The organism is Sphingopyxis sp. (assembly GCF_050725615.1).
Taxonomy (GTDB): Bacteria; Pseudomonadota; Alphaproteobacteria; order Sphingomonadales; family Sphingomonadaceae; genus Sphingopyxis.
Map to the genome: position 1 here is coordinate 1 of NZ_JBOHHU010000020.1, position 53,153 is coordinate 53,153.

Annotated in this window: 45 protein-coding genes; 25 read left to right on the forward strand and 20 right to left on the reverse strand. The window is 63.4% G+C overall.

The window, feature by feature from the left end; all coding sequences use genetic code 11:
* Positions 1 to 65: 65 nt before the first annotated feature.
* The 5 genes from ACREB7_RS06580 (at position 66) to ACREB7_RS06600 (ending at position 11,706) form a co-directional block, all read left to right on the forward strand.
* Positions 66 to 230, forward strand: a complete 165-nt coding sequence (locus ACREB7_RS06580) for a hypothetical protein (protein ID WP_431591494.1) — start codon at positions 66 to 68, stop codon at positions 228 to 230.
* 326 nt (positions 231 to 556) lie between these two features.
* On the forward strand, positions 557 to 2,542 hold the full coding sequence (gene rlxS / locus ACREB7_RS06585) for a relaxase/mobilization nuclease RlxS (RefSeq protein WP_431591495.1): 1,986 nt from the start codon (positions 557 to 559) through the stop codon (positions 2,540 to 2,542).
* Positions 2,543 to 2,719: 177 nt separating this feature from the next.
* Positions 2,720 to 8,989 (forward strand): DEAD/DEAH box helicase, encoded by a 6,270-nt coding sequence (locus ACREB7_RS06590; RefSeq protein ID WP_431591496.1) that lies wholly within the window; start codon positions 2,720 to 2,722, stop codon positions 8,987 to 8,989.
* Between the two features lies 1 nt (position 8,990).
* Positions 8,991 to 10,730, forward strand: coding sequence for an NERD domain-containing protein (locus ACREB7_RS06595; RefSeq protein WP_431591497.1), 1,740 nt, complete (start codon positions 8,991 to 8,993; stop codon positions 10,728 to 10,730).
* Positions 10,723 to 11,706, forward strand: a complete 984-nt coding sequence (locus ACREB7_RS06600; RefSeq protein ID WP_431591498.1) for a hypothetical protein — start codon at positions 10,723 to 10,725, stop codon at positions 11,704 to 11,706. The genes ACREB7_RS06595 and ACREB7_RS06600 overlap by 8 nt, the downstream gene beginning before the upstream one ends.
* 2 nt (positions 11,707 to 11,708) lie before the next feature.
* Here ACREB7_RS06600 and ACREB7_RS06605 read toward each other — a convergent pair whose 3' ends face one another.
* The 3 genes from ACREB7_RS06605 to ACREB7_RS06615 form a co-directional block, all read right to left on the reverse strand.
* Positions 11,709 to 14,675: an SNF2-related protein gene (locus tag ACREB7_RS06605; RefSeq protein WP_431591499.1), complete on the reverse strand. Its 2,967-nt coding sequence runs from the start codon at positions 14,673 to 14,675 to the stop codon at positions 11,709 to 11,711.
* Entirely contained in the window at positions 14,672 to 17,611 is a 2,940-nt protein-coding gene (locus ACREB7_RS06610; protein WP_431591500.1) for a hypothetical protein, read from the reverse strand. The genes ACREB7_RS06605 and ACREB7_RS06610 overlap by 4 nt, the downstream gene beginning before the upstream one ends.
* A gap of 235 nt (positions 17,612 to 17,846) precedes the next feature.
* Entirely contained in the window at positions 17,847 to 18,200 is a 354-nt protein-coding gene (locus ACREB7_RS06615) for an RNA polymerase sigma factor (protein ID WP_431591501.1), read from the reverse strand.
* 427 nt (positions 18,201 to 18,627) lie between these two features.
* On the opposite strand from ACREB7_RS06615, the gene ACREB7_RS06620 reads away from it, so the two are divergent.
* On the forward strand, positions 18,628 to 18,933 hold the full coding sequence (locus tag ACREB7_RS06620) for a hypothetical protein (RefSeq protein ID WP_431591502.1): 306 nt from the start codon (positions 18,628 to 18,630) through the stop codon (positions 18,931 to 18,933).
* Here the strand turns inward: ACREB7_RS06620 and ACREB7_RS06625 are convergent.
* The 3 genes from ACREB7_RS06625 to ACREB7_RS06635 all read right to left on the reverse strand — a co-directional run bounded on the left by ACREB7_RS06625 (position 18,930) and on the right by ACREB7_RS06635 (position 24,088).
* Entirely contained in the window at positions 18,930 to 20,960 is a 2,031-nt protein-coding gene (locus tag ACREB7_RS06625) for a Druantia anti-phage system protein DruA (protein ID WP_431591503.1), read from the reverse strand. The genes ACREB7_RS06620 and ACREB7_RS06625 overlap by 4 nt on opposite strands.
* An 88-nt stretch (positions 20,961 to 21,048) precedes the next feature.
* The gene (locus ACREB7_RS06630) at positions 21,049 to 22,860 is read right to left on the reverse strand and encodes an ATP-binding protein (protein ID WP_431591504.1); all 1,812 of its coding nucleotides are present in this window, start codon (positions 22,858 to 22,860) and stop codon (positions 21,049 to 21,051) included.
* A 223-nt stretch (positions 22,861 to 23,083) separates the two neighbouring features.
* Positions 23,084 to 24,088, reverse strand: a complete 1,005-nt coding sequence (locus tag ACREB7_RS06635) for a GSU2403 family nucleotidyltransferase fold protein (RefSeq protein ID WP_431591505.1) — start codon at positions 24,086 to 24,088, stop codon at positions 23,084 to 23,086.
* A gap of 318 nt (positions 24,089 to 24,406) precedes the next feature.
* On the opposite strand from ACREB7_RS06635, the gene ACREB7_RS06640 reads away from it, so the two are divergent.
* The 18 genes from ACREB7_RS06640 (at position 24,407) to ACREB7_RS06725 (ending at position 41,610) form a co-directional block, all read left to right on the forward strand.
* Positions 24,407 to 26,425 (forward strand): conjugal transfer protein TraG, encoded by a 2,019-nt coding sequence (locus tag ACREB7_RS06640; protein WP_431591506.1) that lies wholly within the window; start codon positions 24,407 to 24,409, stop codon positions 26,423 to 26,425.
* Between the two features lie 3 nt (positions 26,426 to 26,428).
* Positions 26,429 to 26,833, forward strand: a complete 405-nt coding sequence (locus tag ACREB7_RS06645) for a ribbon-helix-helix protein, CopG family (RefSeq protein WP_431591507.1) — start codon at positions 26,429 to 26,431, stop codon at positions 26,831 to 26,833.
* Complete coding sequence (trbB, locus tag ACREB7_RS06650; protein ID WP_431591508.1) at positions 26,830 to 27,840, forward strand: P-type conjugative transfer ATPase TrbB; 1,011 nt, start codon at positions 26,830 to 26,832, stop codon at positions 27,838 to 27,840. Before ACREB7_RS06645 ends, trbB begins: the two co-directional genes overlap by 4 nt.
* Positions 27,841 to 27,842: 2 nt before the next feature.
* Complete coding sequence (locus ACREB7_RS06655; RefSeq protein WP_431591509.1) at positions 27,843 to 28,178, forward strand: TrbC/VirB2 family protein; 336 nt, start codon at positions 27,843 to 27,845, stop codon at positions 28,176 to 28,178.
* Positions 28,175 to 28,447 carry a VirB3 family type IV secretion system protein gene (locus ACREB7_RS06660; RefSeq protein WP_431591510.1) on the forward strand — a complete coding sequence of 91 codons (273 nt, stop codon included), beginning with the start codon at positions 28,175 to 28,177 and terminating at the stop codon, positions 28,445 to 28,447. The genes ACREB7_RS06655 and ACREB7_RS06660 overlap by 4 nt, the downstream gene beginning before the upstream one ends.
* Entirely contained in the window at positions 28,441 to 30,954 is a 2,514-nt protein-coding gene (gene trbE, locus ACREB7_RS06665) for a conjugal transfer protein TrbE (RefSeq protein ID WP_431591511.1), read from the forward strand. Before ACREB7_RS06660 ends, trbE begins: the two co-directional genes overlap by 7 nt.
* The gene (trbJ, locus tag ACREB7_RS06670; protein ID WP_431591512.1) at positions 30,935 to 31,684 is read left to right on the forward strand and encodes a P-type conjugative transfer protein TrbJ; all 750 of its coding nucleotides are present in this window, start codon (positions 30,935 to 30,937) and stop codon (positions 31,682 to 31,684) included. The genes trbE and trbJ overlap by 20 nt, the downstream gene beginning before the upstream one ends.
* A gap of 126 nt (positions 31,685 to 31,810) precedes the next feature.
* Positions 31,811 to 33,115, forward strand: a complete 1,305-nt coding sequence (trbL, locus tag ACREB7_RS06675) for a P-type conjugative transfer protein TrbL (RefSeq protein WP_431591513.1) — start codon at positions 31,811 to 31,813, stop codon at positions 33,113 to 33,115.
* A gap of 3 nt (positions 33,116 to 33,118) precedes the next feature.
* Positions 33,119 to 33,955 carry a conjugal transfer protein TrbF gene (gene trbF / locus ACREB7_RS06680; protein ID WP_431591514.1) on the forward strand — a complete coding sequence of 279 codons (837 nt, stop codon included), beginning with the start codon at positions 33,119 to 33,121 and terminating at the stop codon, positions 33,953 to 33,955.
* The gene (trbG, locus tag ACREB7_RS06685) at positions 33,952 to 34,773 is read left to right on the forward strand and encodes a P-type conjugative transfer protein TrbG (RefSeq protein ID WP_431591515.1); all 822 of its coding nucleotides are present in this window, start codon (positions 33,952 to 33,954) and stop codon (positions 34,771 to 34,773) included. Before trbF ends, trbG begins: the two co-directional genes overlap by 4 nt.
* The gene (locus ACREB7_RS06690; protein WP_431591516.1) at positions 34,766 to 35,986 is read left to right on the forward strand and encodes a TrbI/VirB10 family protein; all 1,221 of its coding nucleotides are present in this window, start codon (positions 34,766 to 34,768) and stop codon (positions 35,984 to 35,986) included. Before trbG ends, ACREB7_RS06690 begins: the two co-directional genes overlap by 8 nt.
* On the forward strand, positions 35,979 to 36,194 hold the full coding sequence (locus ACREB7_RS06695) for a DUF2274 domain-containing protein (protein ID WP_431591517.1): 216 nt from the start codon (positions 35,979 to 35,981) through the stop codon (positions 36,192 to 36,194). Before ACREB7_RS06690 ends, ACREB7_RS06695 begins: the two co-directional genes overlap by 8 nt.
* The gene (locus ACREB7_RS06700; RefSeq protein ID WP_431591518.1) at positions 36,191 to 36,412 is read left to right on the forward strand and encodes a helix-turn-helix domain-containing protein; all 222 of its coding nucleotides are present in this window, start codon (positions 36,191 to 36,193) and stop codon (positions 36,410 to 36,412) included. Before ACREB7_RS06695 ends, ACREB7_RS06700 begins: the two co-directional genes overlap by 4 nt.
* Positions 36,413 to 36,633: 221 nt before the next feature.
* Positions 36,634 to 37,380, forward strand: coding sequence for a type IV toxin-antitoxin system AbiEi family antitoxin domain-containing protein (locus ACREB7_RS06705; RefSeq protein WP_431591519.1), 747 nt, complete (start codon positions 36,634 to 36,636; stop codon positions 37,378 to 37,380).
* Positions 37,373 to 38,293: a nucleotidyl transferase AbiEii/AbiGii toxin family protein gene (locus ACREB7_RS06710; RefSeq protein WP_431591520.1), complete on the forward strand. Its 921-nt coding sequence runs from the start codon at positions 37,373 to 37,375 to the stop codon at positions 38,291 to 38,293. The genes ACREB7_RS06705 and ACREB7_RS06710 overlap by 8 nt, the downstream gene beginning before the upstream one ends.
* 455 nt (positions 38,294 to 38,748) lie before the next feature.
* Positions 38,749 to 39,372 (forward strand): EF-hand domain-containing protein, encoded by a 624-nt coding sequence (locus ACREB7_RS06715; RefSeq protein ID WP_431591521.1) that lies wholly within the window; start codon positions 38,749 to 38,751, stop codon positions 39,370 to 39,372.
* A 145-nt stretch (positions 39,373 to 39,517) separates the two neighbouring features.
* Entirely contained in the window at positions 39,518 to 40,252 is a 735-nt protein-coding gene (locus ACREB7_RS06720) for a response regulator (protein ID WP_431591522.1), read from the forward strand.
* Positions 40,249 to 41,610 (forward strand): sensor histidine kinase, encoded by a 1,362-nt coding sequence (locus ACREB7_RS06725; RefSeq protein WP_431591523.1) that lies wholly within the window; start codon positions 40,249 to 40,251, stop codon positions 41,608 to 41,610. The genes ACREB7_RS06720 and ACREB7_RS06725 overlap by 4 nt, the downstream gene beginning before the upstream one ends.
* Here the strand turns inward: ACREB7_RS06725 and ACREB7_RS06730 are convergent.
* The 9 genes from ACREB7_RS06730 to ACREB7_RS06770 all read right to left on the reverse strand — a co-directional run bounded on the left by ACREB7_RS06730 (position 41,601) and on the right by ACREB7_RS06770 (position 47,443).
* The gene (locus ACREB7_RS06730; RefSeq protein WP_431591524.1) at positions 41,601 to 42,401 is read right to left on the reverse strand and encodes an acyl-CoA thioesterase; all 801 of its coding nucleotides are present in this window, start codon (positions 42,399 to 42,401) and stop codon (positions 41,601 to 41,603) included. The genes ACREB7_RS06725 and ACREB7_RS06730 overlap by 10 nt on opposite strands.
* Positions 42,402 to 42,408: 7 nt before the next feature.
* Positions 42,409 to 43,581 carry a saccharopine dehydrogenase family protein gene (locus ACREB7_RS06735; RefSeq protein ID WP_431591525.1) on the reverse strand — a complete coding sequence of 391 codons (1,173 nt, stop codon included), beginning with the start codon at positions 43,579 to 43,581 and terminating at the stop codon, positions 42,409 to 42,411.
* Between the two features lie 70 nt (positions 43,582 to 43,651).
* On the reverse strand, positions 43,652 to 44,164 hold the full coding sequence (locus ACREB7_RS06740; protein WP_431591526.1) for a DoxX family protein: 513 nt from the start codon (positions 44,162 to 44,164) through the stop codon (positions 43,652 to 43,654).
* An 84-nt stretch (positions 44,165 to 44,248) separates the two neighbouring features.
* Positions 44,249 to 44,401 carry a hypothetical protein gene (locus ACREB7_RS06745; RefSeq protein WP_431591527.1) on the reverse strand — a complete coding sequence of 51 codons (153 nt, stop codon included), beginning with the start codon at positions 44,399 to 44,401 and terminating at the stop codon, positions 44,249 to 44,251.
* Positions 44,402 to 44,586: 185 nt separating this feature from the next.
* Positions 44,587 to 45,075 carry a hypothetical protein gene (locus tag ACREB7_RS06750; RefSeq protein ID WP_431591528.1) on the reverse strand — a complete coding sequence of 163 codons (489 nt, stop codon included), beginning with the start codon at positions 45,073 to 45,075 and terminating at the stop codon, positions 44,587 to 44,589.
* 61 nt (positions 45,076 to 45,136) lie between these two features.
* A complete protein-coding gene (gene dcd / locus ACREB7_RS06755) occupies positions 45,137 to 45,691 on the reverse strand; it encodes a dCTP deaminase (protein ID WP_056350559.1) in 555 nt (184 codons plus the stop codon).
* Between the two features lie 38 nt (positions 45,692 to 45,729).
* On the reverse strand, positions 45,730 to 46,185 hold the full coding sequence (locus ACREB7_RS06760) for a cytidine deaminase (RefSeq protein ID WP_431591529.1): 456 nt from the start codon (positions 46,183 to 46,185) through the stop codon (positions 45,730 to 45,732).
* On the reverse strand, positions 46,182 to 46,943 hold the full coding sequence (locus ACREB7_RS06765; RefSeq protein WP_431591530.1) for a glycoside hydrolase family 25 protein: 762 nt from the start codon (positions 46,941 to 46,943) through the stop codon (positions 46,182 to 46,184). The genes ACREB7_RS06760 and ACREB7_RS06765 overlap by 4 nt, the downstream gene beginning before the upstream one ends.
* A 2-nt stretch (positions 46,944 to 46,945) precedes the next feature.
* A complete protein-coding gene (locus ACREB7_RS06770) occupies positions 46,946 to 47,443 on the reverse strand; it encodes a UPF0262 family protein (RefSeq protein ID WP_431591531.1) in 498 nt (165 codons plus the stop codon).
* Positions 47,444 to 47,572: 129 nt separating this feature from the next.
* On the opposite strand from ACREB7_RS06770, the gene ACREB7_RS06775 reads away from it, so the two are divergent.
* Positions 47,573 to 49,084, forward strand: a complete 1,512-nt coding sequence (locus ACREB7_RS06775) for a replicative DNA helicase (RefSeq protein ID WP_431591532.1) — start codon at positions 47,573 to 47,575, stop codon at positions 49,082 to 49,084.
* 3 nt (positions 49,085 to 49,087) lie between these two features.
* Here ACREB7_RS06775 and ACREB7_RS06780 read toward each other — a convergent pair whose 3' ends face one another.
* The 5 genes from ACREB7_RS06780 to cobA are packed head-to-tail and all read right to left on the reverse strand — an operon-like array spanning position 49,088 to position 53,016.
* Positions 49,088 to 49,879 carry a phosphoadenylyl-sulfate reductase gene (locus ACREB7_RS06780; RefSeq protein ID WP_431591533.1) on the reverse strand — a complete coding sequence of 264 codons (792 nt, stop codon included), beginning with the start codon at positions 49,877 to 49,879 and terminating at the stop codon, positions 49,088 to 49,090.
* Positions 49,872 to 50,300 (reverse strand): DUF934 domain-containing protein, encoded by a 429-nt coding sequence (locus ACREB7_RS06785; protein WP_431591534.1) that lies wholly within the window; start codon positions 50,298 to 50,300, stop codon positions 49,872 to 49,874. Before ACREB7_RS06785 ends, ACREB7_RS06780 begins: the two co-directional genes overlap by 8 nt.
* On the reverse strand, positions 50,293 to 51,927 hold the full coding sequence (locus tag ACREB7_RS06790) for a nitrite/sulfite reductase (protein ID WP_431591535.1): 1,635 nt from the start codon (positions 51,925 to 51,927) through the stop codon (positions 50,293 to 50,295). Before ACREB7_RS06790 ends, ACREB7_RS06785 begins: the two co-directional genes overlap by 8 nt.
* Before the next feature lies 1 nt (position 51,928).
* Positions 51,929 to 52,225, reverse strand: coding sequence for a DUF2849 domain-containing protein (locus ACREB7_RS06795; protein ID WP_431591536.1), 297 nt, complete (start codon positions 52,223 to 52,225; stop codon positions 51,929 to 51,931).
* A complete protein-coding gene (cobA, locus tag ACREB7_RS06800; protein ID WP_431591537.1) occupies positions 52,213 to 53,016 on the reverse strand; it encodes a uroporphyrinogen-III C-methyltransferase in 804 nt (267 codons plus the stop codon). Before cobA ends, ACREB7_RS06795 begins: the two co-directional genes overlap by 13 nt.
* Positions 53,017 to 53,153 lie beyond the last annotated feature (137 nt).

Here is a 53,153-nt window from a genome sequence, read left to right on the forward strand (position 1 = left end):
GTCCTTGACTCAGCCCGCCCGCCGCCGGGCGAAGCCTCATCTTTCGCAAGATGAGGAGCAAAATCATGTCGATCGAACAGCAAATCGAGGAGTTGCGCGCCGAACTTTCATGGTGCGATGATGCGGCCGAACGGCGCCAGATCGAGGCCGAATTGCGCGCGGCTGAAAGAAAGGGGAAGCGTTGCGACCGGGCGCAGCGCCAAGCCGAACGGGCGTGCTGGCAGAGGTGATCCGGTGGTCGTTGGAGCGATTTTCGGGAGTGGCGCCGACGGGCGTCGCTCCCCTTTTTTGGTCGCGGGATGGGGCAGAAATGGCGGGCGGGGGCGGGAGGAAGCTAGGGCAAGATATAAAGCAACGGCACCGTCCGCTTATGCGGACGATACCTAAGCTGTTGTCTGCACATCGTTTTTAAGGGGAAGAAAAACAGTGCTACCCTGCTGGCGACAGTGCCAGTGCGCCGAAAATCGGTGGTTTTCCGCCACATTCGGCGGCACCGATTTTCATGTTACCGGGCCGCGCGCATGATCGGGCTTTCTCTCCACCGAAGGCGCCGATCATGCCCACCAGCGATGATTTTGAACCGCGGCTCGGCCGCATCCGCGACAAGGGTCAGAAGCCGCGTCCGCGCAAATTCCTCTCGCGTGTTATCGCCGCCGCCAATCTCGCGCGCGGCGGCGCACCCGGTCGCGCCCGGCAGTCGGCTTTCACCGGCAGCCGTATCGGGCGCGGCGCCGGCGTCGGTCGCGTCCTGTCATCGCGCGACCGTTTCGCGGCGGTTCGCCAGCGCCGCGTCATCGTCAAAGTCCGCACCGTCAAACTCGGCGGCAACGGGTTCGACGTTGCCAAGGCGCATCTGCGCTACGTCGAGCGCGACGGCACGACCCGCGAGGGCGGACGCGGGCAACTCTATAGCGCCGACGGTGACGCGGTGGACCGTAATGTCTGGCTCGAACCGGCGAAGAGCGATCGCCACCAATTCCGTATCATCGTCAGCGCCGAGGACGGCATGGAATATGACGACCTCAAGCCGCTGACCCGCAGGCTCATGCGGCGCGTCGAAGACGATCTGGGGACCAAGCTCGATTGGGTGGCGGTCGATCACTACAACACCGGCCACCCGCATACCCATATCATCGTGCGCGGGAAGGACGAGCGCGGCGCCGATCTTGTCATCGCGCGCGACTATATCAGCCACGGGCTGCGCGAACGCGCCTGCGAATTGGTCGACCTCGACCTTGGCCCGCGCACCGATTATGCGATCGAGCAGCGGCTTCGCGCCGAGGTCGAACAGGAACGGTTGACCAGCATCGACCGCGCGATGCTGGGCGAGGCCGACAAGGATATATTAGTCAGTTCCAATGCGCGTGGCGCTTTCGATCAGGCTATCCGCATAGGGCGGCTCAAGAAGCTCGAACGTCTCGGGCTGGCGACCCGCCACGGCGCGGCGCATTGGCGTCTCGCCCCTGACCTTGCCGACACGCTGCGCCGCATGGGCCAGCGGGGCGACATTATCCGCACCATGCAACGCGCATACGCAGCGCGCGGGAACGCGCCCGCGCTGGCCGATCAGGTCATCTATGACCCGACCGCCGCCGATGCCCGCCCCCTTGTCGGCCGAGTCGTCGAGCGCGGGCTGTCGGACGAATATGCCGACCGCCACTATGTCATCGTCGAGGCGATCGACGGTCGCAGCCATTACGCCGAGATCGGCAAGGGCGAGGCCGTCAGCCTGATACCGAAAGATGCCATCGTGCAGATCGAACCGCGCAGCAGCGGCGTTCGCCCCGCCGATCGCACCATAGCCGAGGTCGCCGCCGCCAATGGCGGGCGCTATACGATCGACGCGCATTTGCGGCACGACCCAACCGCCAGCGAACGCTTTGCCGAAACCCATGTCCGACGTCTCGAAGCGATGCGGCGCGTAGCCCGCAGCGTCGAGCGCGAACCCGATGGAAGCTGGATCATCACGCCCGACCATCTCGACAAGACGGAAGCGTTCGAGGCGCGCGAGCTTCGCGACCGTCCCGTCACCGTCAAAACGCTATCGGCACTGCCTCTCGACAAACTGCCGGGGGCCGAGGCCGCGACGTGGCTCGACCGGGAATTGGTTGCCGATGCCCCGGTGCCGCTTCGCGATGCCGGTTTCGGGCGCGAGGTTAGCACTGCACAGGCCATGCGGCGGCAATGGCTGGTTGCCGAGGGGCTGGCCGAGGAACAGGATGGGCGAACCGTATATCGCCGCAATATGCTCACGTCCCTCCAGCGCCGCGAATTGATTCGCGTCGCGAGCCAGCTATCGGATGAAGTCGGCAAGCCCTTTACCGAAACCCGACCGCAGGAACTGATACAGGGCCGGTTGGTCCGCGCAGTCGATATGACGAGCGGGCGGCAAGCCCTGGTCGAGCGGTCGCGCGATTTTGTTCTGGTTCCGTGGCGTCCGGTGATGGAGCGGCATATCGGCAAGAGCGTGTCGGGCATCATGCGCGATGGCGGCGTAAACTGGGCGTTCGGGCGGCAGCGTGGCGGGCCGAGCATTTCCTGAGCCAATGCGGAAGATGAGACGCAGGGCCCTTCATCGAGAGGCCTTTCATCTGACAGGGTAGGTTAGATCGGTATTGATGCCGAGCACGAGATGAGGGTTTAATTCCGTTGCAACATCTAGGTGAATAAATAGACATCGCTTGCTAAATCGTTTCGATTTGTTGGTTCGGGGGGATGCGTGTTTAACGAACTTAACCGCCTTCATGGCGCTCTTTCTGCGTACATCGAAGCAACGTACCATATTTCGCACCCTGCTCTCGTAGATCTCCGTCGGGCAATTCTCGACGAATCCGGTACAATTTCGCAGCGTGCTTTCATTGAAAGCACGCCGATTTACAAAGGTGACCGAAAATTTGCCGACCTTGCGATTCCGGCCCCTTCGGCGGAGTTGATGACGCATCTGGGGACTAAGGAGGGTGGGCGCCTATTGTTTGACCCGCCTTATCCTCATCAAGCTGATGCGCTCGAGATCGCGTGTCGCGTTGACGGGCGTTCGCTACTCGCGACGACCGGCACAGGTTCTGGCAAAACCGAAACCTTTCTCCTACCGATCCTGATGAAACTGGCGGCGGAGGCCGCAGAGAAGCCGACGCAGTTCGCCGAGCGCGCCGTCAGAGCCATCATCCTTTATCCGATGAACGCCTTGGTCAACGATCAACTTGGCCGCCTCCGCACATTGTTCGGAGCAGAACCAGTCCGCCGGTGGTTCACCGAACGAGGCGGAAGGCCCGCAAAGTTCGCTCGTTATACTGGGCGATCACTTTATCCCGGGCTCAGATCGCAAGCGCGAAACCAAAGTCGTCTCACCAGCCTCAATTTCTACCGCGATCTCGAGCGGGATGCGCAGACCAATTCTGATAGCGAAGCGCTCATCAAGGAATTGCGTGATCGCGGACGCTGGCCTTCGAAGCCGTCCGAGCCGGGCGCGGAGAACGGGATGACCGGATGGCTCGGTAGCGGAAAACGTTGGCTCGACGCCAACGGCAACTTTCAGCGCGCTATCGAAAGGCCAGAAGATGCCGAACTTCTACTGCGGCACGAGGTTCAGGATCAGGCTCCGGATCTTCTGATTACCAACTATTCAATGCTGGAATATATGCTGCTGCGGCCGATCGAGCGGCCAATCTTCGAGGAAGCGCGCGCGTTTTTCGCACGCCACCCCGACGAGAAGTTGCTGTTCGTGCTCGATGAAGCCCATCTCTATCGTGGCGCAAGCGGGACCGAGGTTGCCCTTCTGATTCGCCGCCTGCGCAACCGGCTGGGACTCAGTCCCGATCGTTTTCAGGTTATCGCAACCAGCGCGTCCTTTTCCGATGGCGAGGCGGCGCAGCGCTTTATCGGCGGACTGGTTGGACGCGATGTCGATACGATCGAGGTTCTTCGTGGGAAGAAGCATCCGCGCACGCCCTCTGGACAGGGCGATACCGCTCTCGCAGAAGCGCTCGCAGCATGTCGTCCGCAGATTCTTCGCGACGCACGCGCGAAAGAACGTATCGAAGCTTTGCTCCCGCTTTTGGCGCACCGCGTCGATGCGCTCGCCGCCTCACATATTGCACTTCGATCGACGCGGGCGATGAAGGGCGAGGCAAGGCTGCTGGGACTCACCCCGGGGCTGGCCTTTGTCGAAGAACGGGTTGAACTCGTCGGCCGCGAAACACTCAGCAAGGGAGAGTATCTTGCGCTCGTGGAAATCGATGCGCCAGGCGGTGTTCGCGCGGGCCGCATTGAGGGTCCGCCAGATTTTGCGCTTACCGAGAGCGAAACCGAAGTGCTTGCCGACCCGCTGCAACGCCTAGTTTATACTGCGCTCGATAAGCTTCCGGTGACCGGGCGGCTCGTGAATCTGACCGGCGGCGCCATTTGCGATTTCGATCCGGAAACCAGGGATCCGATCGCGCCGATCGCCCTTGACGATTTAGGTGCCAAGCTGTTCGCGGGTGACCTTGATCTCGATTTGCGACAGCGCGCGACCGACGCGCTCCTCGAGTTGGCCTCTTACGCCAAGGCGGAGGTCGACGGTCAACCTTTGCTCGCTGCGCGCGTCCACAGTTTGTTTCGAGGTCTTCCAGGGCTTTGGGCTTGCGCCGATACGGCATGTACTGAACTGCCGCCCGGTAGTCCCGAAGGCCCGACTGGTGCGCTCTATCCGCAGTCGAACCGGGAATGCCGCTGCGGCGCCCGCGCATTCGAACTCCACACCTGCCGTGATTGCGGAGTGGCCTATTTTCGCGGCTATGCGCTCAACCCCTCGTCACCCGACTTTCTTTGGGCCGAAGATGTCGGCGATATCGAGGATGTCGACGGCATCGTGCGCCCCGTTCATATTTTGCTCCAAGATCCGGGCTACAATGCCGATAGCTATTGCGTTGCCGACTATCTCGACCCGGCGACGGGACGGGTTGGCTCACAGTCTCCCGATGCACGACAAATATGGTTGCCGCGCCCCGCGAAGGGCGTCGAGCCTGGCCAGTTCGAAAAATGCCCGCACTGCGAGGGGCGTGGTACGCAGATCATGGACCATCAAACCAAGGGTGATGAGCCCTTCCAGGAACTGATCAGCGCCCAGCTTCTCGATCAACCGGCACGTCCTGAGGCCAAGTCGCCGTTGCAGGGACGCAAATCGCTAATTTTCTCGGATGGACGTCAGGCTGCGTCACGCTTGTCAGGAAAGCTCAAGGATTATTCGCTCCAGGACTCGATCCGTCCGCTGCTGCTCGCCGGGCTGAAACTTCTCGAAGATCGGTTCGATAAGCCGATCCCGCTCGGGCATGCCTATCCTGCGATCCTGTTCGCCTGCGCGCATCACGGGGTGAATTTCCGTCTACCCGGTGCCGAGCATGGAGAGTTTGCGCGCGACCTCGCTCGAGTCGAACGATTCCTTCGCGATGGCGGCAACCATGCCGACTATATCGATCTGGCCGCGACGCTGAATCAGACGCGATCAAAATCGGTGCGCGCACCGCTCGCGCGCGTTATCGCCAATCGCCACACCGGCCTCTTGCCGCTTGCGCTCGCCGCGCCGAGTGCGCTCCTTACCGAAAACCAGCGCAAGCGTTTGCAGACCCTTTCACCGCCACCAGGGGATGTTGGTAGCGACGCGGAGCGGCGAGAGGCGTTGCTGGAACTCTGGGTGACGCTTGCGCTCGCCAGCGGGTCGGTTCTGCTTGAAGGTACGCCAAGCGAGTGGATCGATTCCAAAGATGGCCCGAGCTTCTCGCGGACCAATGGGCGCTTTACCGGCGTTCTCGAGGAGTGTTTCGGGCAGAAGTGGCATCGGCAGGAGTTCGGATCGAAAGCCGGGCAAGATAGCTGGGCGCGCTTCCTCACCGATACTTTCGCACAGAACCACAATGCCGAAGGCTTCTTCTTAAGCGCAGCGAAGCTCAGGCTCCGTTCGGAAGCCGACGTCTCTTGGCGTCGATGCGGGCATTGCACGCTGGCGCAGCCGGAAAGCACGATCCTGGGCTTGGCCTGCGTCAAATGCGGCGAAGACACGGCCCCGCTCGATCCGCGAGCCGACACGGTGTTCCGGACGCGCAAATATCTCTATCGTAAACTTGTTGAGCGGCTTGAGGCCGATGGCAGCGTTCCCTATCCCTTCGTTGCCGAGGAACACACTGCCCAACTCAACGATGCGGGGCAGGATCAGGCATTCTCGCGGGCGGAGTGGTACGAACTGCGCTTTCAGGATTTGGACGTGCCGGGACCGCGTGGCGAACGAGCTGGTGCGGTCGACATCCTGAGTTGCACCACCACCATGGAGGTAGGCATCGACATCGGCAGCCTGACTGCCGTCGCGCTGCGCAATGTCCCGCCCGGTCGCGCCAATTATCAGCAGCGTGCTGGTCGCGCCGGTCGTCGCGGTTCCTCGCTTTCGACGGTCCTGACCTTTGCAGGCTCCGACAGCCATGATCAGCGTTTCTTTGCCAATCCGGCGGCGATGGTGGGAGGGCCCGTGCCTGATCCCGTCCTCAATCTCGAGAACCAGCAGATCACAAAACGCCACGCATTCGCTTTGATGCTCTCGCTCTTCCAACAGGAACGGATTGGGGTGCCGCCGCCCGACGCCAATGCGCGGGCCTCGAATATCTTTGAATCGCTTGGCACATTGCCGGAATTCCGAAGGCCCGATCCCGCAGGCTTCACCTTCTCCGGGCTCCAGCAATGGCTGAAGGACAAGAGCGATGCGGTCGATATGGCGCTGCGCGATGTAATTCCCGATAAGGCAATTGAGGGTGAGAAGGATGCCTATTTCGCAAGCCTTCCCAGCGCTCTGCTCGCGGCGCTTAAGCGCGCTGGGGCTGGAACCGATGAAAAGGAACTCATCGAAGTCACTGCTGAAATTGCGGTCGAGGAGGGGCCGGTCTTCGATCTTGGCGTCGACGATTTTGGCGCGGATAGCGACCATTTTGACGGCGGTGATTGCGAAGATGGTGGCGGAGCGTTGGAAGCGGCGCCAGAGACAAATCCCGAGGCTCCCCTCAAACCGCTCAATCTGCTTGACCAGTTGTTCGCAAGCGCGGTTCTTCCTCGCTATGCTTTCCCGACCGATGTCGTCTCGTTCACGGTGTTCGATGAGTCGAGCACGCCGTATCGCGCCGATGTCGCCTATTCACCCCAAGCGGGCCTGAGCCAGGCTCTTAGCCAATATGCGCCTGGTCGTGAGGTCTGGGTCGATGGCCAGAAGTTCCGATCAATGGCGATCTACTCACCCTTCCATAAAGATCGGGTGAACGCCTATCGTCGGCACCGTCTCTATTATGAATGTGGACGTTGCGGTCATGCCAAGCTCGAAGACAATGATGGGGTTAACCATTTTCGGGGCAAGACCGAAGACTGCCCTGCCTGTAAAATGAAGGCTGGAATGGGGCCGGCCGAACGCTGGGTCGTGCCCGTAGGCTTCGCCCATCCCTATGACGATCCGCGCGAGCTTCCCGGCGATGAAACGCCCCTCCCGACGCGCACGACGCGCGCAAAGCTCACCGCACCCCACTTCAATGCCGATCACAAGCTCGGCGAACTCAAGCAAGAGAGCGGTGCGGGCTTTACTGCCTGGGCATCGAAGGAAGAACTTGTCGTCACCAATTTGGGGGTTCGAAAGCAAGGACAAGCCGATACTGGCTTCTATTACTGTCCGGTCTGCGGCCGAACCGAGCCGACTGGCTGGCCGGGTGGGCAACTTGTCCCCGGTAAATCGCACAGGCGTCCCTATCCCAATCATGGGAAGCACCCCGAATTCTGCGATGGGGGTCGCCGACCGATCGTGCTCGGTCACCAGTTCCTGACCGACATCGCACTCTTCTCGTTCCAACTCGGACCCGAGCTTCATATTCCGGCGGGATCGACCGCCGGACGGATCGTCCTCACCACGATCGCTGAAGCGCTCAGCATCGCTGCAGCGAACAAGCTCGACGTCGATGCCGCTGATATTGGAGGCGGCCACCGTGCAGCCCTCAACGAAGCGGGTGCCCGGGGAAGCGAAGTCGAGATATTTCTCTATGACAATGCGCCGGGCGGCGCCGGCTTTGTGCAAAGTGCTGCCGCTGATCCGGTTGCGCTCCTTCGCGACGCGCTCGCGCTGCTCGAAGGCTGCAAATGCCAATCGTCCTGTTACGAGTGTTTGAGGTCGCACAAGAATCGTTGGGATCATGCCGATCTTGATCGCCATCTGGGTGCGTCATTTCTCAAGCACGTCCTGGATGACAAGCGTCCATGGATACCCGAGGAGGTTGAAGACAAACTCCTTCACCGGCTGAAAACCGAACTCAACGATTTTCAGCAGGCCGCGACACTCAGCGACGACGGTGCACTCACGCTTCCCGATCACGCGAACCGCACGCTGATCCTCAGTCATCCGCTGATCCGTGAGAAGGCGGGCTCGCAACGCGCGCACGCGCGCGGGGCTAAAGCGGGGGACCGCTTTCTGGATCAATTGCTCGTCGACCGCGCATTGCCTGCTGCGGTTCAGCGCGCGCTTGATGTCGAAGTGAGCGCGAACGATGTGCCGCCGCCTTTCGCTCTCGCGACCGCAGGAGTGCCCGTTTACCGCTCGCTCGGCGCGCTGGCCGGGGACGGCGAGGCCCTGCCGCCGACCGCTATATTCGCCGATCTGCCCGACGCACCCGAGGGCGCCTTCATTGTCCAACTCAACGTGGACACGCTCGAACTTGCACGGCTCGGCGAAGCGCGCCCCTACAAGCGCCATAGTTGGCACCTGTTCGTCAGAAGTCGTGAGATTGCGAACCTCCCGACGATCGTTCGGCGGACCGACGATCATGCGTTTCAGGCCACTGGAGTTCCGGTGACCCTAGCGGTCGTTCGCGGTCAGACCGGAGGCGACCGGATGCGCGTTGTCTACGCCTCGGCGCGGCCGACTTGCCGACCCGAAGAAATCCTCGCGGCTGGATCACAGATCCTGGGCCACCACGCCAAAGTCCTCGGAGCCTGACATGGCCATCATGATACCCAACGTCCCCGCTGACCAGATCGTTCACGGCTCCGAACGCGAGGTCTATATCCAACTACGCGATCAACTCTCCGACGAATATCGCGTCGTCCATTCTTTGCCTTGGCTCCGTCCCGACCGCGACGATGCCGACAAGCCGCTTCGTGAAGGCGAAGCAGATTTCGTCATTTTTCATCCCGGTTATGGGCTGCTTGTCCTTGAGGTGAAGGGCGGCGAAGAAATGTATGCCCAAGGGCATCAATGGTATCGCAAAATCCCGAGTGGTTCGCGCAGGATCAACAATCCCTTCGAGCAGGCACGTCGCAACATGCACGCACTGACCGACGCGATCGAGGAACGAACCGGGAAACGGATTATGCCATGGTCGTACTGCTACAGCTATGCGGTCGTCTTTCCACATGGGCGCGCCACGGGCATGCTTCCGCTCGATGTTGCAGACAAGATCTTGATCGATGTCGACCGCATGGCCGACCTTGAGCACATGATTCTCAAGGCTTTTAATGCATTTCCCGATAAAGCCGGCAAGCTGAGCCGACAGCATTTTGTCGAAATGCTCGATGTGCTGATGCCACGTTTCAAGATCATGCGACCGCTGTCGCCCGAGATCGAAACCGCTAGCGAAAAGCTCCTCGAACTCACCGACAATCAGGCGCTCGCGTTCACCGGCCTCTTCACGAATCGCCAATTGCTCGTCGAGGGTGTGGCCGGCTCTGGCAAGACATTATTGGCGGTCGAACGGGCTCTCGCTTTCGCTCGCGAAGGAAAACGTTGTCTTCTCGTCTGCTACAACAAGGAATTGGCGGCGTGGATACGCGAGACGCTGGATCTCGATCCCGATCGCGCCGAACTCGCGAAACTCATTCATGTCCGGCACTTCCACGCGCTGGCAGCCGAACTCGCGGTCGAGGCCGGATTGCCCTTCGAGATTCCGGGAGGCGTTGGGGAAGCGCGTCGTTTCTGGGATGCGGAAGCCGCCCAGATATTGGAAACAGCGACCGCCAGCCTGTACGTCGCCGAGGAGCCGCCATTCGATGCGCTCGTCGTCGATGAGGCCCAGGACTTCGCCGAACTCTGGTGGCTCGGTCTCTTCCCGCTGATCAAAGATGGCGACAAGGGATCGCTCTTCGTCTTCATGGACCTGGCGCAAAGCCTCCGCGAAACGTCGAGCCCGCCGCCTTTCGACTTCCCCGCACGCTATTCGCTCAAGGTGAACTGCCGCAATACGCGCCGGATCGCGCGGTTGAGCGCGAAGCTTGTGCCCATCGAAACCCTCTCGCCGGCAGGGGCGCCCGTCGGCGCCGACATCCGCATGTTGCGGGCAGTCTCGCCTGCCGCCCAAGCGGGCCTCGTCGCGCAAGAACTGCGCACGCTCCTCGAAACCGAAAAGCTCGATCCGCAGCAGATTGTGCTGCTCGGGCCTGCGGCGAAGGACAATGGCAGTTTGGCCAAGACGTCCGAAGTCGCTGGCGTAAAACTCATTACCTCCGCAGCCGATTGGCGCGCCGGTCGGGGCCTCCTCTGTTCGACGGCCCGTTCGTTCAAGGGTCTCGAGGCGGATGTTGTCATTCTCTATGATCTCGCCGTCATCAGCCCCGGATTTTCGCTAGCCGATCTCTATGTTGCGTGCAGTCGGGCGCGGCATCTGCTGATCCTGGTCACTCACGATGAGCGCATTCGTTCGGTACTCGAGGCGGCGGATGCGGCGGCGCGTGTCGATGCTTGAAGCACTGTCTCCAGCCGAGCTTCGCCTCAGATTGGGCTTTGACGCTGGTGGTGAAACGCCGAACTCGGGATCGATCGCGAGTTCGGCGCGGGGCTGCGTCAGGGCTTGGCGGACTCCGCCGCGTCAGCGCGTCACCACCTATCTTCTGCGGCAACTCGCGGCGATGGGCTATGATGAGGGAATTGCGCGGGACGCTGTTCGCGATGTCCTCGATCGGCTGATTGCGATAGGGGACTTCGTGCCGGTGCGGCTCGATGGCAAGGCGTCAATTGTCCTCGCGATGCCAGCGGCCGTCGAAGTCGCGCCCGGACATATCGTTCTGCTCGGCGAGCATGATGATGATGATCTTGTATCGGACGGATTGCTCGCCCGCCATCGGCCGGATGAGGGCGACCGGGAGGTAATGTCCTTCGGTGACTGGATCGGGCGTCCAGCGTTTGAAGCACATCATTTGCGGCGCGGCGGGATGAGCATGGGGGGCTCGCTCGCTGATTATTGGGCGCTCCTAGCTTCGGCCGTTCGTCACGAGGGTTTACCCATCTCCGTCGATGCCGCTCGTATCGTCAGCGCGCCACCGAATGCAGCGAACGCCTATTTTGGTCGCCATTCCGATGCGATGCCTTCGGGCCGCTGGTCGAACGCCACGCTCGACGGTACATATTGCGGCGTGCGCCCAGGGCGCAACGAGCATCATTGGAACCCGATTATTCTCCTCCGTGCGGGCGGTCAGGACTATGCGCTTGATCTTCATGATTGGGACGAATGGAATTGGGCGCTGCTCGCGCGTGGGATCGCCCAAGGCGCGCCAGAACGGCATCGAGCGGACAGCAACGCTATCGCCTTTGAACATCCAATTCCCATGCAATATCAGCGCGCCCTCACGCTTCTCGGAACCGACGGAGGGTCCGCCTGGACCTGGGTGATGACGCCCGAGGCTTCCGCTTGCTTCCAAAGCTGGATCGGGAGTTTCGGCTAACGTCAGATAATGAGGATGGCGTGCTTGTAATCCTTGAGGCGCAGTTCGTGAAGCTCGGTGCCAAGACTATTGAGCCGTGCCAGCCTGATATCGCGCCCAAGCGCGGCCATGTCGCGTGCGTGCCGGAACGTGCGAAAGCGGCTTCGGGTGAACCCCTGCTCGCTCGTTTCCATTCCCTGCGCCGCGGCATCATCAAGGATCGCTTGCCGATAACCGAGTGCTTCGTTCGCCTCGGCTTCAAACTGATATCGGCGCTCAGCGATCTTGGCCGCGAAATTGCTGCACTCGGCCAGCGTCTTTTGATGCCGCGCATAATACTCGGCGATCAGGATATCGGAACCCTTCTGTGCCGAGGCTTTGGCGTCGGGAGGGATGGCGGCGGCTCCGCCTGACGCAAGCTTCACATCTTGGCCGCGCGCCTCGATGTTCCATGGCGTCAACAACGCGTCGGCGACCGACTGGTCGACGAGCGACCATTCGCCATCGCTATATCGTGCTGCGATCACATCGAGCCGCGAGGTAAAAAGGCTGTTGAGCCAGCGCCTGTCGGCCCGATGCTCTTCTTCCATGCCGAGCGCTGCATCCCAGAAAATCTTGCGCTCGGTGTCGGTCCTGGCTTCGGCGAGCCGCGCATAGACGGGCTGCGGGTCGAACTCGGCTATGTGCAGATCGCCCGGCACCCATTGCATGACAAGCAACTGATAGACGCCCGCCGCTTCGGGAACTGCAAGCGGATGCCCGGGCGGGAAGCTGATTTTCAGGCGTCTGGGGCTGGCATTCCCAATCTCCTGCCAGGCTTCGAGCAAGGTGTCGTGAACAGCATTACCATGATCGAGAAAGTGAAGCGGCGTCGCCGGATCATTGTCAATATCGACAATCGCAACCGGCGGCGTCTCCAGATCACGGCGCTGATCGAGATAGGCGTAACGCTCGCCAGCCTGCGGATCGAGGCCAGGGAGCAGAAAGCGCGGTTCGATCGGCCCGGTGGAATAGGGCGGTCGGAAATAATGAAGAAGCCGGAACGATCCCTCCTGTTCAGAACTTTCCCTCTTCTTCCAAAGCCTTAAACCGTCGCTGCGCTGGATGAGCCTCATCCATCCGCGCAGCCCTGCCTCAACGCGAACGATCGCCCGTTTGGCCTGAGTGCGCTCGATCATCGGACCGAGGCAGCCGACCTTGTCATAGCGCGCAGCCAGGCTTCGGGCGCGTTCAGCAGTCCAAGGCAGAAAGGCCGATAGCGGTGTTGCGAGCGGATCGTCCTCGTCGCCCGAGCATTGCCGCGCCTCGACCGAAAGCCCCGCCCAATCGCCCGTGCGCGGCGCGAGCGCAGCAACCTCGATATGCTCGGTCACGCGCTTCATTTCATCGCTGTCGAGCCGAATGCTGCGCCGGAACACGGCAAATTCGTCGAGCACATTGACGACACGTTCATCGACCTGCCCGGTCTGATAAATCACATAGATGTCGATCGTCGGATCGCGGCTGTCATCGCTAAGCGCGGCGCTCCCGAGCCGGTCGAGGCGACCGATCCATTGTTCGACCGCCATCGGTGACCAGGGCATCGAGAAGAAGATGAGCTTGCGCGCATGCTGGAGATTGAGTCCGACCTGGGCTACATCAGCTGCAACGAGCAATTGATCGTCGCCATCGACGAAACCGCCGAGACTTTCCTCATATTCCTCGAACAGATCGACGAAATTGGCGGTCGCGGACGCGTCGCGGTTGCGCTTGACCGCGACCGAGATGCGGCGACGGTTTCCGCGCGGGCCGATCTCGGGCAAGTATTGCGGTATCACGCGCTCCAGATAGTCGACGGTGGGATTATCCTCGGCGACGACGAGCACCCCTTCGCGCGGATTTGCGCGCCAGATACCGGCGAGAACATCGATCAGCGCCTCAAGGCGGCTGTCGCCGTTCTGCGCGCCAAGATGTTGGGTCGCCTGCTGGAGATAGCCATGCGGATCGCGCTGGTCGCGGCGGCCCAGTACGTTGATGCGTTCGGCGAGCGCCCGCGGACTGCGAAGCGCGACTTGCCCCAATCGCGCCAGATCGGTCGGCCCGTCGTTCGTCCGGGCGAAATTGATGTAGCGCCAGACTTCGCGTTGCCGTGCGACTTCGTCATCGGTCGGTTCGACCGCGACGCGCTTGAGTTCGCGCTGCGGCAACAGATCGGGATAATCGCGGCGCCGGGCGTTCGTAACGCGGCGGACGCAGCAATAGGTGGCCGCCACCGAGCGCGAGCGCTCGCGCTCAGGAGGCGGCGCCATACCGGCAGCGATCCATTCTTCGCTCTTGCCGCCGTCCAGCAACTCGGCGGCCCGCTTTTCTCGTGCGAGCAAGATGGCTTCAGGCTCATCACTTTCCACGGCGGCGAGCGCCATGCGGTCGGGCTCGAGGATATGGAACAATTGGCGAAGTGCGTCGCGCTCTTCGAGCTTCGGCGTTGCGGACAACAGCAACAATTGCCGGAAATCCCCCGCGACATTCTCGATCCGCTGACGCATGTCGCTCTGAAGCCGCTGAATTTCGTCAACGATGAGCAGATCATAGATGCTGGGGTCGATCTCGGTGACCGAGCCCAATTGCTCATAATAGGCGAGGCGCACATGCGGTCCGCGCTCCTCGAGCGGAGGATCCGATCCGGGGACAATATGGCCTCGCGCACTGCATTCGAGCATCCACTGCGGCGCGAGATTTTCCGGCACGAGGATCAGAGCGCGGTGGTTCGGATTGCGGAGCTTCAAGGCATTGAGCACCATGAGCGCCTGCACGGTCTTTCCGAGGCCCACTTCGTCGGCGATCAAATGCCGAATGCGCGTATCTGTCAGGATGCGCTGCACATTGGCGAGTTGGTGTGGATAGGGGGCAGCGGCGACGCCGAGTGCACCGCCAAGGCCCAATATCTCGCGCTCGACCGATCGCCGAACAGCCTGCACGCCGAGGCACAGGTCGATGAATGGATCGCTCATAGGCCGCCCGCGCCCCCGGCACCCGAACGCAGCACGGCATAGCGAATGGCCCGCGCCGAGAAGCTGTCGGCGAGCAGCCGCTGCGTTGCCGACCGCCATGGCAGTCGCGCCGCCACGCCGGGTTTCGCAAAGAGCCAGAAGCTCGCCTCGACCAGTTCGCGTGACCAAGCGCGGGAATGATGATCGGGCCGATGATTCTCGATCCACGCGGTGAGCAGGTCAATCGACTCATCGGGGGTCATCGTCGCGAAGTCGGCGAGGCTGAGGTTCTCGCCGGCCTCAAGCGGACGCAGGAGTTCGACGAGGTCTCCGAGCGCGGACTGATCGGCGGCGCGTCGCAGCGCCCGGTCCCAGTCATCGCTTGCCTCACCCACGTCGATATCGTCATCGAGATTAAAGGGGGCCTCATCGCCGACGGCCTCAATCGCTTCAGCCATGCCGGCATAAGCGTCGTTGAAAAGCTCATCGAGACTGGCGGCGAAATCCTCATCGATCGGTTGCAGCGCGCGGGTCGGCGTCAAGTCGAGCGAGCGCACCCGGATGAGACGAAGCAGTGTCCGGCGCAGGAGGCCGCGCTGTTCGCCGGTCAAATCGAGATCCACGAAACCGATGCCCAACTCGCCGCATGCGTCCAGAAAATCTGACGCGAAGCGTTGACCCTGCTTGCCGGTCAAGCTCGCTTCGGTTTTCGACCAGGCCTCGCCGCAAAGCTGGGCAACCGCCCAGCGTTCGAGCAGCCTGATCGTCTGTCCGCGCCGATATTGGGTGATCGGATGGTCGACGCTCGCTGCCGACCAGGCGACCAAGGAATCGATCGATGTCCGGGCATCGAGACTTTCGCCAAGCCCGTCAAAGCGGCGAAGTAGCCGCTCGGGCCGGCGGGGCAGCGGTGCTTCATTCGCGTTCCACGATTTGGGGCCGAGACAATAACCCCCGCTCGCCATTGGGCCGTCGCGCCCCGCACGAACAAGAACGACGTCGTTTGTTCCGAGGTTTGGACCGCCCTCTGAAATGGAGAATGGGTAGGCAGCTTCGACCGAGAATAGAGGAAGGAGCCCGGTTTCGTCCTCGGCCACCAATCCTTCGGCGGTCCGCTGCCACGAAAAGGGCGCCTGGAGCGCCTCGAACGAAAAGCGCGTTTCGGCAATCCGAGTCACGTTGACAATAAGGTCGGCAGACGACGCTTCGAGCAATCGCTCCACGACGTCGGCGGTGAGCAGGCGATCCCAGATCAGGTGGCTGGCGCTCAGCCGGCACGGGGTATCGGGAAGGACATCGACCGCGCGGCCGATGTTCTGGCCGCCTACCCGCACGATCAGTTCGATCTCTGCTTCCTGCAGCGATGCGATGCTGTCGAAGCGCAAGGTGATGCCGCGGGTTGCGAGGTCGGTGATGGCGCCCGTTCCGGCATCTGCATCAATCGTGACCAACGGCGCCGTGTCGGCGCGTTCGACGACATCGAACTCGACCCGTTCGCTCTCGCCGTAGGTGAGTGTATAGACACCGGGGATGGCCGGGACGATCATCCCGATGAGCGGCGACGCACCCTCAATGGCCAAGGTTTCGCCGCCAGGTACGGACAGCTTAGCCCGGCACGCGCCAGTTCCGGCGACGATTTCGAAGCCGATTTGCGTACCCGAGGCGAACCGGCGGCGCGGGCGGTGCTGTTCCAACTCGGGTGCCCCTATCCAGCGGAGCCGTGCGGGTGCTGACAGACTTAGTCCCATGCCCGCAAGCCACGGAGCGACATCGTCTGCGCCTGCATCGACGCGCAAGATCTGATAGCCAACGATCCGGCCTTCGCTGACGACCGAGGGCGGAGCAGGAAGGTGCTCGGGAGCGGCGAGGACGAGATAGACATTGTTGGCCGACAGCGTGTCGGTCTGGATCTGGCAATAATCGCCGGCGGCATCGGCATCAGAGAATATGAGGCGCGGCCCAGACGCTATGCGCAGGCTTTCAAGGAATTGGCGCGCTTCGGCGGCTAATTGCAGATTGGCGAGATCAGGAAAAATCGGCGCGTCAGACGACGGGAGTTCCTCGATATAAAGCGCAATCGGATAGTCCGAGAACAGATTGCGGCTCGGGATCGCGCGGCCTTCGCCCCACAATGAGGCGCGCCATCGCATGCTGTCGAGCGTTTCGCGGGCCGTGACACGCTCCGTCTCCTCCATCTGCGGCAGCTTGAGCGCGAGCGACCAGCTTTGATCGGTCCGCCGAAGTATGAGCGGCGCAATCCGGATCTCGGCGGCCGCGCGGCGCCGTGGCGCGCGCTTCTCGCCCATTTCAGCGAGGGCTCTTTGCCGACGCCGCGCATCGCGAAGCGACGCGCTCGCACTGGCGTCACGCGAAAGATCACGCTGAATTCGCGCCATCGCGGTTGCTTCGATCAACGGCGGTGCCGACGGATCGAGAAAGGCGCGGATGATCGCCGCGGCCGTCGTTTCATTTTCGAGCCACGCGGAAAGCCGGAGGCTGCTGAACAGGCGGGCTCGGCTACGGATCGGCGCGAGCAAGTCGACATCGCTGGCTGAGAGATCGAGCCGGGCGCGGACTTCCTTTAGACACCGTGTCAGTGGTTGCAACAGTTCGGCCGGAAGGATCGCGTGCAGGACGGGCCAGGCGATATGGCAGAACGCGAGGTTCCACGCGGTCTCGGGCGGGCGCGAGAGGTTGTACCGGATCGCTGCCTGCTCGAAGAGCCGGGACAAAACGGCGCGATCGAAAGCGCGCGTCACCGCAAATCGCCCGGAGAACATCGGCCAGAAATCGGTGCCGGTTCCGGCATAGCTGTACCCGATATCGGTTGCGCCAACGAGAAGCGGTAAGGGGCGCGTGTTCCACCAGCCACCATCGATCGTATGACGATCAAGCGCGCCGCGAACATTGGTCAGCAGATTGGCGAGCGCGCCATCGTCGAAGCCATGTTCGAGCAAGTAAAGCGGAGCCCCGGCACGATTGGACCGGAGGGTCTGGAAATGCGTAGCAAGTCGAACTTGCAGCGCGTCGATTGACGCTTCGTTGCTAATCTATCCCCCCATACCCGCGTGCGGTTTCTTCTCTGCCGCATTCTAGCGCCTGCCAGATAAAGAACATCAGTTAAAGAATGCGCTTGTCCGAAACGGCATAAAAAGAGGCCAGGGTATGAACCCCGGCCTTTTTTGCCCCCAATCAGTTGAGGATAATCGAGTATCGCAGAATTCGGAGACGGCGGACCCCAATTTCGCGCATCTGACCGATGCGCTTGCTGATCGTGGGTTCGCTAACGCCGAGATGGCGAGCAATCGCTGCTTGGGTCATCCCCCGCATCAGCAATTTTGCCACTGCGGCGAGCGGCGGCGGCAGATCGCCGAGCCAGTGGTGCAGTCGATCGTGATCGAGCTTGCGGCTTAGGCTTTCTTCCGGCGACTCGCCGGGGTCAGGGTAGTCGTGAAGGTTGCTGTCGGGATCCGACAACAGCGCATCGAGCGACTGAACGGGAAGGAAGGGCGAACAATAGATATAGTCGTGCGCATACAAGGCCATAACGGACCTCCACCTTGGTTTTACCAGTGAGGAGGTTCAGGCGCCATCGGCCGGTAAGAAGTCCGCTGACTTTAAGGCAACGACGTTTGCGTCACCCGGGGCGAACCTCGCTCATTACTCAGAATAGCTCAGGTTACACCGAATCTTAACCGCGAATTGGCCACGACCGCTCGGTGGCTGATTTTTCTCCTGGCGCGAAGGACTTCGCGCCTGTCGCTAAGGGACCGCCGGTCCCTGGCGCCCGCAAGGGACGCTGTGCTCGCGCGCGGCGGTATCCCCGATCTTCCTCCGTCCGGGCGGTGCCCGATCTCCGTGCAGACCGGGTGATCCCCCTCCGCCGCGCCCGCCCTTGCGCTTGCCTCCCCCTGCTCTCGCCGAGGGGCAGCCGTGCAGCCTGCTGCTGCACGGCGCAAAGGAGCAATTGATCATGGCGTATCGGATCGAGCCGCCGCTCACCCATAAACCCGCGGAGGTTTTGCGGCAAAGTTTTCACGATATTTTTGGCCGGGGCGTGGCCGAGGGCGATGGGCAAGGCGATCCATCGCGTTGCTACCGGATGGCGGTGATGATCGCCCTGAAGGTCAAATATGGCACCCCGATGCCGCCGAGCCTGTTCGCCCTCATCGATGAGGCGGGCTTTGTCGGCGTCCATCCCGACGATGTTGCAGATTTCATTGGCTGGCAGTTCAATCTAACCCCGGTGCGCCGCTACCGCGAAAGCCTGAGCACTTAGATTTCGTCGAACAACTCCAACTGATCCGCCTCACCCTCGGCCAAGTCGGGATGCAAGGTCGCGCGAATGCTCGCGGCACCGAGATGTCGAATGCGACCGATGACGTCGATCTCGCGATTGGTGATGCGGCCCAATAGCCAGCGCCGCCGCCACGCCTCGCCGATCGCGGCTTGGCTCGGCGCGCGTTTGCGTGCCCGGTCGCGCGGTTCGAGCAGACCCGCCGATGCACCCGGATCGAGTTCGCAGCCAACGAATATGCGCGGGGTCGCATGATGCAGAATCTGGTCGCTCTGGATGCCAAGCACATCGAGCCCCTCGCGCACCTGTCGTAGTCTTGGACTGGTTCCTTCGCCGAAGCGGTTGTTGATCCGCCGCGCATCGTGCCGCCGCTCGGAAAGATGTCGCAACGCGTGCAGTGTATCAGCGCCGAGATGGAGCGTGCCATAGCCGTTGCTCGTGGCGATCGCCTTCCATTTGATATCGTACGGAATTCCCCAATGCTCGGCGGCTTTCAGCCTCAGCCTGTTATACTGGCTGCTGCCGAGGCCATAGAGGCTTGTTGTCGTTAGGATACGAAGCTCGGCTGGCTTGGTGATAGGGCGCCCCGCCATCTGTGAGGCTATGAGACTGACCTGGCCTCCATAGCGTTTGGCATAAGCGTCGCGCATTTCGCGCGTGGTCAGCATCAACGCAACGAGTTTACCGCCGAGCAAGTCATTATAAGGATGAACCGCACCGCAGACGCTAACATCGGCGATCTGGCTCGAAAGCCCGACCTTGCGATATTCGGCGAGCGCGATGTCGATCGCGCGCTGGCCGCGCTTTGCTGCGAATACGGGAGCAATCCCTTCCTTTGTCAGCGCGGCTGGGCCGAGTTCGCTGAAGATCATCTTCGCGAAGAGAAGCTCTGCCAAGCCCTCGGCGCGTTTGCGCACGAACAGCAGATCCTCCGAGGCCCTCTTCCAGTCGATCTCGGCGTTCTTCGGCCGGGGCGGGTCGCGCGGCGACTGCGCATCGTCGCCAGCGCCATATTTCGCCTTGAGTTCAAGTTCGCGCTTATAGGCGGCGCCATAGGCCTGTTGCTGAAGGCGAAACACGACCTGCTCGGTCGGCTTCGCAATCTCGCTCGCGACGGCCAGATCGTCCCAACGGATATTGGCAATCGACGTGTCGAGTTGCGCCGTCATCGCGCTCACGAACCGGCGGGCGTCGAGTTCGCCCGCGGCAATTCTCGCCTCGACCGCGGGACGAAGCCAACCGATCCACATGTCGCGTGCATGCAGACGCATCACCGGGCTCGCCAACATCGCAATCCCGATCACGGGCCGGTTCGGCCGCGCCGCGTTGCGGACGAGTATCATCATCTGCCGCCCAGGGATCGAGCGATATTCATGGCTCCATGTGTGACGGAAATAGCGCCAGATATCGATTAGTGGCAGACCCGTGTCGGCGCAGCGCGCCTTCGCGTCGCAAACCTCAATGACCGGATCGACCACGCGCTTCAAAGCTGCGGCCTGCTTTTCGGCCGGCAAGGCGCGAACGCGCGCGAGCGCATCGGCGAGGTCATTGCCGTCGTCGATCACATCGGCAATCGATGTGGGCCGTCCTTCGACGCGCGGTGTCGAGCGTTCCATTCGTCGGATGAAGGCGCGGACCGAAGGTTCCTGAAGCTGCCGGTTGCGTGGGATCTGGAGCGACTTCTGGACTCGGGCCTTCACCGTGGCAATGTCGCCGTCGCCCCTTGCAAGGCCGGGCGGCTCGAACACGAAGCGGTCGCCGGCAGGCCGGATCCTCCATCCCTGGTCGGCCAGATCGGCGACGAGGAGGAGCAGGGCGCGCAGATCGAGACTATCGCTGTCGTCGATCCATTCACGCGCGAGTTGGCGAAAGGCATTCGCAAAGCTGGGTTCCGCCCCCGAATAGAGGCGCACGACATTGCTGAAGATATTTTGATCGTCGGGTCCGAGGGTAGGCATGAACGAACGCTGGCGGCCCGCGCGTCCGAACAATTTATCTTCCTCGTCCATCAAGTCATTCCAAAATCAGCCGAGCCCAAGAATCAATCGGGCCGCTTGTCGCGGCCCGATCTTCCTAGACTAGAAAGGCGCCGCCCGGCTAGGCGGCTTGATCTTCGTCCTCATCGCCGCCATCGGCGGGCTCATCGCTCTCGCGATCGTTGCTGAGGCCGACGTTTTCCGCCAGCCGTTCGAGCGCCAGATCGATCTTTGCCGACCAGGTCGGTAGCTCGACCCGGTACATGCGCGCGGTCTCGGGTGCGGCGTCGAGGATCGAGTCGCCAATCGCGAGCAGCAGCACTTCGAGCGCCGCCCGGACCTCGGGCGAACTTTTCGGTCCGTCGTAAATGTCCTGATAGAAGCGGTGATTGCGGTTGATGTAGAGTACTTTGGTCGCGCTCAGCATCTCGCAGCGCATGAACTGACCGCCGGGCAGATTTTCGAGTTCGACCTTGAACTTGCGGCCGCCAAGTTCGAGGAGCAGTTGTTCCTCTTCCTCCGCCGCGCTCCGTCCGCTCTTTTGCGAGCGCGCCTCCGCATTCTGCTTCAGCCGCGCCGCGCCTTCGGATTCCTGCTTCGCTTGTGTCTCGACCGAAGCGCCGCGCATCAGCCCCTTGGCGTCGGTCATGGCCTCCTCGGAGGGGCGCTCCTCGCCGGGTGGAGGGTTTTCAGCCTCTTCCTTGCGCAACTGCTTCAACTCTGCAACGCGCTTGCGCATCTGCTCGATTGCCTTGGGGACACCGTGCTGCTTCAAAATATCCCAGATGCGCTCAGAGATCGTGACCTGCTGCTTCGCCGTCGTAATCCCGAACAATTCGTCGAGCGAAGCCGGGAATTCCACCTCGACCTTCACATAGCGGTCGTTGTTCTGGAAAGTGAACCAAGGTGTACGCGATTCGACGTCGATCAGTCGGCCCATGCGACTGAACAGCACGCCATGATAATCCTTCATCACCGCGAAGCGCGGATTCGCGTTCTTGCTCGTAGCGCCCGTTTCGCGCCTCTTGTCAATTGAACCGAAGGTCGGAGGGAAATAAGCGAGGCGCACGGTAATCTGACCAACCTCTTCGCGCGAGCGTTGATCCTTGATGCCGATCACGATCGGATCGAGCGCGACGGCGCGGTCGCTGTCGCCGTCGAGTTCGTAGAAGCGAAAGCCAGGGGTCAGGAACAGGGGATCGATCGGCTCCACATAGACGCCGTCGACATAGATCGACACTTGGCTGCGCAGCTTCTGATAGGTCACGCCGAAGTTGCGCAGCAGATTTTCGCGGAGGCCGTTAGCGGTGGTCCATTCGATCCGGTCAAGTTTGTCGATGACGACGACAGTGCCCTGCCACTCGCCTTCATGAGTCGTGGCGATCTGGTCGGCGATGAACTTAGGCAGCTTGGCCGGCTTGGGCACCGGGACAACGATTTCGCCAGTTGCGTCATTATAGGCGCCCGAACTGATTGCATCGAGGTCGATCGTGACGCTGTGAACCTCGCCGCCGGCAACCTTCGAATAAACGGTGAAGCGCTTGCCGATGCTGACGGAGGACGAAGGAAGGCCATAACCGTAACGGCCCATGCCTTCGCGATTGCCTTCGCGGTGGGTTCCTCCCCACATGACAGCGAGCCGGACCATTCCGGGCTCCATGCCATGGCCATTATCGAGGATGGCGATCTCGGTCGGTTTCTTATCCGACTTGGTGCCCTCATAACCGAACAGGATGTCGATGCGGCTGCCGCCCGCCTGAATCGCATTGTCGATGAGTTCGGCGAGCGCGTTGGCGTTGTTCTTATAGCCAAGGTCACGGATGCCGCGCACGAAGGCGTCGCCAACAGTCAAGCCGAATTTGAAGCCGCGCTTCTCGAGACCGCCAACATAGTCGCGCTGAGCCGCCAGATTGGGGCTGATAAGTTTTGCCATCTCTCTTCCTTATATTTCCAGCAGCGATTGCGCCGCCAAAGGAAAGGATGGCCGGAAACCATCCACACCTGATCATAGCAAGGGTTCGGTGAAGTCTTAACTAGAATTTGTAGCCGTTCTAGTCGACGAGATCGCCAACCTCGCTGCGTCGCGCTGCGTCATAGGGATGCGACGACGGAATAGGCGCGTCGCCCTAGCATTTCCCTTTCAAAGAGACCGATTGCTACCAGGATGATGCCCGTTCTCCTTTCCACTGAGCCTTCCAGCGATCGAATTGTGGAAGAAGGGCGGCGGGCAGGCTGGAGACAAACGCCTTGTCCATTGGATAGTGAGGCATCGCCTCCGCAACGGCGTCGAGCAGCAGCATGCCCTGCTTCTCATCCTTAGGCCGCTTGAGCGGATTCCGACCAGCCTTCTCAGCCATCCAGAGCTTGTGCAACGCGAAATACCGTGGGTCGGGGGCCACGATACGCGCCGGCGCGTTGTCACGAGCGATGACGACATGATCAACCTGTCGCCCCAGCAGCAGCCATTCTTGCTCTGGGAGGGGGATTGGTTTGGGCTGATCCTTGCGAAACATCCCATCGATCGTGCTGGGGGCGGCCAGGATCTCGACTTCATAGGCCTTGGCGTTGCGTGCCTGAAATTGGCGTTCGGTGTTGACGGTATAGGTCCGGTCGACAGCCTTCAGCATCATCCAGATCGACGATAGTTCGTCAGCAGGGGGCACGGCCGTCCATGCAAGATCAAAGTCGAGTGTTTCCTCCGGAACATCGCGAATCGCGCCGCCCGCTTCGATATGATAGGCGGGCATTGCGTTCGTGCCGACCACCATGAGGTGGCTGCCGAGAAGGCAGCGTCGATCAGCTTCGCGCAGGATTTTTCCTGCTTCCGGATCGAGCATCGGTAATTGGAGCGAGCGATAGATGCGCGCGCGCTCGGCGAGCATGGTTCGGCTGGACTCTATGCGCGCTTTGACCTCTTCCTTGTCGCTCTTGTAGGCATTGAATCGCGCCTGCTTCTCGTCGTCCAACCGACCGAGGCTCTTCATATTGCCTTCCCGATCGGTGAGTTCATAGAGATAAGCGTTTCCGGACACTTCCTTGATGCGCAGGTTATATGGCATTTCGGCGAGTGCGCGCTCGGCGTCGCGCCATACCTCATATTGCTGGCGAATATTGATCAGGTTTCGCGCCTGTTCATCGCTGAACGGAGTGACAGCTTTCATATTACCCTGCTTTTTCTATTATTCATTATATGCAGGGTAAAACGGCATTTTTCAAGAGATTACCCTGCATTTGCAAATTTGTATCGAAAAGCAGGGTAAATCCGTATTTGTTCACTGGGCTTTCGATCTCGAAAAAAATATGCGGCGGCTTGCAGGGGTATGTTGCACATCGCCTGTCGAGGTTGAGGCGCAAACCAAGCGCTTTAACTCGCTGCGTCGTGCTGCGTTATCGCGCGCCATAACGGTAATATGCGATTTTTCCCGTCGGGCTGATTTTGGGGTCTGGAGGCGCCCCCCGGTGCCGCCGGGAGACTCTCCGTGACCCCTACCAAGCTGCTGATCGGCCAAATCCTTGTCGTTTTCGCGATCGTCATCGCGGGCGTGTGGGCCTCTACCCAATGGTGTGCGGCCCAGCTTGGCTATCAGCCGCAACTTGGATCAGGCTGGTTTGTCCTGTTCGATACACCGATCTATCGGCCGTGGTCCATCTTTCCATGGTGGTATCACTACGACGCCTACGCGCCGGAGATATTCGATCGCGCGGGGATGATCGCCGGGGCGAGTGGGTTTCTGGGTTGCGCATCGGCCATCGTCGGATCGCTCTGGCGGGCGCGGCAATCGCGCCATGTCACCACCTATGGCTCCGCCCGCTGGGCGACCACGCGAGAGATCGGCCGCGCCGGCCTGTTCCACGATGCGGGCGTGTTCCTCGGCCGCAAGCGCGGACGCTATCTGCGCCATGATGGCCCCGAGCATGTCATGGCTTTCGCCCCGACGCGCAGCGGCAAGGGCGTTGGGCTCGTCATCCCGACGCTGCTGAGCTGGACCGGTTCGGCGGTCATCCACGACATCAAGGGTGAGAACTGGCAGCTTACGGCAGGCTGGCGAGCGCAGTTTAGTCATGTGCTGCTGTTCAATCCGACCGATCCTCGGTCCGCCAAATATAACCCCCTGCTGGAAGTCCGTCGCGGCGATAACGAGGTTCGCGACGTTCAGAATATCGCCGATATTTTGGTCGACCCCGAAGGCGCGCTCGAACGTCGAAATCACTGGGAAAAAACCTCCCACAGTCTGCTGGTCGGCGCGATCCTCCACATCCTTTATGCGGAGGAAGAAAAGACACTCGCGCGCGTCGCGACCTTTCTGTCCGATCCCCAGCGCCCGTTCACCGCGACGCTGCGCCGGATGATGACCACCAATCATCTCGGCACCAAGGAGGCGCCGCAGGTTCACCCGGTCGTCGCATCGGCGGCGCGCGAGGTTCTGAACAAATCGGAGAACGAGCGCAGCGGCGTCCTCTCCACCGCGATGTCGTTTCTTGGTCTCTATCGCGACCCGACCGTCGCGGCGGTCACATCGCGCTGCGACTGGCGCATCGCCGACCTGGTCGAGGCCGACCATCCTGCCTCGCTCTATCTGGTCATTCCGCCGTCGGATATTTCGCGGACAAAGCCTCTCGTTCGCCTCGTTCTCAATCAAATCGGGCGTCGGCTGACCGAGAAGCTCGACGCTGACCCAACGCAGGGGCGCAAGCATCAGCTTTTGATGATGCTCGATGAGTTCCCGGCGCTCGGCCGTCTGGACTTCTTCGAGAGTTCGCTTGCCTTCATGGCCGGTTATGGCGTCCGCGCTTTCCTAATCGCTCAGTCGCTCAATCAAATCGAAAAGGCATACGGCGAGCATAATAGCATTCTCGACAACTGCCACGTCCGCATTGCCTTCGCGACCAACGACGAGCGGACCGGCGGCCGCATTTCCAATGCGCTCGGGGTCGCCACCGAACAGCGCGCGATGCGCAACTATGCCGGCCATCGCCTCGCGCCCTGGCTCGCGCATGTCATGGTCAGCCGGCAGGAGACGGCGCGCCCGCTTTTGACGCAGGGCGAGGTGATGCAGCTTCCGCCCGCTGATGAACTGGTGCTGGTGTCGGGCATGGCGCCGATCCGGGCGAAGAAGCTGCAATATTACAAGGATGCCAATTTCCGCTCGCGGCTCGTGCCGCCGCCCGCGCTTGCGATCGGCGACTATCCCGACCGCCCGCAGGGCCGTCCCGACGGCTGGACCGGGCTGGTCAGCGCGCCGGATAACCGGCTCGGCAAGGCCGACGAGGACAGCGGCGCGGACGAGGACGGCGGGTTGCAGCAGCAGCGGCATCCTTCGATCGACGAAACGCCGCCGCAGGCCGAACCCGCGATGCAACTCGAACTGCCAGACCTCGAACGCGACGACTCCGACGCGGCGGCCGACAAGCGTGTCATGGACCGCGTTCGCGCTTCGCTGGTCCGCGGCCATGCGATGAATCAATCGCAATCCCAAGACCTGTTGCCGGGGCTATAGGCGATGAAGGTCCGGCAGAATCTCTATATCGACAGTGACTTGAGCGATGCGCTCGACGCGCTGGTGATCCGGCGCGGCGGCAACAAGTCGCGGATCGTCAACGAGGCGCTGCGAGATTGGCTGGCGCGCCGCGCAACCAAGGAGGTCGATGACCTTCTGAAAGTCCGGCTCGATCGCATATCGCGCGAGGTCGCGGCGGGCCGCCGCGACATGGAGGTGGTGCTTGAGGCGTTGGCGCTGTTCGTGCGCTACCAGCTCACCGTCAACGCGCCGCTCCCCGAAGCCGACGCCGCCGCGCTTGCGACCGGCAATCAGCGTTTCGAGCGATTTATCGCCCAGCTTGGCCGCCAGATCGCGGGCGGCAAGCGGACACTTGACACCCAGAACATCACCGAGGCACTGCCATGACCGACGCGCTTTCCGACGCCAATAATTCCTCTGGGCGCCGCCGCGCGATGCTGCGCACGGCGATGGGGCCAGGCATCGCGGCGGCGCTGTCCGACCCCGCGGTTATCGAGATCATGGTGAACCCCGACGGGGTGCTTCGGCTCGACCGGCTCGGCGAAGGCCGGATCGACACCGGCACGCGCTACGACCCGGCGCAGATCGAGCGCATCATTCGCTTGGTCGCAAGCCACGCGCGCACCGAGGCCCATGCGGCCGCCCCGATCATATCGGCCGAGTTGCCCCCGCACGGCGAAGGCGCGGGCGAACGGTTCGAGGGCGTCTTGCCGCCCGTCAGCCTCGCACCGTGCTTTTCAATCCGCAAACCCGCCGCGCGCATCTACACACTGCTCGACTATGTGAACGACGGCATCATGTCGGCCGACACCGCGCGGTTCTTGACGATGGCGGTCGTCGAGCGCCGCAACATCCTGGTCGCGGGCGGCACGTCGTCGGGCAAGACGACGCTCGCCAACGCGCTACTCGCCGAAATGACCGGCCTCGACGAGCGCGTCATCATCATAGAGGACACGCGCGAACTGCAATGCGCTGCGTCCGATGTGGTCGCGCTTCGCACCCGCACGATCGGCCCGACCGGGGCCGGAGCGGTGACGATGGCCGACCTTGTGCGCTCGACGCTGCGCCTTCGGCCCGACCGCATCATTGTGGGCGAGGTTCGCGGCCGCGAGGCGCTGGACATGCTCAAGGCATGGAACACCGGCCACCCCGGCGGCATCGCCACCGTCCATGCGAATAGCGCGGTCGCCGCGCTCTATCGGCTCGAACAGCTCGTGCAGGAAAGCGTCGTGACCGTCCCGCGCCGGCTGATCGCCGAAGCGATCGACATGATCGTGTTCATATCCGGGCGCGGCCTTGCGCGCCGCGTGGACACGATCGCGCGCGTCGGCGGCCTCGACGCACAGGGCGGTTACGCTGTCCACGATCTCACCCCCGAAACCATAGGAGAATGAATATGCGCCTTTCCCGCGTCCCCGATCGCTCGCCACTCCTGATTGCGGCGACCGCCAGTCTGTTCGGCCTCGCGATCGCGACGGCCGCCCATGCCGCCGGATCGGGGATGCCGTGGGAGGAGCCGTTGCAGCAGGTTTTGGAATCGGTTCAAGGCCCGGTCGCCAAGATCGTCGCTGTCATCATCATTATCGTGACGGGCCTCACCTTGGCTTTCGGCGAGACGGCGGGCGGCTTCCGCCGTCTGATCCAGATCATTTTCGGTCTGTCGATCGCTTTCGCGGCGTCGAGCTTCTTCCTGTCCTTCTTTTCGTTCGGCGGCGGGGCGCTCATCGCATGATCGGCACCGGTAACCAGATCGACGGGTTCGAAGCGCCGATGCACCGCGCGCTCGCTGAACCGATACTGCTCGGCGGCGCGCCGCGCGCCATCGCGATCGTCAACGGCACCGTCGCCGCCGTGCTTGGCCTCGGCTTGCAGCAATGGATTGCGGGGCTGGTGATGTGGGCGGCGGGTCACACGCTCGCGGTATTCGCCGCGAAGCGCGACCCCGATTTTGCGCCCGTCCTCGCCCGGCACCTCCGCCAACGGGGGTATCTGACATGCTGAATTTGCGCGAATATCGCAGCACCGCCGACCGGCTCGCCGATCATCTGCCGTGGGCGGCGTTGATCGCCCCCGGCGTGGTGCTGAACAAGGACGGCAGCTTTCAGCGCACCTTGCGCTTTCGCGGGCCGGACCTGGAATCGGCGACGCAGGCCGAATTGATCGCGGCCTGCGCGCGGGCGAACAATGTCCTCAAGCGTTTCGGGTCCGGCTGGGCGATCCACTTCGAGGCCGAACGCCGCGAGGCGCTGGGTTATCCCGACAGCGACTTTCCCGATGCCGCGTCATGGCTGGTCGATCAGGAGCGCGCGGCGACCTTCGAGAGCGCGGGCGCGCATTTCGAGAGCCTTTATTATGCGACGCTCACTTTCCTGCCGCCGCCCGATCAGGCGGACACCGCGGGCCGTGCGCTGGTCGAGCGCAGCGACGATGTGAAGGGTCGCGACTGGCGGCAGGCACTCGCCAGCTTCATCGCCGAGACCGATAGGGCACTCGACCTATTTTCCGGTTTCATGCCCGAGGTCCGGGCGCTGACCGACGCCGAGACGCTGACTTATCTGCACGGCACCATCTCGACGCGTCGCCATGCCGTCGCCGTCCCTGAAACCCCGATGTATCTCGATGCGCTGCTCGTCGATACGCCGCTCACGGGCGGGCTCGAACCGATGCTCGGCGACCAGCATGTGCGGACGCTGACCATATTCGGATTTCCGAACGTCAGCCGTCCCGGCATCCTCGACGCGCTCAACCATGAAGATTTTTCATATCGTTGGGTCACGCGCTTCATAGCTCTCGACAAGACCGAGGCGACCAAGGCGCTGACGAAGCTGCGCCGCCAATGGTTCAACAAGCGCAAGTCGGTGACGGCGATGCTGCGCGAGGTGATTTACAACCAGCCGGCGCAGCTTCTCGATAGCGACGCCGACAACAAGGTGGTCGATGCCGACCTGGCGTTGCAGGCGCTCGGCGGCGATCATGTCGCCTTCGGTTATCTGACGACCACGATCACCGTAGCGGACGAGGACCGAGCGAGGGTCGAAGAAAAAGTCAGGGCGGTCGAGCGCATCGTCAACGGCTTGGGCTTCACTTGCATCCGTGAAACCGTCAACGCTGTGGAGGCGTGGCTGAGTTCGCTGCCCGGTCATGTTTACGCCAACGTCCGGCAACCGATCGTCCACACGCTCAATCTCGCGCACTTGATGCCGCTGTCCAGCGTTTGGGCGGGACCGGCGCGCAACACACACCTCGATGGCCCACCGCTTCTCTATGCCGAAACCAGCGGATCGACGCCGTTCCGGCTGTCCACCCATGTCGGCGATGTCGGCCACATGCTCATTGTTGGCCCGACCGGTGCTGGGAAATCGGTGCTGCTCGCATTGCTGGCGCTCCAATTTCGGCGCTACTCGGATTCCCAAGTCTATATCTTCGACAAGGGCTTTTCGGCGCGCGCCGCGGTGCTGGCGATGGGCGGCGCGCATCATGCGCTCGGCCTTGGCGGTGAGGACGACGCGGGCGGTAGCGGGGGTGGCCGTGCTATCGCCTTCCAGCCCTTGCACCATATCGACCGCGCCGACGAACGGGCGTGGGCGGCCGAATGGATTGGCGCCTTGCTGGCCCATGAAATGATCGTGGTCACGCCGGAGGTCAAGGAAGCGGTCTGGTCGGCGCTGACCAATCTCGCCGCCGCGCCGGTCGAGGAACGAACGCTGACCGGATTGTCGCTGCTCTTGCAGTCGGCGCCGCTGCGTGTCGCCCTCGCGCCCTATACGCTCGAAGGGCCATTCGGGCGACTGCTCGATGCCGCTGAGGACGACCTTGCGATTGCCGATGTTCAGTGCTTCGAGACCGAGGCGTTGATGGGGCAAGCGGGCGTCGTCGCGCCGGTGCTGACCTATTTGTTCCATAGGCTCGAAGAGAGGTTCACCGGGCGGCCGACGCTGCTCATTCTCGATGAAGCCTGGGTGTTTCTCGACCATCCCCTGTTCGCGGCGCGTATCCGCGAATGGCTGAAGGTTCTTCGCAAGAAGAATGTCGCCGTGGTGTTCGCGACGCAATCGCTAACCGACATCGCGGATTCGACGATTGCGCCCGCGATCATCGAATCCTGCCCGCAGCGGATATTGCTTCCCAATGACCGCGCCATCGAGCCGCAGAGCCAAGCCGCCTATGTGCGCTTCGGCCTCAACGTGCGGCAAATAGAGCTTGTCAGCCGCGCCGTGCCCAAGCGGCAATATTATCTGCAATCGGCGCGCGGCAATCGGCTGTTCGAGCTGGGGCTAGGTCCGGTCGCGCTCGCGCTGTGCGGCGCGTCCGATCCTGACACACAGAAGCGCATCGACGCGATCCTCTCGAAAATCGACCCGCTCGATCTGGGGTGGCGCGACCCGACCGCGTTCGCGCGGGCCTTTCTCGCCGACGCCGGTCTCGAGTGGGCCGCGGACCTGCTCGCCGATTTTTCCAACCCCCAAGCCCCCCTGAAGGAGACAAGTGATGCGCATTCCCCTCAATGACCACATCGTCACCGGCCTGCTCGGCCTCGGTGCCATCGGCTCATTTGCAATCGCCATCGCCATTCCGGTCCCGCCGGCATCGGCTCAGATCAGCGTATTCGACCCGACCAATTATTCGCAGAACCTGCTCACCGCCGCGCGCACGCTCCAGCAGATCAATCAGCAAATCCAGTCGCTCCAGAACGAGGCCCAGATGCTCGTCAATCAGGGGAAGAATCTGGCGCGTATCGACTTCCCGCAGCTCGACCGGCTTCGTCAGACCCTCGGCGAGATCGACAAGCTCATGGGGCAAGCGCAGGGCATCGACTTCCGCGTCGATCAACTGGGCGAGCAGTTTATGCGGCAGTTCCCGAGCAGCGTTGGCGAAGTGATGAAACGCGACCAACGCATCGCGGCGGCGAAGCAACGGCTCGACAACGAGATGGCCGCGTTCCGGCATACGATGGAAGTGCAAAGCGGTATCGTCGAAAATGTCCGCGACGACGCTCAGGCGCTCAGCGAGATCGTCGCCAAAAGCCAGGGCGCCGAAGGATCGTTGCAGGCCCAGCAGGCGACGAACCAGCTTCTCGCGCTCGCGACCAAGCAGCAATTCCAGCTCCAGACCCTGATGGCGGCGCAGTTCCGCAGCCAATCGCTCGAAGCGGCGCGGCGCGGACAGAGCGCGCGCGAGGCGCGGGAGCGGACGACCCGCTTCCTCGGCGACGGCAAGGCTTACACCCCGCGCCCGTGAGTTAGGGCGGCGCTGCGCCCCAGCTCCCCGGCGAGCGCCGTTCCGTCGCGGGGACCGCATGGCTCCCCCCTCTCGCGGCCAGCGGTTCCCGCGACCCCAATCCATTGCCTTTCAGGAGTCCCGCGCGTGCAGGATCTCAATGTCATCGACCAGTTCATGCAGGCGTTCATCGCCTATATCGACAGCGGTTTCGGGATGCTGGGCGGCGATGTCGGATTCCTGACCACCATCCTGATCGGCATCGACATCACGCTCGCCGGCCTCTTCTGGGCGCTCGGCGGCGACGACGATGTTATCGGCAAGTTCCTCAAGAAGATTCTCTATGTCGGCGCCTTCGCACTGATCCTGAACAGCTTTCCGACGCTCACCGACATTATCTTTCGCAGCTTCGCCGGGCTCGGCCTGACCGCTGGCGGCAGCGCGATCGGCGCGCAGGACTTGCTGATGCCGGGCCGGCTCGCGGGAACCGGATTCGAGGCGGCCTTTCCGCTCCTGGTGCAAGCGAAAGAGCTCGTCGGCCCGATCGACTTCTTCGACAACTTCGTCGAGATCGCGGTGCTGGTCATCGCATGGGTCATCGTCATCGCGGCCTTCTTCATTCTCGCGATCCAGCTTTTCATTACGATCTTGGAGTTCAAGCTGACCAGCCTCGCCGGGTTTGTGCTGGTTCCCTTCGCACTCTGGAATCGCACATCCTTCCTCGCCGAGCGTGTGCTGGGCAATGTCGTCAGTTCGGGCATTAAAGTCATGGTATTGGCGGTCATCGTTGGCATCGGCTCCAACTATTTTGCCGACTTCACCGGCGCGATTGCCGGCAAGGAGGTGTCGATCGAGCAGGCGGTATCGCTGATGCTCGCGAGTCTTGCCCTGTTCGGCCTCGCTATCTTCGGCCCCGGCATCGCGTCCGGCCTGGTCGCGGGCGCCCCGCAACTCGGCGCCGGTTCCGTCGTCGCGACAACCGCATTGGCCGCAGGCGGCTTCGCGATGGGCGGCGGTGCTGCCGTCGCTGCTACGCGCGGCGTCGCTGGCGCCGGTCTCGGCGCGCTTCGCGCCGGAACGGCGATGGGGAGCGCGGCATCGACCGCCTACAAACTCGGCCAGGAAACTTCTGGTTCATCCACGGTCGGCGCCGGCATCGGCGGCATGGCGAGCGCCGCCAAAGGGGCTGCCGCCAACCGGATGCACAATGCCCTCGGCCTTCGCGCTGCCGCCGCGCGCGGTCAGCAAGCCGCCTGGGCCGCAGGGACCAGCGGTGCATCGAGCGCAGCCAGCACCAGCGCCGCAGGTGGCGACGCATCGCCGCCCGCATGGGCGCAAAAGCTCCACGCCACCCAGGCCAGCCGGCACCGCCGTCAGATGGCGATCCACGCCGTTCAATCGGGCGACCGCGGCGGCGCCGGGATTACACCGGACATCAAGGAAAGGGATTAAACTATGAGATTCAAACGATCCATGCAGCGCTACGGACGGACGCCAGTGCCCGAAACACCCTATCAGCGCGCCGGACAGCTGTGGGACGAGCGCATCGGTGCCGCCCGCGTGCAGGCAAAGAACTGGCGGCTGATGGCGTTCGGTGGCCTGTTCCTCACCATCGGCCTGTCGTCCGCGCTGGTCTGGCAGTCGATGCAAAGCCGGGTCGTCCCCTATGTCGTCGAGGTCGATAATCTCGGTGAGGCGCAGGCGGTCGCGCCGGCAGCCACGGAGTATCAGGCGACCGACCCGCAGATCGCCTGGCACCTTGGCAAATTCATCGCGAACGTCCGCTCGCGCTCCCTCGACCCCGTGTTGATGCGCGAAAATTGGCTGTCGGCATACGACTTCGCCACGGAACGCGCGTCGCTCTTCCTTGGCGAATATGCGCGATCCGATAATCCGTTCGCGGATGTAGGCCGCCGCACCGTGTCGGTGCAGGTGACGAGCGTCGTCCGCGCATCGGATAGCAGCTTTCAGGTCAAATGGACCGAGCAGGGTTATGAACGCGGCAGCCTGTCGGGCACCTCGCGCTGGACGGCCATGTTGACCGTGAAGGTGCAGCCGCCACGCTCGGCCGAGGTGCTGCGCAAGAACCCGCTCGGCCTCTATGTCGATGCGATCGACTGGAGCCGGGAACTCGATACGAACGTCCTGAAGCCGCTCGAGCCTTTTCCGTCGCCCGAAGATCTGCTCGCGCCGCCATCCGCGGAGGCGCCGTCGGCTGAGCCGTCCGACCTCCCGCTCGGCCCGCAGCTCAATCCCGAACCGTACCATACTCCCGAAAGGAGCGATCCATGATCCGCGCCGTCATTCTGTCGGTGAGCGTCCTTGCGCTCGCCGTTCCCGCTGCCGCCCAGCCGACCACGAAGGTCGCCGCCGCGAACAAGGCCGCGCTGCGCGAGCCGGCGAGCGCCGGATTCGTCGGCGCCGTGCAAGTCTATCCCTATAATGACGGTAGCCTCTATCGGCTCTATGCTGCGCCTGAGCGCATCACCGATATTGCATTGCAGCCTGGCGAAACCATTACGTCGGTTGCCGCGGGAGATACCGTGCGCTGGGCCGTGGGCGACACGACCAGCGGCAGTGGCGCGAGCCAGCGCACGCATATCTTCGTGAAGCCCTTTGCGGCGGGGCTGCGCACTAATCTGGTCATCACGACTGACAAGCGGGTGTATCACATCGAATTGGCGAGCCGGACGACCGCTGCGATGGCTGCCTTATCGTGGACCTACCCGCAGGATGAGTTGATCGCGCTGCGCCGTGAGCACGATGCAGCCGCCGCGGCAGCGCCGGTCGCATCTGGCCTCGCCGTCGAACGGCTCAATTTCCATTATGCGATCAGCGGCGACAAACCGGCATGGCGTCCGCTGCGCGCCTTCGACGACGGGCGGCAGACCTTCATCGAGTTTCCGCCGTCGATCGCGGTGGGTGAGGCGCCGCCGCTGTTCGTCATCGGCGAGGATGGCGAAGCCCAACTCGTCAACTATCGCATGGCCGGGCGCTATTATGTCGTCGATCGCCTGTTCGGCGCCGCCGAACTGCGTCTTGGCGGCAAGAAGCAGCAGATCGTGCGGATCGAGACGGCACAGCCGAAGCGGAGGCGCGGTCGTGACTGAATCCACCCAATCGCCCGCAAAGGCGGCGACGCCCACGCCGCCCAAGGCCGACCCAGAAACGCTCGTGCTGCGCGCGGTGCCAGGGCGCGTCGCTCGTTTCCGTCGCGGAGCGATCGTCGCCATAGCCGCCGCAGGATCGACCGCGATTGTCGGCGTGGCGTGGCTGGCGCTGAAACCGGCGAACATCGCCATCGCCGTGCCCACCGACCAGAAGGTTCATGGCGCGAAAGCACCGTCCGATGCGCTCGCGGGCGCGCCGACCAGCTATGGCGACGTGCCCCAGCTCGGCGCACCGCTGCCTGGAGATTTGGGACGCCCGATCCTCAATCACCAACGCGAAATCGGAATGGCGGATTCGAGTGACGAGGCCGCGCGGCGCGTAGCGCAGGAAGCGGAGGCCGAACGCCAACGTATTGCGGCCGAACAGCGCGCGGCGCGGGAGTCGGGCGTGATGCTGCAAGTCCCAGGGAATGTCGCATCTGCTCGCCCCGTCGCGGTTGAACCAGAACAAGTGCCCGAATTGCCAGCGCCCGCACAGACTGCCGACGATCCGAACGGTCAGCAGCGCAAGAATGCGATGATCGACAAGGCAAACGATAGCAGCGACGTAAACCCGCATCGTCTCACCGCGCCCATCTCGCACTGGACCGTGCAGGCCGGGAGCGTCATCGCGGCCAGCCTGATTACCGGGCTTAATTCCGACTTGCCGGGCCTGGTAACGGCGCAGATCACCGAGAACGTCTATGACAGCGTGACTGGGCGCTCGCTTCTCATTCCGCAAGGGGCGCGGCTGATTGGCAGTTACGATAGCGTCGTCGCCTTCGGCCAGAGCCGCGCGCTCGTCGTCTGGCAGCGCATCATCCTCCCGGATGGGTCGTCGATCCGCATCGACAATGTGCCGGCGACCGATACGCAGGGCTACGTGGGGCTGTCCGACAAGATCGACCGCCACACCTGGCAGCTTTTGAAGGGTGTCGCGCTTTCGACCTTGCTCGGTGTCAGCACGGAACTCGGATGGGGAAATGGCGAAAGCGACCTTGTGCGCGCTTTTCGCGAATCCACGCAGCAGAACGGAACGCGGGCTGGCGATCAGCTCGTTACCCGCAATCTCGATATTCAGCCGACCTTGCGCGTCCGCCCCGGCTGGCCGCTTCGCGTCATCGTCCACAAGGATATTGTCGTCGGGAAGCCGTGGGGAGGCGGGCGTGGCTGATCTCAGATTACCGAAACTGCCCGAGCGAACGCCGGTCAAGATTACGATCAGTGTCATGCCGGACCTGCTCGAAGCGCTGAATGCCTATGCTGACACTTACGAAGCCGCATATGGCCAGCGGGAGTCGGTTCCAGACCTTATTCCCGCGATGCTTTCGGCCTTCATCGAAGCCGATCGCCGCTTCAACCGAGGGCGGCGGAAGCGATGAGCAGGGAGCAGAATAGGCAACGGCCGCAAATCCGATCGGACGATCGCGACAATGTCGAGCCCATTTGCGTCCGCATAGCTGTGGCGGTGAAACTCACCGGCATTGGTCGATCGACGCTCTATGAACTCATAAAAGCGGGCGAACTCGAAACAATAAAGGTGGGTCGATCGACCTTCATCCGATACGCCAGTCTCAAGCGCCTATTCGAGAAAAGCTAGGAGACTATGACCGGCTATGCCGCGCAAGTCACAAAGGCTGATTCGGCCTTTTCGATTCCCTCTTTCGCTCGCCCCCATTCGGTTCCCACATTTTGGAACCATTGAAATTTGTATCAGAAATATATTCACGGCATGTTCTGGAAAGAACTTTCGCAGTTTCTCTTGAGATACATTGAAAATTATGCCATAAATATACGATGAACATATCACGATCAAGAAAATTGAGGACGCTGCTCGACGCTTGGAAGCCGCACAGCGTCGCGACCACCGCCCATCTCAAGACCCTCGGAATAACGCCGCAGGATCTTCAGAATTACACCTCGTCACGCTGGCTAGCGTCGCTTGGTCGTGGTGCTTTCAAGCGTCCGATGGAGACGGTGACCTGGCAGGGCGCGCTATACAGCATGCAGACCCAACTGCGATTGCCCGTCCATGTCGGGGCACTGACCGCGCTCGAGATGTCGGGCAACAGCCACTATGTCCGTTTCGCTAACACCAAGGCTTATCTGTTCTCGCCGCTCAACGTCGCGCTACCGCTCTGGTTCAAAACCCATTGGGGCGATGACGTGCGGCATGTCCAGACCAAGCTCTTACCTCCCGAACTTGGTCTGACAGAGCAGCAAGCACCCGAGGGCTTTGCGTTGAAGGCATCCGGTGTTGAACGCGCCGCCTTGGAACTGTTGCATCTCGCGCCGAAAGAATTCGACCTCGTCGAGATCGGGATGATCATTGAGGGCATGACTTCGATACGGCCAACGCTCATGCAGGGCTTGCTGGAGCAATGCACCTCAATCAAGGTACGAAGACTGTTCCTTTACCTTGCGGAGCGCGCCAACCTGCCGGTCGTGCGCCATCTCGATCTTGACCGGATTGATCTTGGAACGGGAGACCGCAGCCTCGTGCCGAATGGGCGCTATGTCGCAAAATATCAGCTTCTGCTTCCGAAAGAGCTGGTCGATCATGGCTGAACCATATCGCGACCAGGTCCGGTTGCTCCTCGACATCCTGCCGCTGGTAATGACGGAGCCGGTCTTTGCGCTCAAGGGCGGCACCGCCATCAATCTGTTCGAATGGAATCTACCGCGCCTGTCGGTCGATATCGATCTTACCTATCTGCCGAACCATGATCGCAAGGATTCACTTGCTGCGATTGGCGAAGCGTTGGCGCGAATAGGGGCAGAGATCGAGCGGCGATTGCCGCCGACCCGTGTCACTCAGGCGCGACAGGGCGGCGAGGGCATGGAGGTGAAACTCAATTGCCAGCGCGCCCGCACCCAGGTGAAGATCGAGGTCAATCCCTCTCTTCGCGGCCACCTGCTGCCTGTGCGCGACCTGGCCTGCTCCGATCAGGTGCAGGAACAGTTCGAGGCCTTCGTGGAGGCGCGGTGCGTGTCACACGGCGAACTGTTCGGCGGAAAGATCTGCGCCGCGCTCGACCGCCAGCACCCTCGCGACCTCTTCGACATCAGGCGCCTGCTCAATCAGGAAGGCCTGGTGGACGAGGTCCGCCTTGGCGCGATCGCTGGCTTTGTCAGCCACGGTCGCCCGATCGCCGAACTCGTCGATCCTGCCCGCAAAGATCAGCGTGAGACCTTTCTGTCGCAGTTTGAAGGGATGCCGTTCGAACCCTTCAGCTATGACGACCATCAGGCAACGCTCGAGCGCTTAGTGGGCGCGTTGCGCGGATCGTTGACCGATGACGATCGAGCCTTCCTTCTATCCTTCGAAGCCGGTGATCCGGACTGGAGCCGCTTTCCAATCGCGGCGCTCGCCGGGTTGCCCGCGCCGCAGTTCAAATTGATGAACGTCCGCAAATTTCGAGAAGCTAGCCCGATACGCCATAAGGCGGTTTTGGATGCGCTGGAGAAGTCGCTGGGATAAGGGCTCACGATGCTGCTGTCCGAAATTTGTACTCAGAGCGAAACCGATCGTCGATTCAACCGGGACGGCGGAAACCATGAGCAGGGTGCAGAATATGCCCCGCAAGTCGCAAAGGTTGATTCGGCCTTTTCGATTCCCACTTTCCGCCTTTAGAATCCCTCAATTCGATTCCATTTTTTCATGATAGATGAGTGATGGTAGGGGTGTTGGTAAGGGCAATTTTGCGAGAAGAAATATTCAATATTAACAATTGCTTAAATTGATCCTGTGGCTCCCGCTACCGCTCCAACTGGATCATACCTCACTTGCGGCGCCATGAACGGCGCGCGGCTTCTGCGACAATTTGCGACAATGTTTCGCCAAACCGGCACGCTGCTGGGACAAGTCGCGCCTAGACCATGCTCATCGAGAGCCGGCCCCCTTCGGCTCCGCGACCCGAGGAGTTCGTTTACGTGATGAAGAAATATTCCCTTTTGACGCTGGGCGCCGCGTTGATCGCCGTCCCCGTTCTCGCCGCCCCCGGCATCGGCGCCAAGGCCGACGCCGACGGCAACGGCACGGTCAGCCGCGCCGAGGCGCAGGCCCGCGCCACCGCGACCTTCGCGAAGATGGACGCGAACAAGGATGGCAAGCTCGACGCCACCGACCGCGCCGCGAAGCGCGCCGAAATGCAGGCGGCGGCCTTTGAACGCTTCGACGCCAACAAGGACGGCAGCATCAGCAAGGCCGAATGGGACCAGGCATCGGCCGATCGCGCGGCGAAGCGCGGCGAACGCGGCGAGAGGCGCGCCGAGGCCGGCGAACCCGGCCAGCATGGCGGGCACCGCATGGGCGGTCGTCATGGCAAGCGCGGCGGTCCTCATGGCGGTCCCGGCGGCCGCGACGGCATGATGATGAAGGCCGACACCAATGGCGACAAGGCGATCAGCCAGGCCGAGTTCCAGACCGCCGCGCTCGCGCGCTTCGACGCCGCCGACGCCAACAAGGACGGTCAGGTGACCGCCGAGGAACGGCAGGCCCAGCGCGCCGCCTGGAAGGCGAAGCGCACCGCGCCGCCGGCGGCCCCCGCCGGCGAGTGATCGGCAGCGGACCTGCGGGCACTGGATAGCCGGGGGCAGGCTCTTCCCCCCCTCCCTGGCATTGCCTTTGCCGCTGGTCCCTGCCAGCTATCGCCCACCGGTCCCCGCGACCGGTGGGCGAACTATTGGCAGGATCGATATTCCGATGAGTGACAGCGACGCCCCCCGCATCCTGCTGATCGACGACGAGCCGTCGATCCGCGAACCGCTGACCGACTATCTGTCGGCGCAGGGGTTCGTGGTGACCGATGCCGCGAACGCCGCCGAGGCGCGGTCGGTGCTGCGCGCGCAGAGCATCGACCTCGTCGTCAGCGACATTATGATGCCGGGCGAGGACGGCCTGTCGCTGACTCGCCATCTGCGCGAGACGAGCAGCATCCCCGTCATCCTGCTCACCGCGCGCGCCGAGGATACCGAACGGATCATCGGGCTGGAGATCGGCGCCGACGATTATGTCGTCAAACCCTTCAACCCCCGCGAGCTGGTCGCGCGCATCCGCACCGTGCTGCGCCGGACGCAGGCGGGCGGGCGGGCGCTCGATCCGGGCGGGGCGAGCTATGCCTTCGGTCCCTGGGTGCTGCGTGACGTCGAGCGCATCCTCGTCGACGCCGACGGCGCCGAAGTCGCGCTGTCGTCGGGCGAATATCATCTGCTCCAGGCGCTCGTCCGGCATCCGCGGCAGGTGATGAGCCGCGACCGGCTGCTCGACTTGGTGCGCGGGCGCGAGGCCGATATCTTCGATCGGGCGATCGACAATCTGATCAGCCGGCTGCGCAAGAAGATCGAGGAGGACCCTGCGCATCCCCAGCTCGTCAAGACCGTGTGGGGCGGGGGCTATACGCTCGCCTGCGAGGTCAAGCGGCTCGGCGGCGCGGCGTGACCGTGCGGCTCTGGCCCCGCAGTCTGGTCGGCCAGCTCGTGCTCGCCGTTGCCGTGGCGCTGTTCGTCGCGCAGGCGATCAACTTCGTGCTGCTCGTGCGCGGCCAGCGCGAACAGGCCTATGCCAATGGCGGCGGCATGGCGGTGGCGCGCATCATCGACGCGCTCGACCGCGACCGGCGCGGTCTGGCCGAGCCCGGCGAGGAACCGCCCGATCACCCCCGGCTGCGAAAACTTCCGCGTGCCCAGATTCTCGACCGGCAATTTTCTCCTCGAACCGGCCAAGCCCATAGCGACCCCGATCTCGCCGCGCATATCTCGGACCGGCTGGAGGATGCGGGCCTTCACCCGCAAAGCGTCAGCGTCTGGATCCTGCCGCAACGGCGCGAGGCGGCCGGGGTGCGCGGGCCCGGACGGACGGTCGCCGTATCGGCGAAGATCGACGGGCGCTTCATCGTGGTGCGGACCTGGCTTCCCGCCGACGGCAAACGGCTGAAAGGTTTCCTGATCTGGCAGACGCTGTCGCTCTATCTGCTGATCCTCGCGCCGGTGCTGTTGATCGCCTGGCGCGCGGCGCGGCCGCTGCGCACGTTGACGCAGGCGGTGCGGCGCGACCCGATGGGCGACGGGCCGCCGCTGGTCGAGGAGGGGCCGTCCGACGTGCGCGACGTGATCGGCGCCTTCAACGCCTCGCGCGCCCGGATCGGGACGATGCTCGCCGACAAGGACCGGATGCTCGGTGCGGTCGGTCACGACCTGCGCACCCCGCTCGCCAGCCTGCGGGTGCGGGTCGAGGCGGTCGCCGACGAGACGCTGCGCGACAAGATGATCGCGACGATCGACGAAATGACCGCGATGCTCGCCGACATCCTCGCCGTCGCGCGCAGCGGCGCGGGCAAGGAGGCGGCCGAAAGCTATGACGTCGCGACCCTGCTCGCGCAGATGGGCGAGGAATATCGCACGATGGGTAAGCCGGTGACGGGCCCCGACGCGTTGCCGCCGCTGCCCGCGCTCAGCGGCCGGCCGCTGCTCGTGCGCCGCGCGCTGCGCAATCTGATCGACAATGCGCTGGCCTATGCGGGCAGCGCAACCTTGCTCGTCGAGCGGGCCGGCGGCGCATTGCGGCTGGTCGTGCGCGACGATGGTCCGGGGATCGACCCGGCGCTGATCGCCGATCTCGTCGAGCCCTTTGCGCGCGGCGAGGCGTCGCGCAACCGCGCCACCGGAGGCGCGGGGCTGGGCCTCGCGATCGCCAATGCGCTGGCCGAGGGCGAGGGCGGGCGGCTGGTGATCGCCAACCGCAGCGATGTGCCGGGGCTGGACGCGGCGATCATCTTGCCGACCACGGCTCAGGCGTAAATCGCGATCCCCTGGCTGCCGCTCATCACCGGTTCGCCGGCGCGGTTCCAGATCATCATGTCCTGCACCGAAAAACCGCCGCGCGCGAAGCCGGTCTTCGCGGACAACAGCCACCAACCGTCGTCGGTCTCGGGCTTGCCGGTCAGCATGTTGACCGTCCAGTTCATCGAGCTGATCGGACCGAATTCGGTGAACAGCGCCATCGCGGCGGGGGGCAGGGCGTCGCCCATCGCGAGCAAGGCGACCGCAGGGTGGCAGGCGGGTTCCTCGACGAAGCGCACCCAGGTCAGATAGTCGCCGACGTCGCTTTTCCAGTTGAAGCGCGGGCCGGTCGTCGGGCGCATGTCGAAATGGCGCACGAAGCTGGGGCGCGCCTTGTGGTCGGGCACCGGCTGCAGACTCTCGGGCGCGGACGCATCGGGCATCGTCAGGCTGTTGTGGTCGAGATGGCTTTGCCGGTCGCCCGAAAAGGCGAAGGTCGCGGCGGTGCCGAAACCCATGTCGCTCGACACCCCGGCATCGACGAACAGCGAGGATTTCGACTGGCGCAGCACGCGGGTGTCGACGGTGCAATCGCCGCCGACCGGACCGACGAAGCTGATCTGCGCATAGCGCAGCGGCGTCTCGGTCGGGTGCAGCGCCATCGCGCCCGCAAGCGCGACCGCCGAGCTGATCCCGCCATAGGCGGTGCGGCCCTGCATCCAGCCGTCGTCGATATGCGCCTTGGCTACGCCCTCTTCGGTGCGCAACGTCGAAAGCAGCGCGTCGAGCGCGCTGGGGGAGGTCGTCATTCTGGTCTTATTCCTCTAGTCGGAAGGTCAGTCCGGCGTTGGCGGTCAGTCGGTCGATCAGTGCCTCGCCGAGCAAGGCGCCGGGCGTCCACACCCCGCCATCGCCCTTGTTCGCGAGGAGTGCGATGCCGGTCTCCGCCAGCATCTTCGACGTCGAGCCATAGCCCGGATCGCGGTCGCCCTGCACGCTGGCGCGGATCGCCGTGCCGTCGGGATATTCGCCGATGAAGAGAATGTCGTAAAAACCGTTCTCGCGCTCTTCCTTGCTCGGCCCTTCGCCGGGCTGCAGCTTGGATTCGCCGAACGGGTTCGCCTTGGCGATCGCTTCGGCCATCGCTTTGCCGGCGTCGCCGATCGTCGTCATCATCATCTCGTCATAGACGAGGTCGGCGCCCCAGGCATGGCCGAGCAGGAAGTTGGTGCGGTGCACGTTCTTGGTGTTGATCGTCGCCATCACGAAGGGGGCGGTCCAGGTGCCGGTCGCGCCGTCATATTCGGGAATCAAGCCGCTCGGCTGCGACGGCCCGTCGAAACCGGGGGTGAGTGCGAAGGAGGATTTGAGCAGCAGCGCCAGCGATGGCTTTTTCGCCACCGCCTTGATCGTTTCGGTCAGGCTGGCGATCGTGCCGCCCGATGCGCCGCCCGCCATCTTGCGGACGCGGCCCTTCACGCGCGGCGCGGGTTTGCCGTGGCGCTTCACCGCTTCGGCCTGCAGGAACAATACGCCGAGGTCGAAGGGGATCGAATCGAAACCACAGCTGAAGGTGATGCGCGCGCCCGACGCCTTGGCGGCGTCCTGATGCTCGTCGATCATCTCGCGCATCCAGCCGGGTTCGCCGCACAGGTCGGCATAGGCGGTGCCCGCCTTGACGCACGCCGCGACGACGTCGCTGCCGTAAAGCTGGTAGGGGCCGACGGTGGTGAGCACGACCTGCGTGCGCGCCGCCATCGCGTCGAGACTGGCCAGGTCGCTGGCATCGGCAACGACAAGCGGGGTGTCTTTGGGCGCGCCGATCAGGTCGCGCACCTCGGCCAGCTTGTCGGCGCTGCGGCCCGCCATCGCCCATCGGGGCGCGTCGGCGCGGTCGCCATAATGCTGGACCAGATATTCGGCGACGAGGCGACCGGTGAAGCCGGTCGCGCCATAAACGATGATGTCGAACTCGCGTTCGCCGGCCATGACACCCTCCCTTTACGTAAACGTTAAGTGAAGGCTAGCGCAGGCTGGCGGCCTTGCCAAGCGAAAGGCGTCAGCGGCGCCAGAAGGGACGCTTCGCCACCGCGACCGGCGCATCGACCGCCTCGGCGCGCCCTTCGGCGCGGGCGGCGCGCAGCTCGGCTTCGGTCAGGCGGCGTTTGGCATCGTGCTTCGCCAGTTCGTCGCGTCGCCGCTGGCGCAGCGCGTCATAGCTCCAGCGCGTGTGGCCATAGCCGAACAGGCAGAGCAGCCCGCCCGCGATCGCCAGATTCTTCATCGCCGCCATCGCCTGCATCGGGTCGGTGAAATCGCGATGGAAGAACAATATGGTGAGCAGGACGAACCCGGCCAGCAGGATAGCGATCAACCGCGTTGCGATGCCGAGCGCGATGCACACGCCCGCGATCAGTTCGAACAGCCCGGTCGGGATCGCCAGCCCGGCGGGCAGGCCGACGGCCGAAATCATCGCATTGGTGTCGGCAACATGGATCAGTTTGTTGATCCCCGACACGATAAAAATCACGGCGATAAACAGGCGGCCGATAAAGACGGCAATCATGGACATGGGTCATCCTCCACTCAGCGCCCCGTCCGCTTGTGCAGACAGGACGCGCGGGAGGCGGGGAGGTTCCGGGATCAGGTCCGGGCGTCAGGACAGGTCGTAGATGACGTCGTCGACATCGCCATTCTTCTCGCCGCTGCCGCCGCCGGTGCGGCGGACGGGAATGATGTTGCGCAACTGCGGTGCCGACCAGCTTTTGCGCGGGTGGCCTGCGTCGTCGATATCGCGTCGATCCATCATGTCACCAACCCCTCCAGGACCCCGGAAATATGCGGGATCGGCGCGCTTTGGTCAAGAAACCGCAACGAGCGTCAGGTCGTTGATTCTGTGGTCGTCGCAAGCGACGATGCGCCGTGACAGCGTTATGACGTCTTGCTCCCATCGCAAGGTCGAGATGGCGGTCACGCTCCGCAATCTGCCCGCCGTCAGGGCAATTCCTGCCAGGCCCCGGCGGCTCCAGCACCGTCGACCACGCGAAAGCGCCTCGGGGTGCTATGGACATCGACCTGCCAGATTTGCGCGGGTTTCTTCCACGCGCCGGCGATGAAGACGGGCGCGGTCTGCTGGGCGGCGAATTGTATATCCTCGGCGTCGGGCGCCGCCTTCTTGGCGGCATTTTTGGTGCGGGCGCGCACGATCGCCAGCGCATTGCTGTCGAGCGGCATCCGCGCGTCCTGGCTCGCGACGGCTGCGAAGCCGGTGAGCACCACCGCTCCGCTGGCGTTGCGACCCAGGATGATCACCATGTCGGTTCCGCCGCCCGGCGCGCCGCGCATCAGCGTGATGTCGGCAAAGCTGCGCACGCTCTTGATCAGTACAGCGTCGGATTCGGCGATTGACGGTTGGGCGGCGTCCTGTGCCACGGCCGCACCGCCCAGCAGCGCCAGTCCGGCCCATGCGAGATGACGGATCATCTATTCCTCCCCAATCCCTGTTTGCCTCAGCCTGACGGGTCTGGGCGGCGAAGGGAAGACCCTATAGCTTCGGCAGCGTCACGCCCTTCTGCCCCATATATTTGCCCGCGCGGTCGGCATAGCTGATCTCGCACGGCTCATTGCCCTGCAGGAACAGGAACTGGCACGCGCCCTCATTGGCATAGATTTTGGCGGGCAGGGGGGTGGTGTTCGAAAACTCCAGCGTCACATGCCCTTCCCAACCGGGCTCGAGCGGGGTGACGTTGACGATGATGCCGCAGCGCGCATAGGTCGATTTGCCGAGGCAGATCACCAGCACATCGCGCGGAATGCGGAAATATTCGACCGTGCGCGCGAGCGCGAAGCTGTTCGGCGGAATGATGCAGACGTCGGTTTCGCGGTCGACGAAATTCTTGGGGTCGAAATCCTTGGGGTCGACGATCGTGCTGTCGACATTGGTGAAGATCTTGAATTCGGGCGCGACCCGCGCGTCATAGCCGTAAGAGGAGAGGCCATAACTGATGCACCCGTCGCGGCGCTGCGCCTCGACGAACGGTTCGATCATGCCCTGCGTTTGGGCGGCTTCGCGAATCCAGCGGTCGGAAAGAATGGCCATGCCGCCGTCATGTCGGCGCGCCGCGTTTTGCGCAAGCGTCAGTCGCGAACGAAGCCCAGATCCTTCGGACCAAAGCTGTGCGGCAGCAATTCGCTGAGCTTGTAGCTCGCCACCGCGCTGCCGTCGCCCGACGCGCAATGGACGGCGATATCGGTCGACGATTGTTCGGCGGCTTCGTTCAGGATCTGGCGGCACCGCCCGCATGGATGCACCGGATCGCTGCCGAGCAGCGTATCGCCCTCGGGCCGTCCGCCGACAATCGCCACCGCGACAAGCTGGTCGATCCACCCCTCGTTGGCGATCTTGGCGACCGCCGATGTTTCGGCGCAGAGCGTCAGCCCATAGCTCGCATTCTCGACATTGGCGCCGGTCACCACGCTGCCGTCCTTGAGCAGCAGCGCCGCACCGACATGAAAACCCGAATAAGGCGCATAGGCCCGGCTTGCGGCGTCGCGCGCGGCGTCGATCAGGCCATCGACAATCTCGTCGCTCATTTTATGTCTCCGTCAGGGCGCACGACGTTCCAGCCGACGGTGCCGTCGGCGCCCGATATGCGCATATAGTCGTTCGCCTGCCACATCGCCCAGGGGTGGGCGCCATAATCGGGCGCGAAGAAGTCGCGGCGCAGCCAGGCGGTGCGGGCGATGCCGTTCGTCACATGATAATCGGCTTCGAAGGCCGGGCTGGGGGCGACCAGGCTCGGCTTGCCCATATGCGCCTCGATCTGTGCGAGGAAGGTCGCCAGTTCGGACAGCAGCAGCGCGCGGGTCGGCCGGTCGGGGCAGCGGTCGTCATAGTCGAGCCACACCGCAGCAGGCAACGCGTCGGCCTGGCGCGGCACATGGCGGATGAAATTCGCCGCCTGATCGGTGGCGAGGCGGCAGAGGTCGTAGCGATGGATCGGGCCGAACTGGACGCCCGCCGCCGCCGCGCCCTTGATATTGCGCGCGAACATCGGGTCGGCGCGGTCGGCGCCGTTCGTCGCGACGATATAGGCGAAATCGGCCCCCGCCGCCTTGATCGATCCCCAATGAACCTGGCCGTTGGTCGCGTCGATCGTCACCCCCTGCCAGGGATATTGGTCGCGCGCCGGCGCCCAGCGCGCCGCCCACCACAGCGCAAGGCCGACCGCGAGCAGGATCAGCAGCAGCAGCGCGCCGGTGCGTTTCAGCAGGCGCAGCAGGGCGCCGCGCCAGTCGCGCTTCGGCTTGGCCGGACCTTTCCCGCCGCTTTTGATCGCCCTCGTCGCCATCGTCAGCCCTTGATGTGCAGCACGCAGATCAGCGTGAACAGCCGCCGCGCGGTGTCGAAATCGACCGCGATCTTGCCGTCCAGCCGGTCCATCAGCATTTCGGCCGCCTCATTATGCAGCCCGCGCCGCGCCATGTCGACGGTCTCGATCTGCTGCGCGGTCGAGGTCTTGATCGCCTGGTAATAGCTATCGCAGATCGCAAAATAGTCGCGGATCGGGCGGCGAAAGCGCCCGAGACCCAGGATGATCGCCTCGAGCGGCGAGCCGTCCTCGCGCGCGATCTCGAAGATCAGCCGGCCTTCCTCGACGCGCAGGGTCAGCCGGTACGGGCCCGCATAACCATCGGCATGGCCGCGCTGCGGCACGAATTTATTGTCCTCGATCAGATCGAAGATCGCGACGCGCCGCTCCTGCTCGACATCGGCGTTGCGCCAGACGATCGAGCCTTCGTCGAGCTCGATCGAAATGATGCGTTGTTGGGAAGGGTCGGCGTCGGTCATGCTGTCCGTGCTTCTACTTGGCCGCGCCTGAAGGGCAAGCGGGGACTTATGCACAGCAATCCCCAATTATGATATGCCGGGTCAACTCGTCGGTTGCGCTGCTTCGGGCATCGACGCATGAGGATGGCCATGCCTGAACTCGCCCTCATTCCGGCCTCGGCTTCGCCCGGGGATGAACGCCAATTGCCGCGCAATATCGAGGCGGAAGCGGCGTTTCTCGGCGCGATCCTGATCGACAACCGAGTCGTCGAGGATCTGCCCGTCGCGCTGACCCCCGATCATTTCTTCGAGCCGCTGCACGGCCGCATCTTTCAGCACACGATGGCGCTGATCGAGCGCAACAGCATCGCCACCCCGGTGACGCTCAAGCCGTTTTTTGAGGCCGACGAGGCGATGAAGGCGGTCGGCGGTCCGGGCTATCTGGCGCAGCTCACCGGCAGCGGCGCCGGGCTGATCGGCGCGCGCGACTTCGCGCGGCAGATTTTCGACCTCGCGCTGCTCCGCGAACTGGTCGGCGTCGGCCGCGTCCTCGTCGACAACGCCCTCGACACCAGCGAACGCGTCGACCCGCAATCGCAGATCGAGGAGGCCGAAACCGCGCTCTATCGCGTCGCCGGGGGCGAGGCCGAGATGGGGACGGTCAAGAGCTTCAGCCAGGCCAGCCTCGTCGCGCTGCAGGCGGCCGAACGCGCGCTCAATTCGGGCGGCCATCTGTCGGGGATCACCACCGGGATCAGCAGCATGAACGCCAAGATCGGCGGCATGCACAACAGCGATTTGATGATCCTCGCGGGGCGTCCGGGCATGGGCAAGACCTCGCTCGCGACCAACATCGCCTATAATGCCGCCGAACGCTGGCGCCGCGACGAGGATGACCAGATCCCGCCCGAGAAGAATATGGGTGCCAAGGTCGCCTTCTTCAGCCTTGAAATGTCCGCCGACCAGCTCGCGACCCGCGTCCTGGCCGAACAATCGGGGGTGTCGGGCGAAGCGCTGCGCATGGGCAAGATCAGCAAGGACCAGTTCCAGCAACTCAGCCGCGCCGCGCAGACGCTCCAGACCCTGCCGCTGTATATCGACGATACGCCCGGCCTCACGATCGCCGGCCTGCGCACCCGCGCGCGGCGTCTGCAGCGGCGGCACGGCATCGGCTTCATCATCGTCGACTATCTCCAGCTCCTCCAGGGATCGTCGAAAAGCGGCGACAACCGCGTCCAGGAAATTTCGGAAATTTCGCGCGGGCTCAAGACCTTGGCGAAGGAACTCAATGTTCCCGTGATGGCGCTGTCGCAGCTCAGCCGTCAGGTCGAAAGCCGCGAGGACAAGCGCCCGCAGCTCTCCGACCTTCGCGAATCGGGCTCGATCGAACAGGACGCCGACATGGTGCTCTTCGTGTTCCGCGAGGATTATTATGTCGCGGCGCGCGAACCCAAACGCCCGGTCGAGGGCGACGATGTCAAAATCCATGCCCAGCACGAGGAATGGGCCGCCGAAATGGAGCGCGTCTTCGGCCTCGCCGAAGTCATCGTGGCGAAATCGCGCCACGGCTCGACCGGCAAGATCCGCCTGCACTTCGAGGCGAAATCGACCAAGTTCAGCGACCTCGCCGACGACAGCCAGGCCTATGAGGATTATGAATAGGCGTCAGAACGCCGGGTCGTTCGCCGGATTGTCGTCGATCGGCGTCACTTCGGTGTGGATGCCGCATTCGGTCTTGTCCCAGCCGCGCCAGCGGCCCGAGCGCGGGTCTTCGCCGGGCAGCACCTTCGACGTGCATGGCGAACAGCCGATCGACGGATAACCCTCGGCCTCCAGCGGATGGCGCGGCAGGTCGTGCGTCTCGAAATAGGCGTCGAGGTCGTCGCGCGACCAGTTGGCGAGCGGGTTGAACTTCAACCGGCCGGTCGAACCGTCGAGCTCGAAGCGCGGCAGGCCGGTGCGCGTCGCCGACTGGAACCCCTTGCGCCCGGTGATCGACGTATCGAAATGCGTCATCGCCTTTTCGAGCGGCTTGACCTTGCGGATCTCGCAGCAGCCGTCGGGGTCATAGGACCAGCGCAGCTCGGTCGCGTCCTTCTTGGCCAGATCCTCGGGATCAGGGGTCAGGTTGACGAGGTTGAGACCCAGCCGAGCCGCCAGCTCGTCGCGATAGGCCAGCGTTTCGGGGAAATGCTTGCCGGTGTCGAGGAACAGCACCGGCATGTCGGGCGCCGCCCGGCTCACCAGGTGCAGCAACACCGCGCTTTCGGCGCCAAAGCTGGAGACGATCGCGCTGTCGCCGAGCAGCCCGGCGCCGATCACGCTCGTCACCACCTCGGCGGCGTCCTGGCCGCGGAACAGATTGTTCAGCCGGATGACGTCGGCCTGCGTGAAACGCGGCGCGACGTCGATCCGGTCGCGCGAGCGATCGTCGGGAGCGTTCTTCACCTCAGCCATGCCTCAGCTTCCAGATCGGCACCGCATCGTCGGTCGCGTCCTGATAGACATTGCCATAGCGGTTGAGCGCCGCCTCGACGTCGTCGGGGTTGAGCACGTGCTGCGAGGCAAAGCTGTCGAAGCCGCAGCGGCGCATGAAGAAGAGCAGGTCGATCAGCACATCGCCCTCGGCGCGCAGCTCGCCCGTGTAGCCGGCTTCGCGCAGGATGCGCGCGCTCGAGAAACCGCGCCCGTCGCGAAAACGCGGGAAGGCGATTTCGATGAGCTGCAACTGGTCGAGATAGGGGACGAGCAGGCGCACATCGTCGCCCGCCTCGACGCGCACGGCGCTGGCGCCGCCCGGCTGCTCGATGAAGCTGTCGAGCGTGATCGCCGGTTCTTCGTGCGGCGCGTCGTCGCGGTAACGGAAGGTATCAGCCATAGATGGCCTCCTTGAATGCGTCGAGGCCAACGCGGCGATAGGTATCGAGGAAACGCTCGCCGGGCTCGCGAATTTCGCGATAGCGCTCGACGGTGCGCTCGACGGCGTCGACGATGCCGGCCTCATCGAAGCCGGGGCCGGTGATCTTGGCCTGCGACGTGTCCTCCGCGCCCGATCCGCCGAGCAGCAGCTGGTAGTTTTCGGTGCCCTTGCGGTCGACCCCGAGGATGCCGATCTGCCCCGCGTGGTGGTGACCGCACGCGTTGATGCACCCCGAAATCTTGATCTTGAGCTCGCCGATGTCGAGCTGGCGCTCCATATTCTCGAAGCGTTCGGCGATCTTCTGCGCGATCGGGATCGAGCGCGCATTGGCGAGGCTGCAATAATCGAGCCCCGGGCACGCGATGATGTCGGTGATCAGGTCGAGATTGGCATCGGCGAGCCCCGCCGCCTCGAGCGCCTGCCACACCGCATAGAGATCGGCCTTGCGGACGTGCGGCAGCACCAAATTCTGCGCATGCGTCGCGCGCACATCGTCGAAGCTGTAACGTTCGGCGAGGTCGGCGACGATATCCATCTGCTCCGCCGAAATGTCGCCCGCGATGCCGCGGATCGGCTTAAGGCTGATGTTGGCGATCGCATAGCCCGGCGCCTTGTGCGCCACGACCTGCTGATCGACCCACAAAGCGAAGGCCGGGTCCGATCGGTCGATGTCGTCCGACAGGCCGGTTTCAAAGGGCGGCGGCGCGAAATATTCCGCGATGCGGTCATATTCGGCCTGCGGGAAATCGGTGCCGAGCGCGAGGAAGGTCTGGAACTCTTCCTCGACCTGGCGACGAAACTCCACCTCGCCCAGTTCGTGGACGAGGATTTTCATCCGCTGCTTGTGGATATTGTCGCGCCGCGCGTGGAGGTTCCAGATGCGCAGGATCGCCTGCAGGTACGAGAAGATCTGTTGCGCGGGCAGGAAGTCGCGGATCTGATAGGCGATGAAGGGCGTGCGGCCCATGCCGCCACCGGCATAGACTTCAAAGCCTTCCTCGCCCGCCGCGTTGCGGACGATGCGCAGTGCGCAATCATGCCAGCGCAGCGCCGCGCGATCTTCCTTCGACGAGATCACCGCGATCTTGAACTTGCGCGGCAGATAGCTGAATTCGGGATGGAAGGTCGTCGCCTGACGCAGCAATTCGGCCCAAGGACGCGGATCGCAAATCTCGTCGGCGGCGGCGCCGGCATATTGGTCGGCCGAAATATTGCGGATGCTTTCGCCGCTCGTCTGGATCGCGTGCATCTCGACCGTCGCCAGCTCGGCGAGGATGTCGGGCGCCTCTTCCAGCTTGATCCAGTTATACTGGATATTCTGGCGCGTCGTGAAATGGCCGTAACCGCGGTCATAGGTGCGCGCGATATGCGCCAGCTTGCGCATCTGCTCCGAATTGAACGTGCCATAGGGAATGGCGACGCGCAGCATATAGGCGTGGAGCTGCAGATAGAGACCGTTCTTCAGCCGCAGCGGCTTGAACTGGTCGTCGTTCAGCTGGCCTTCGATGCGGCGGCGCGTCTGGTCGCGGAATTCCTCGACGCGGGCGTCGACCATGGCCTGGTCATATTGGTCGTATCGATACATGTCAGATCACCCAGTTGCCGACGTCGGGGTCGGCCGGTTTCAGCGTCAGGTCGGGGCGCACGGTGGGGCCCAGGGCGCGGATGCGGTCCTTGATATGCGCGGGGCGCGGGCCGTCGGCGGTCGCCTCGGCGGCGATGAGGCCGCCGCCATTGACGCGCCGCGCCGCTTCCTCTTCGGCGAGGATGCGTTCGCCGGCGTCGCCGACATCGACCGCATCCTCGACATGGATCGACCAGTCCTGACCGGTCCACCAGATGACAGCGCCCGTTTTCAGGTCGTTGCCGGTTAAAAGTCGCATGAGATTTCCTTTGCAACATGGGCGAGCGCCGGCGTCCCGAGGCAGTCGAGCGCGTCGGCGCGCGCCGCGACCTTGCCGACGATGATGAGTGCGGGGCTGGCGACCCGTTCGCGAATGACGAGGTCGCCCAGATCGGTGAGCAGGGTGCGCAGCACGCGGGCATCCTTGGTCGTGCCACGCTCGACGACCGCGACCGGCAGGTCGGGCGACACGCCGTCGGCGATCAGCTTGTCGGCGATCGCGCTGGCGGTCGCGAGACCCATGTAAATGACCAGCGTGCGGCCATGCCCGGCCAGCCCCGACCAGTCCTGGTCGCTCAGATCCTTGCACTGGCCCGCGACGAAGCTGACCGCGCTCGCATCCTCGCGGTGGGTCAGGGGCAGGCCCGCCTGTGCGGCGCAGCCCGCTGCGGCGGTGATGCCGGGGACGACTTCGCAGGCGACACCGGCCTCGCGCGCCGCGTCGAGTTCCTCGCCGCCGCGCCCGAAGATGAAGGGATCGCCGCCCTTCAGCCGCACCACCTGCTTGCCGGACAGCGTTTCGCGGACGAGCAGGGCGTTGATCGCGTCCTGCTTCATCGTGTGGCGGCTGCGCTGCTTGGCGACCGAAATCCGCGCGACATGCGGGGGGATCAGCGCGAGCACGCCGTCGCCGACCAGCCCGTCATGGACGACGAGGTCGGCGCTGGCGAGCAACCGTGCGGCGCGCAACGTCAACAGGTCGGGATCGCCGGGGCCGGCGCCGACCAGCCACAGCTTGCCCGGCTGGGAAGAGGAGGGGGCATTTTCCATGCAGCGTAGATGGTCGCGTCGCGCCGGAAGCGCAAAACAGGCTTTGTTGACGGGGGTGTAGGTAAAATTGCCCGCCAGCATCGTCAGCCCGGACTTGATCCGGGGTCCCGCTTTTCCATCATTGCTAAGCGGGACCC

Bases quoted from the DNA above. Each gene is read 5' to 3' on its own strand.
- rlxS (WP_431591495.1), top strand. From the start codon at position 557: ATGCCCACCAGCGATGATTTTGAACCGCGGCTCGGCCGCATCCGCGAC.
- ACREB7_RS06655 (WP_431591509.1), top strand. From the start codon at position 27,843: ATGCGCCTTTCCCGCGTCCCCGATCGCTCGCCACTCCTGATTGCGGCG.
- ACREB7_RS06720 (WP_431591522.1), top strand. From the start codon at position 39,518: ATGAGTGACAGCGACGCCCCCCGCATCCTGCTGATCGACGACGAGCCG.
- ACREB7_RS06775 (WP_431591532.1), top strand. From the start codon at position 47,573: ATGCCTGAACTCGCCCTCATTCCGGCCTCGGCTTCGCCCGGGGATGAA.
- ACREB7_RS06715 (WP_431591521.1), top strand. From the start codon at position 38,749: ATGAAGAAATATTCCCTTTTGACGCTGGGCGCCGCGTTGATCGCCGTC.
- ACREB7_RS06630 (WP_431591504.1), bottom strand. From the start codon at position 22,860: ATGGCAAAACTTATCAGCCCCAATCTGGCGGCTCAGCGCGACTATGTT.
- ACREB7_RS06740 (WP_431591526.1), bottom strand. From the start codon at position 44,164: ATGTCCATGATTGCCGTCTTTATCGGCCGCCTGTTTATCGCCGTGATT.
- trbG (WP_431591515.1), top strand. From the start codon at position 33,952: ATGATCCGCGCCGTCATTCTGTCGGTGAGCGTCCTTGCGCTCGCCGTT.
- ACREB7_RS06765 (WP_431591530.1), bottom strand. From the start codon at position 46,943: ATGGCGACGAGGGCGATCAAAAGCGGCGGGAAAGGTCCGGCCAAGCCG.
- ACREB7_RS06710 (WP_431591520.1), top strand. From the start codon at position 37,373: ATGGCTGAACCATATCGCGACCAGGTCCGGTTGCTCCTCGACATCCTG.
- ACREB7_RS06620 (WP_431591502.1), top strand. From the start codon at position 18,628: ATGGCGTATCGGATCGAGCCGCCGCTCACCCATAAACCCGCGGAGGTT.
- ACREB7_RS06770 (WP_431591531.1), bottom strand. From the start codon at position 47,443: ATGACCGACGCCGACCCTTCCCAACAACGCATCATTTCGATCGAGCTC.
- trbF (WP_431591514.1), top strand. From the start codon at position 33,119: ATGAGATTCAAACGATCCATGCAGCGCTACGGACGGACGCCAGTGCCC.
- ACREB7_RS06700 (WP_431591518.1), top strand. From the start codon at position 36,191: ATGAGCAGGGAGCAGAATAGGCAACGGCCGCAAATCCGATCGGACGAT.
- ACREB7_RS06750 (WP_431591528.1), bottom strand. From the start codon at position 45,075: ATGATCCGTCATCTCGCATGGGCCGGACTGGCGCTGCTGGGCGGTGCG.
- ACREB7_RS06580 (WP_431591494.1), top strand. From the start codon at position 66: ATGTCGATCGAACAGCAAATCGAGGAGTTGCGCGCCGAACTTTCATGG.
- ACREB7_RS06780 (WP_431591533.1), bottom strand. From the start codon at position 49,879: ATGGCTGAGGTGAAGAACGCTCCCGACGATCGCTCGCGCGACCGGATC.
- ACREB7_RS06605 (WP_431591499.1), bottom strand. From the start codon at position 14,675: ATGAGCGATCCATTCATCGACCTGTGCCTCGGCGTGCAGGCTGTTCGG.
- ACREB7_RS06785 (WP_431591534.1), bottom strand. From the start codon at position 50,300: ATGGCTGATACCTTCCGTTACCGCGACGACGCGCCGCACGAAGAACCG.
- trbB (WP_431591508.1), top strand. From the start codon at position 26,830: ATGACCGACGCGCTTTCCGACGCCAATAATTCCTCTGGGCGCCGCCGC.
- ACREB7_RS06615 (WP_431591501.1), bottom strand. From the start codon at position 18,200: ATGGCCTTGTATGCGCACGACTATATCTATTGTTCGCCCTTCCTTCCC.
- cobA (WP_431591537.1), bottom strand. From the start codon at position 53,016: ATGGAAAATGCCCCCTCCTCTTCCCAGCCGGGCAAGCTGTGGCTGGTC.
- ACREB7_RS06745 (WP_431591527.1), bottom strand. From the start codon at position 44,401: ATGATGGATCGACGCGATATCGACGACGCAGGCCACCCGCGCAAAAGC.
- ACREB7_RS06795 (WP_431591536.1), bottom strand. From the start codon at position 52,225: ATGCGACTTTTAACCGGCAACGACCTGAAAACGGGCGCTGTCATCTGG.
- ACREB7_RS06660 (WP_431591510.1), top strand. From the start codon at position 28,175: ATGATCGGCACCGGTAACCAGATCGACGGGTTCGAAGCGCCGATGCAC.
- ACREB7_RS06730 (WP_431591524.1), bottom strand. From the start codon at position 42,401: ATGACGACCTCCCCCAGCGCGCTCGACGCGCTGCTTTCGACGTTGCGC.
- ACREB7_RS06735 (WP_431591525.1), bottom strand. From the start codon at position 43,581: ATGGCCGGCGAACGCGAGTTCGACATCATCGTTTATGGCGCGACCGGC.
- ACREB7_RS06790 (WP_431591535.1), bottom strand. From the start codon at position 51,927: ATGTATCGATACGACCAATATGACCAGGCCATGGTCGACGCCCGCGTC.
- ACREB7_RS06645 (WP_431591507.1), top strand. From the start codon at position 26,429: ATGAAGGTCCGGCAGAATCTCTATATCGACAGTGACTTGAGCGATGCG.
- ACREB7_RS06595 (WP_431591497.1), top strand. From the start codon at position 8,991: ATGGCCATCATGATACCCAACGTCCCCGCTGACCAGATCGTTCACGGC.
- trbJ (WP_431591512.1), top strand. From the start codon at position 30,935: ATGCGCATTCCCCTCAATGACCACATCGTCACCGGCCTGCTCGGCCTC.
- ACREB7_RS06600 (WP_431591498.1), top strand. From the start codon at position 10,723: ATGCTTGAAGCACTGTCTCCAGCCGAGCTTCGCCTCAGATTGGGCTTT.
- ACREB7_RS06625 (WP_431591503.1), bottom strand. From the start codon at position 20,960: ATGGACGAGGAAGATAAATTGTTCGGACGCGCGGGCCGCCAGCGTTCG.
- ACREB7_RS06635 (WP_431591505.1), bottom strand. From the start codon at position 24,088: ATGAAAGCTGTCACTCCGTTCAGCGATGAACAGGCGCGAAACCTGATC.
- dcd (WP_056350559.1), bottom strand. From the start codon at position 45,691: ATGGCCATTCTTTCCGACCGCTGGATTCGCGAAGCCGCCCAAACGCAG.
- ACREB7_RS06760 (WP_431591529.1), bottom strand. From the start codon at position 46,185: ATGAGCGACGAGATTGTCGATGGCCTGATCGACGCCGCGCGCGACGCC.
- trbE (WP_431591511.1), top strand. From the start codon at position 28,441: ATGCTGAATTTGCGCGAATATCGCAGCACCGCCGACCGGCTCGCCGAT.